Here is a 48,579-nt window from a genome sequence, read left to right as displayed (position 1 = left end):
GCGCTCCCCGCGGACGCCGCTGGAAGCGGGCGGTCGTGCCGGTCGGTGCGGAGGTTCGTCTCATGCGCCAAGTCTGAGAGCAGACCACGCCCACCACGTGAGCACGCGTACTCACCTGCGTGGTGGCACTCACTCAGACTTCGTCACGCCGTGGACGCGACCCGACGTACGCCCGACCGCGCCCGGCTCACGATCCGACGCCCAGGCCGATGCGGGTCATCAGACGGGTCAGCGCCGAACGGGACGGTACGTCGAGCTTGCGGTAGACCGAGGACAGGTGCGTTTCGACGGTGCGCCGGCTGAGGTGGAGCCGGGCGGCGATGTCCTGGTTGCTCAGGCCCTCCGCCAGGAGTCCGGCCACCTCGACCTCACGTGCCGTCAGCCCCGCCAGTTCCGGCGGGACCGCGGACGCCTCGGGTATGACCTCGGGGCGGCTCAGCTCGGCCAGGTCGACGAGCAGGCGGGCGCCGCCGGCGACGGCGATGCGGTGGGCGCGGCGCCACATGGCGGCCGCGCGTTCGCCCTGGCCGGTGCGCTGCACCAGGGGCGCCGCGCGGAGCAGGCAGTACGCCTCCCACAGACGCTGGCCGCAGCGGGCGTACTCCTGGGCGGCCGCGTCGAGGAGACGGACGGCCCGGTCCGTGTCGCCGCGGTGCCCGGCCAGCGACGCCTCGGCTCGCCGGGCTGCCGCGCGCTGGCCGCCGAGACCGAGCCGTCCGGCCTCGCGCGCCGCCTGCGCGGCCCAGCGTCGGGCCTGGTCGAGGTCGCCGGTGGCGAGGGCGGCACCGGTGAGCGTGTCGAGCTGGCCCGGACGGATCGACGGTTGCAGCAGGGGGAGTTCGCGGCCTCCGCCGGCCGTCGTGATGGCCTCCTGCGCGCGGTGCGCGTCGCCGCTCACGAACGTCGCGTGCCCGAGCATGCACCACGCCAGGGCGGGCCACCAGCCCTTGCTCCCGCTGGTCGCCGCGACAGCCTCCTCAGCGGTGGTCAGGGCGTCGACGTCCCCGAACGGTCGGCACAGCAGCAGCACCAGCGTCTTGATGGCGAGCGTGAACGCCAGTAGGTCGGAGCTGCCCGCGGCCCGCGCCAGGGTCTCCGCCTCCTCGGCCGCCTCCAGCGCGGACGGCAGGCGACAGGTGGTGAGATGGACGAAGGCTTTGCTCGTCAGCAGGTGCGGCAGGACGTGGAGCCGGCCGCCGCGCCGGGCGATGTCGAGCCCGCGGGTGAAGTGCCGTTCGGCGTCCGGGTAGCGCTCCAGCAGGACTTCCGCCCAGGCCAGCCAGCTCAACGACTCGCACAGGTCCGTGAGGCCGGGGTCGGTCAGCGCGTCCGTGAGCCGGGACGCGGCGGCGGTGTACCGGACGGCTGCTGCCGTCTCGCCCTCGTACGCCTCGCCCAGGGCGGCCAGCGCGAGGGCGGCCGCTTCCGCCGCACAGTCGTCGTCGGCTCGGGCGAGGGCCACGGCTTCCGCGACGTCCGCGCGGGCCTCGGGATAGGACGCCGTCAGCAGGGCGGACATGCCGAGGGCGAGCCGCAGGGAGACCTCCTGCCCGGGAGCGGGGCCCGGACGGCGGGACAGCTCGCGGCGCAGCAGGGCGGTGGCCTCCGGGGAGTGGCCGAGGTGCCGCTCCATCACGGCGCACCAGGCGACGGCCTCCGTGCGCAGCGGGAGGAGGTCCTTGCCCGACGTCTCGATCAGGTCGTGCAGCAGATCGCGGCTCTCGCGGAGACTGCCGCTGACGCCGAGCGCCCGGGCGCGCGCCAGGACGAGTTCGCCTCGCCGCAGGTCGTGCTCGGGCCTGTCCGGCAGGTGCGTGAGGACGACGTTCAGCAGGTGGGCGGCGGTGGCCGGGGCGGTCGACGCGCACTGAGCGGCGGACTCCTCCAGCACGGCGGCTCCCTCGGCGTCCCAGCCGGTCATCGACCGTTCGACGTGGTGGGCCCGCTCGGTGGCGGGGGCGCCGCTGCGGGCCAGTGCCCGCGCGGCCCGACGATGAAGCTCGGCGCGCCGCCCCGGGGCGGTGTTCTCGTAGACCAGGGCCCGCACGAGCGGATGGCGGAGCGCCCATCGGCCGCCCTGCCCGGCGCGCAGCACGTCCCGCGCCGCCAGTGCCCTTATCACCTCCTCGACCTCCGCAGCCTCCGCGGCCTCCTCAACCTCCGCGGCTTCTACCGCCTCCGCTGCCCTGGCTTTCAGCACCTCCTTCACCCCGTTCGCCTCCTTCGGCTCCTTCGCCTCGTTCGCCTCCTTCGGCTCCTTCGTCTCGGCCGTCGTCTCCTGCCTCCCCGTCGCCTCTTCGGGCGACGGGCCGATCGCCTCGGCCACCATGGCGGGGGTTGCATGAGCGCCGAGCGCTGCCACCGCCTCGGCGACACGGCGTTGCGACGCGGTCAGCGCGGTCAGCTCGTCGAGCAGCAGGGCCGCGAGGCCGTCGGGCACGCCGACCGCGTCCGTCGCGTCGGACCGGGTGAGGGCGCTGGGCAGCCGGGCTCCGTCGCGGTACGCGTGCAGCAGCGCGAGCAGATAGAAGGGGTTGCCGTCGCTGGCGGCGTACAACTGCTTCGCCTCGCGCCCCGGAACATCGGGGGCCAGCGTCCGGATGGACTCCTTCTCGGGGAGCGGGCCCAGCGCGAAGTGCAGGACGTCTCCGGTGTCGGTGCCGCGCGCCAGGGCCGCGGTCAGGGAGGTGGGGGTCTGCCGGACCCGCCGTGCCACGACCAGCAGGACCCGTCCGCGGGCCGGGTGCCGGATCAGGTGATCGACGAGTTCCCGTGACGCGGGGTCCGCCCAGTGCAGGTCGTCGACGGCCAGAACCACGCCGCGCCCGCCGAGGCGCGTGAGAAACCTGGTGATCGCACGGTGCAGTCCGAAGCGGGCTGCGCCGCCCGGGCCGGACGTGTCTCCCGGGGCCGCTCTCCGGATGCCGTGCAGCACCAGGTCCAGTTCGGGGTCGGGTTGGGGGAGTTCGGGGTCCGCGGCGATGACGTCGGGGTCGACGTCGGCGAGTGCGTCGGTGAAAGCCTGGAAGGGGACGTGCTGTTCGTACTCCGTGGCGCGGCCGCGAAGCACCGTGAATCCGCCCCGGCGGGCCCGGGCGCAGACCTCGCCGAGCAACCGGCTCTTCCCGATGCCGGGCTCACCCGCTATGTCGACGACGGCCGGTGCGTCGGGCAGGTCCGGGCCGGCCAACAGGGCGTCGAGCCGCGCGAGTTCAGCTGTTCTGCCCACCAGTTGAGTCATGCTCCCGCACCCTGCCCGCCCAGTCGATCTCAGTTCCCCTCGACCATCCTAGAAGGGGCTACTGACACATATGGGGTGACATATATCGAGCTCGGCGTCGGCGGGACGCTCTGCGGGCGGAGTTCGCCTACGCGTCGGCCTCGACGCTGGACAGGGGGACGCGAAGAGCGCGGTGCAGTCGGGCGGAGGTGTCGATGTCGAGGCCCAGCCTCGCGTGACGCAAGGACGCGCCGTGCTGACCGATCAGCGCCAGGTCACGGAGCTGACGACGCACCTCGGCGGTGAGGACTTCGTCCGGGACGGCGGCGTCGCCGTCGGCTGCCTTGCCGTCGGCTGCCTTGCCGTCGGCTGCCTTGCTGTCGCCTGCGTCCACGCGGCCGCCCCTGTCCAGACGTGCGTCCGCGTTCAGGCGTGCGTCCGCGGCTTCGACTGCCCGGCTGCTCACTGCCGAGACCGACTCGCCTGCGCCGAACAGGTAGGCCACCGCGGTGTGCAGCACGGCGGCCGCGGCCGGCTCGTCGGCGTCACCGGGGCCGTGCTGCCCGTCGTTGTGGCAGTACTCGCTCAGCAGGTACTCGCCCAGCCCGTGCTTGATCTCCCCGAACGCCGACGCGTTGCCCAGCGCGGCTTCCCACAGGGCGTTGAGCATCGGCCGGAGGTCGAGGGCGTACTCCGCCTGCTCATGGGCCGGCAGAGCCTCCTGGGCCCGCATCAGCCGTTCGGCGACCCCGACGGCGAACACCACGCGCTCGTCCGGGGACGCGGCGGCCAACCGTCCTGCCAGCTCGGCCTCCCACTCCTGCCAGGTCGTCATCCGTGCCCACCCCAGTCGTGACTGATCACCTGACCACGACAGTAGCCGCACCATGGCCACGAGCAGCGCGGTGGAACGTCGCCGTGGAGCGGCGGCGAGCGGCGGCGAGCGGCACCCGCGCGTCTCACCGGGCGGGCGCGTCGCAGCGGACGGCGGCCGCACCGGTGACCTGCGGTGACGCCAGGGGCCAGGGTTTCGCCGAGTCGGCACGCGGACCCCGTTCTATCGTGAGGTGACAGGGCGTGCCGGTGCGGTGTCCCGGCGCCGGACGGGCGAGGATCACGAAGTGGGCGCCGTCGCGGCGATGAGTCCGGCCCGGCCCACAGGTCTACCTGCCGAACGAGACACACGACGGATGACTCATCAGGAGCACACCATGGGCCTCATCGACATCGAGATGTTCGCGTCACTGGACCTGGTCGCGCAGTCACCCGGCGGTCCGGACGAGGACCCGGAGGGGTTTCCGTACGGGGGCTGGCAGGCGCCGCTGTCCGACGAGGTCGCCGGAGCGCAGATCGTCGCCGCGTACGAGGGCACGGACGCCCTTCTGCTCGGTCGGCGGACGTACGACATCTTCGCCGCGTACTGGCCGCACCAGAAGGGCGGCGCGGACGACGAGATCGCCACGCTCTTCAACCGCGTGCCGAAGTACGTCGCCTCCCGCGGCACGCCCGACCTCTCGTGGGCGGGGTCGACGCACCTCGGCCCGGACCTGGCCGCCGCGGTGCGCGAGATCCGCGACCGGCACGAGCAGGTGAAGGTCGTCGGGAGCATCGACCTGGTGCAGACGCTGCTGCGGGAGAAGCTCTTCGACCGTCTCGACCTCTGGCTGCACCCGATCGTGCTCGGCGTCGGGAAGAAGGTGTTCGACGGTGGCGCGGTGCCCACGAACGTCACCCTCCTCGAACCGCCGGCGACCAGTCCGAAGGGCACCGTGTACCTGCGCTACGGACTTGCCGACGGCACGCCCCGGACGGGGGACATGAGCGCGCCCGATCGCGGCCTCGGGCAGGACGACTGAAAGCGGACGGGACGACCGGCTGTCAGTAGCGGTGACCGGGCCAGTGGGGGGACGTCCAGCGGGCCTCGCCGGTGAGGGCGAGCAGCCGTATCCGGTGCTGCAGGTCCGCCGGTGCGTCCGACGTGCGCAGTCGCGTCGCGGCGTGGCCCAGCAGCCAGCCGACCAGTTCGGCGCGCAGTTCCTCCTCGTCGTGCTCGTGCCAACGGACGTGCCACGGCAGGCCGTCTCCCAGGAGTTCGTACTCCCACTTCGCGGCTGCCTCGGCGAGACGCAGGTCGCTGAGGTTCCCGGTGTGCACCTCCCAGTCGGCCAGCCAGGGGCGGACCGTTCCGGACGCCTCGGCGCACATCGCGAAGACCTGGTGCGCGGGGACGGCCGCGTCCGGATCGGTGAGGCTCTGCACCCACCAGGCGTGCAGGAACTCGCGTACGGCGGCGGCCTGTTCGTCGGGCCACTGCTGCCAACGGCCGCGGGCGAAGGAGTAGCCGGCCTCTTCCAGCCCGGACAGGGGTCGCACACGGCCGGCGACGAGGGCCGTGGCGAACTGCGGCAGGATGCGGCGCAGCACGGCCGCGTGATCGGTCCAGTCGACGGCCTGCCAGGTCCGCCGCAGGAGATCCGGCTCCAGCTCCGCGTCCGGGGTCTTGAGAAGGGCGACCTCTTCCGCGCTGCCCCAGTGGCATGAGCAGTTGTGCTCGTCCGGATGTGCGGTCATGCCGTGGAAGACGTCGAAGAGGTCGTCCAGGGCGGCGCCGAGGCGACGGCGTGCGGCGGCGAGATGTGTGAGGTGCGTGGGGTGCATGGGATGCATGGGGCGTCCGGCCTTCGAGGACTCCGGCCGGCCTGCGCCGGCCGAAGATCGTCACGCTACACGGCGAGTCGGCGTGGGGTGAGGTGGGGTGGGGTGCGCGTCGGCCGTTCCGCTGCGTCATGGCCGCGGTGCCCGTCCGGTGAGGAGACGGTGGCGGTGGCGGTGGCGGTGGCGGTGGCGGTGGCGGTGGCGGTGGCGGTGGCGGTGGCGGTGGCGGTGGCGGTGGCGGTGGCGGTGGTGAACTGACGCGGTGTCGACGAGGTTGTTCCGCTCGACGGGCCGTGCTCGGCGGGCCGTGACGGCGAACTATGCGGCCGGTGTGCGCGTCTCACGCTTTCGCAGGGGCCGCCGCCGGTGGTGCCGCGTGTTCTGGTTCACGGTGCGATGCGGCACCGTGCGGGAGGGTGGCCATGGCGTTGGCGATGTGCCCGTTGTGCAGCGACGACGAGGACGTCGAGCTGGTACGCGGGCTCGAGGGCGGGCGTCGGCTCGTCCGGCACCGGTGCGGTTTCGAGTGGGAGCACGGCGCACTCGCCGAGCCGAGGAAGCAGCCTCCCCGATCCTTCGTCGATCTCAAGGCGCGTTTCCCGAAAGCCGAGGACGTCGAGCCCGGGGTGCTGGAACGCGTCGACCGGCTCAAGACCCGCTACCTCGCCTCCCGACCGGGCTTCGATCCCGACGTGGCGGCCTACTGGGAGAAGTACCGGAGGATCTTCTCCCGTGAGGGGCTGTACGCGTGCGATCCGCGGGCCCTGAAGGACTTCGCGAACTCCGACGTCGGAGCGCGCCCCGGCAACCAGGCCACGTTCAACAGCGCGTGGAACGCCCTCGGCGACGACGCGGCCGCCGAGTCGACCCGGCAGACCGTCGAATACCTCCTGCACGGACCGGACGACGTACCGCGCGAGGACCGGCTGGACCACCTGCTGAGCGGTGTGAAGCCGTTCGCCATGACGGGTTTCAAGGAGGCTCTCCTCACCAGGGTGCTCTGCGTGGTGGAGCCCGAGCGCTTTCTGTCGATCCTCAAGTACACGACGGAGGCGGGCGGCAAGCGCGAGATCGCGCGGATGGTCTACGGACTGGAGCTGCCCGCACCGGAGTCGGTGAACTGGACCCTCGGCCGGCTCGTCTTCTGGAGCAACGACCTCCTGCACACTCTCGTCGGCGACGGGTTCGCCAATCAGCAGCACGCCGCCGCGTTCCTGTGGTGGGCGAAGGACCGGATCGACGAGCCTTCCTGAGCCGACGGCCGCCCGCCCGGGGCTCAGGCGGGGCGGGGCGGGGCGGTCGTGCTGTCGCGGACGCGCAGGTCGACCGGGATGAGGGTGAGGGAGGGCTCCGGGGCCCGCGAAGACCGGGGCGGGCTGTCGATCCGGGCCAGGAGGACGCGCAGGGCGATGGTGCCGATGTCGGTGAAGTCGGTGCGGATCGTGGTCAGCGGTGGCAGGAAGTGGGCGGCTTCCGGGATGTCGTCGTAGCCGACCACGCTGACGTCCTCGGGAACGCGGCGGCCCGCTTCGTGGAGGGCGCGCAGAACGCCGAGGGCCATCTGGTCGTTCGAGACGAAGACCGCGGTCAGGCCCGGGTCCTTCGCCATTTCACGGCCTCGGTCGTAGCCGGAGTCCGCGGTCCAGTCGCCGGTGAGGGGAGCGTGGACCTCGGCTCCCGCCGCCTCGAGCGTGGCGCGCCAGCTGTCCGCCCGTCGGTCCGCCGACGTCCAGCCCGTCGGGCCGGCGAGGTGGCGAACCGTGGGATGGCCGAGGGAGAGCAGGTGGCGCGTCGCCTTGCGGGCGCCGGTGCGCGCGTCGGAGGTGACCATGGGGGTGCCGTCGCCGAGGTCGTTGTCCATGACGACCAGAGGGGTGTCGAGGTGGGCCTCCGCGAGGGCGCGCGCCAGCCGGACCTGGGGGGCGATCGCGATCACGCCGTCCGCGCCCTCCGCGGACAGCCGGTCGGCGGCGCGCACCACGGTATCCCGGTCCGCGGTGTCCAGGGCGATCGAGCTGACCAGGTAGCCGGCCTCCTGCGCCGCGGTGTTGATCGCGGTGAGGGTCGAGGCGGGGCCGTAGCGGGCCGCGTCGAAGGAGATCACGCCGAGCATGCGGGTACGCCCGCTGGCGAGGGAGCGGGCGCTGCTGCTGGGGCGGTAGCCCAGCGTGCGCATCGCCGTCCGGACCGCTTCCCTCGTCTCGGCGCGGACGGCCGGGTGGTCGTTGAGCACCCGGGAGACCGTCTGCTTGGAGACGCCCGCCAGTTTCGCGACGTCGTCCATCACCGGGCGGGCTCCGGCGAAGTTGCGTCTGCTGCGTCCCCTGGGCGCCGGGCCGTCTGCCGCGCTACCGGTCATGGTGGGGGGCTTCTTCCTGTGGACTGGCCGGACAGGGCGGAGGAGCCCGTGCGCGGGCGGGGGTGGGGAGGGTTCCGCTCGCGGGGGCGGGCTTGTCCGGGCAGTCGTGCTGTTCGTGCTGCACCGCCCGGCGGATCCACAGGATAGGCCGGGCGGCGGACGGACGGGCGGAGGGGTGGGCGGACGGGTGGGCGGACGGGTGGATGACGGGGCGGGCCGGGCCGCCGGGACAGGCCGGCCCGCCGGGACAGGCCGAGCCGCCGGGACAGGCCGGCCCGCCGGGACAGGCCGAGCCGCCGGGACAGGCCGGCCCGCCGGGACGGGACGGGTCAGGGGCCTGTCGGGCCCAGGTCGGGGACGTCGGTGAGGTGGGCCTCGGACGTCGTGGCGCCGTGCAGTTCGAGAAGGACCAGGTCGTTGACGCCCCTGCGCAGGATCGGACCGGGGACGTAGAGGGTGCGCTGGGGGCCGCGGTTCCAGTAGCGGCCGAGGTGGAAGCCGTTGATCCAGGCCTGGCCCTTGGTCCAGCCGGGCAGGGAGAGGAAGGCGTCGGCCGGGCTCGACACGTCGAAGGCGCCGTGGTGGAAGGCGGGCCCGGCGGAGGCGAAGGCCTCGGGGACGGGAATCCGCGAGGTGAGGGGCCCCGGGGTCACGCTCTCGGCATCGGCGGTCCCGGCGTCGGCGGTCCCGGCGTCGGCGGTCCCGGACGTGGCCGCGACGGAGGTGGGATGCAGGGCTGTGGGGTGCGCGGCGGTGAGGGTCGTCATGGACGGGGCGTCGTCGAGCGGGAGGGCGTGGCAGTCCCAGTCCTGCAGGGGCCGTCCCAGGAAGGTGACCGGGCCCAGCAGGCCCTTCGGGACGCCGATGCGGGGCCCGTAGTTGACCCGGCCCATGTTCTCCACGAGCACGTCGAGGACGGCGCCCGCGCGTGGGACGTGGACCGGCAGGGTCTCCTCGTAGCGCTCGCGCTCCAGAACGCCGGCCGGGGCGCCGTCCAGGAAGACCTGGGCTCGGTCCCCCACTCCCCCCGCGAAGTGGAGCAGGCCGTCTCCCGGGGTGGGAACGGTCGTCCGGTAGAGCATGTAGCCGGAGCGCCGGCCCAATTCGTCGGCGGAGAGCGGGTCCGTGGCGCGGACCGGCCGGCCGGCCGGCGGGATGAGGGGCGAGCGGTGGGTCAACCGGACCGTGGTCGGCGGGAGTTTGGGCGACGGGTCCGGGACCGGCTCGTCCGGGACCGGGGCGTGGCGGGCGATGACCTCACGGAAAGCGTGGTACTTCGGGCCCGGGTCGCCGCTCTCGGTGAGCGGGGCGTCGTAGTCGTAGGACGTGACGGTGGGCACGTAGGCGTGATGGTGGTTGGCGCCGTTGGTGTAACCGAAGTTGGTGCCGCCGTGGAACATGTAGATGTTGACGGAGGCGCCTGCGGAGAGGAGCCGGTCCAGGTCGGCGGCGGCGTCCCCGGCGTCCCTTCCGTGGTGCGGGCCGCCCCAGTGGTCGAACCAGCCGATCCAGAACTCCGAGCACATCAGGGGGCCTTCGGGCTGCGCCTCACGGAGTCGGCGCAGCGACTCCTCCACACGGCTGCCGAAGGTACCGGTGGCCAGGACGCCGGGCAGCGTCCCGTTGCGGAGGTGGTCGCCTGCGGTCTGGTCGCAGGTGAAGAGCAGCTCCTCGACGCCGCGGGAGCGCAGGGCGTGCTCGATGTGCTTGAGGTAGGCGACGTCGTCGCCGTAGGCGCCGTACTCGTTCTCCACCTGCACGGCGATGACGGGGCCGCCCGACGCCGCCATGTACGGCAGGAGCGGCGGGAGGAGGAGGTCGAGGTAGCGGTCGACGGCGTCCGTGAACCGGGGGTCGCTGGTGCGCAGGCGGATGTCGGGGTCGGTGGTGAGCCAGTGGGGCAGGCCGCCGCCGTCCCACTCGGCGCAGATGAAGGGGCCGGGGCGGAGGAGGACGTGCAGGCCCTCGGCCGCGGCAAGGCGGAGGAAGCGGGGCAGGTCGAGCAGGCCGTCGAGGACCAGGGTGCCGGGTTCGGGCTGGTGGAGGTTCCAGGGGAGGTACGTCTCGACGGTGTTCAGGCCCATGAGACGGGCCTTGCGCAGCCGGTCGGCCCACTGGTCGGGGTGGACGCGGAAGTAGTGCATCGCCCCGGAGAGGATGCGGAAGGGGGCACCGTGGAGGAGGAAGCCGTCGGAGGTGGTGGCGAGGGCGGGCATGAGGTCCCTTCGGTGGGGTGGGGCAGGGGCGGGCGGCGGGAGGCGTCTGTGGGTGCCGGCCGGTGGGGTGCGTGCTGGTGAGTGGGGAGGGGCGTGCGATGAGTGGGGTGCGTGCCGGTGGATGGGGGCGTGCCGGTGGATGGGGGCGTACGGGTGAGTGGGGGCGTACGGGTGAGTGGGGGCGTGCCGGTGGATGGGGGCGTACGGGTGAGTGGGGGGCGTACGGGTGAGTGGGGGGCGTACGGGTGAGTGGGGGGTGCCACGAGTTGAGCGAGCGACGGGACGGGCTGCGCCGGGCCGACCCGGACCGCGCCGCGCCGCGCCGTCACGCCGCTCCCTCGGCCGGAGGTGGCTGCGGCTGCGGGTGCGTTCCGGGTCGCTTCAGGGGGACGGTCGGCGTGTTGTCCGGGTGAGCCAGAGGGTGGACGCCAGGCAGACGGCCGAGACGGCCGCGAGGATGAGGGGGACGGCCCCGACGCCGGACCACTCGATGATCTTGCCGAGGGCCGGGCCCGCCGCCACGCCGCCCAGCATGGACGCGGCCATGACGATCGCGCCGGCTCTGCGGGCGCCGGGGGCGACCCGGCTGAGCCAGGGCAGGCCGGTGGGGAAGATCGGGGCGATGAAGAGGCCCACGCCGGCATAGGCGTAGGGGGCGAGGTCCGGGACGGCCGCCAGGAGGAGGCAGGCCGTCATTCCGGCGCAGGAGACCGTGATGATCGTCTGGGCGGAGAAGCGCAGGGCGATCGGGGCGGCCAGGAAGCGGCCGACGGTCATCATCAGCCAGTAGACGCTGGTCGCGGTGGCGGCCGCCCCCGCGCCGTAGCCGACGGACTCCAGGTGGGTGGGCTCCCAGCCGCCCACGCCCGCCTCGATGCCCACGTGCAACACGTAGAGGGTGACGAAGACGGCCAGGACGGAGCGCAACGCGGCGCCGACGGGCGTGCGGTCGCCGGTGTCGGCGGGCGCGGGCTGCGGCGCGTGGTCCTTGACGCCCCGCAGGCAGAGCAGCAGGGGGAGGTTGGCCAGGGCGAAGGCCAGGAAGAGGGCCGGGTAGTGCTCGGCGCCGACGGCTCCTACCAGGGCCGGACCGAGGATCGCGCCGACGCCGAAGTGGGCGTTGAGGATGTTGAGCATCGCGGTGGAACGGCGTCCGAAGCCCGTCGCGAACAGACGGTTGAGGCCGTAGTCGATGCCGCCGAAGCCGATGCCGGCGAGGAGGGCCGCGAGGAGGGCGACGGGCCAGTCGGGGGCGAGGGCGAACCCGGCGGCCCCGGCCGCCATCAGCAGGTACGCGACGGCGAGGATCCGGCGGTTGCCGGTGCGTCCGAAGCGGCGGTCGAAGAGGAGGACGCCGGCGACGCCGCCCGCGAAGTGGGCGCTCAGGCCGAGGCCCGCGGCGGAGGGGGAGAGTCCGAAGTCGTCGCGGAGGGCCGGGATCGACGGTCCGTACAAGGCCTGGAGCGCGCCGATGAGCACGAATCCGAAGCAGGACGCGACCACGGCGGACGTCGTGAAGACGGGGCCGGCCTCCACGGCGCTGGGGCCGGCTCCGGCGGCGACGACTGGGCCGACTTCGGTGACGACGGGGCTGGCTCCGGCCGCGACGGCAGACCCGACTTCGGCGGTGACGCGCCCGGCTCCAGCGGCGACGACGGGGCCGGCCGGGGTGGGTGACGGGGATGCGATCGATGGGGTGCGCGGTGCCGTGGGGCGATCGGTCACGCGGACTCCAGGACGGACGGCCCACGGCGTCGTGGGGTGCGGTGTGATGCTCCGACGACCGTCGATGTTACCGGTAACATGCGGGGCGTCAAGAGCACCGCGGAGCCGGGCGGAACCGATGCCCGCACTCGATCCGGGGCGTCGCCAGGGCACGGCTTGGTTGCGACAACGCCGTTGACCTGTAAGGGAGTCGGCGACGGCGGCAGCATGCGGGCATGAGCCGAGACCGGTACGTCGACTTCCTGCGGGCCTGGGCGATCCTGCTCGTGGTGCTGGGGCACTGGCTGATCACCGGGCTGGTCCGGCGCCCGGACGGGGCGCTCACCGCGCCGGAGATGCTGCTCGCGCTGCCCTGGACGCAGTGGCTGACGCTGGGCTTCCAGATCATGCCGCTGTTCTTCCTGGCCGGCGGGCACGCCGCCGGCGGGTCCTGGGCGCGGAGCCGGGACGCCGGCGGGACCGCCGCCGGGTGGGTGGGGCAGCGGGCGGTGCGACTGCTGCTGCCCACGGCCGCGTACAGCGGTCTCGTGCTGCTCGCCGTCGGCGTGTGCGGGCCGCTCGGCGTGGATCCCGCCACCCTCGCCCTGGTGGGCTGGGCGATGGCCATGCAGTTCTGGTTCCTGCCGGTCTATCTGCTGATCAGCGTCCTGACGCCGGCGCTGTACGCCCTGCACCGACGGTGGGGCCTGCGCGTGCCCGTGGTCATGGGCGTCGCAGGGTTCGGCGTCGGCGCGTTCGTCGCAGCCGTCGGGCCGCCCCGCTCCGGGCTCGTAGAGGCCGTCGGGGCGGTGAACTACCTGCTCGTGTGGGGCGTCGTCTACCAGCTCGGCTTCTGCTGGCGGGACGGGCTGCTGACCGGCGGCGGGCGGCGGACGCCGACCGCTCTGGCACTGGGCGGCGGGGCGGTGTTCGCCGCACTCGTCGGGCCCGGGCCCTTCCCGGTCAGTCTCATCCTGGTGACGGGGCAGGAGCTGAGCAACACCGATCCGCCGTCGGCGGCTCTGCTGGCCTGGGCGGTGGCGCAGGTGGGGGTGGCGCTGTGGATCGCGCCGGCCGTCCGCAGGGCGCTGGAACGGGACCGGGCGGAACGGGCGGTGCGGGCGCTCGGGTCGGGCAGCATGGCGCTCTACCTGTGGCACATGCTGCCCGTGCTGATCGTCGCCGCCGCCTTCTACCTCACCGGCCTCGCCCCCGAACCGGGGTACGGCTCGGCGGGCTGGTGGGCCCTGCGTGTGCCCTGGTTGCTGATACTGGGGACGGTCCTTGCCGGGGTCGTCCGGGCGTTGCGTCCGCTGGAACGGATGCTGGCCTCGGTGGAGAGGGCCGTCCGGCCGGACGCCGGGCTTCGCGGGGCGGCGGCCTGGCGCGTGTGGGCTGGGCTCGGGGCGAGCGTCTGGGCGCTGACCTGCTTCGCGGGCCACGGGTTCGCACCCGGAGGCGCGTTTCCCGTCCCGGCGGCGCTGGGACTGGCGGCGGGCACGGCACTGCTCGCCCTCCCCCGCCGGGGCGGCGGCCCGCACGGCGTGAACGGCACGAGGGGCGGGGAGGGCGAGGAGGGCCTGGACGACGAAGGCGGCGGCCCCGGGGACGGCGGGGAGTTGCAAGGGGCCGCCTGAGGGGCTGCGCCGACCGGTCGACAGCGGCCTGGGAGGAGGACTCCGCCCGGCTGGTCGCCGGCGGTCGGACGACTGGGCCCGCTGATGGTGACGTGCCGGGGAGGGAGGAGGACTCCGTCCGGCCGGTCGCCCGTCGTCGGACGACTGGGCCGGCCGATGGGGATCCGCCGGGGAAAGACGTCGGGCGGCTGATCGCTGCGCACCGAGAGTGGAGCGGGCGGGCGTCGGTCAGGCCGTGCGTTTGCGGGGAGTCGCCTTCTTCGCCGTCTTCTTGGCCGCCGTCTTCGCACTCCTCCCGGCCGTCGACTTCGCGCTCGCCCCGGCCGTCGTCTTCTTCGCCGTCGACGTCGTCTTCTTCGCGGCTGTCTTCTTGGCGGTGCTTCCGCTCGCCGTCGTCTTCTTCGCGGACTGGGTGGACTTCGCCGTCGACTTCCGCGGCGCGGCCGTGGACTTCTTCGCCGTGGACGTGGACTTCTTGCCGCCCGTCTGCTTGGGCGAGGCGCCCGCCGACCTGCGCTGGGGCAGGCGTCTGACCTCGGCCTCCTCGGCCGCTTCCGGCTCCTGTGCGGAATGCGACGCCTCGCCCCGCGACTCCTTCGCCGCCCGGACGCTCTTCTCCAGGGCCGCCATCAGATCCAGCACCTTGCCGCTGGACGGCGCGGCCGGGGCCTCGGGGGGCGCCTCGCCGGCCGCCTTCGCCGCGACGACCTCCTCCACCGCCTCGCGGTACTCGTCGTGCAGGTCCTCCAGGTCCACCTCGCCCAGGGTGTCCATCAGGGCGTCCGCGAGGTCCAGTTCGTTGTCGCGGACGGTGACGGAGGTGTCCGGGGCCATGCCCTCCGGCGCGCGGACCTCGTCCGGCCAGAGCAGTCCGTGCATGGCGATCGCCTCGCCGACCACGCGGAGCATGCCGAGGCGCTCTCTGCCGCGGAGGGCGTACTTCGCGATCGCGACCTTGTTGCTGCGCTTCAGGGCCTCCCGGAGCAGGGTGTACGGCTTGGCTGCCGGGGCGCCGCCCGCCTGAAGGTAGTAGGCGGCGTCCATCTGCAGCGGGTCGATCCGGTCGGCCGGCACGAAGGCCACGATCTCGATGGTCTTGGCGGTCGGGAGCGGCAGGTGGGACAGGTCCTCGTCGGTGATCGGGATGATCGTGCCGTCCGCGTCCTCATACCCCTTGCCGATCTCCGCCGACGTCACCTCGCGCTCCTCCAGCTCGCAGACCTTGCGGTAGCGAATGCGGCCGCCGTCCTCCGTGTGGATCTGGCGGAAGGAGATCGAGTGGCTCTCGGTGGCGTTCACCAGCTTGATCGGGATGCTGACGAGACCGAAGGAGATGGCGCCGTTCCAGATGGATCTCACGTGCAGCACCTTTCCGGCCGAGCGTGGATGGGGTGAGGTGATTTCAGACGTTTTATGTGATTCTCATCGTATGACGCCGATCACCGAGGTGGAGGGCAGACGGCTCGCGCTGAGCAACCTGGAGAAGGTGCTGTACCCGGCGACCGGCTTCACCAAGGGCGAGGTGCTGCACTACTACGCGACCGTGGCCGACGTCCTGCTCCCCCATCTGCGGGACCGGCCGTTGTCCTTCCTGCGCTACCCGGACGGGCCCGGCGGCCAGGTCTTCTTCGCCAAGAACGTGCCGCCCGGGACGCCCGACTGGGTCACCACCGCCGAGGTGCCGCGGTCGGAGGGGCCGGCCCGCATGGTGGTCGTGCAGGACCTGCCGAGTCTGGTGTGGGCGGCGAATCTCGTCACCGAGTTCCATACGCCCCAGTGGGTGATCCAGGAGCCGGAGACCGCCGACCGGCTCGTCTTCGACCTCGACCCCGGCGCGCCCGCCACCGTCGTCGAATGCTGCGAGGTCGCGGTGTGGCTGCGGGAACGTCTCGCGGAGGACGGGATCGAGGCGTATCCGAAGACCTCGGGGTCCAAGGGACTGCATCTGCTGGCGGCGGTGCGGGGGGCGTCGTCCGAACGGGTCACGGAGTACGCCAAGCGGCTGGCGGTGGAAGCGGAGCGGGCCGCTCCGCGGCTGGTGGTGCATCGCATGACGCGGAGTCTGCGGCCGGGGAAGGTGTTCGTGGACTGGAGTCAGAACGCGGCCCGCAAGACGACGGCCGCGCCGTACACGCTGCGGGCGCGGGCGGAGCCGACCGTGTCGGCGCCGGTCACGTGGCAGGAGGTGGAGGAGTGCCGGTCGGTGGGGGCGCTCACGTTCTTCGCGGCGGACGTCGTTTCGCGGGTGCGGGATCTCGGGGATCTGTCGGGGGCGGTGTTCGAGGAGGGGCGGGCTGGGGTGGTTCCGCCGTGAGGAGGGGCGGGCTGGGGTGGTTCCGCCGTGAGGAGGGGCGGGCCTCGGGCTGCGCTGAGGGCGCGAGCCCGGACCGAGGGCGCGAGCCCGCACCGAGAGCGCGAGCCCGCACCGAGAGCGCGAGCCCGGACTGGAGGTGTCAGGCTTCTGTCCAGGTGGTGCGGTCTCTTGCCATCGCGTGGAGGGCCTCCACGTCTGCCGGTTTGAGGACTCCGCCCAGGCGGGACAGGGCCGGGAGGTCTGTGTCGGTCAGGACGCGGACCTGGCGCGGGGGGCCGGTGAAGGCGACGTCCGCCGGGCCCACCAGGGCGAGCACGGGACGGACCTCGGCCGTGAGCGCGTGGGACGCGCGGTCCGCCTCGCCCCGGATCCTGCGCAGCAGGGGCTCCGGGTCCCGGCGGCCCAGCCCGACCACCGGGTCGGCGATCCGCACCCGCTGCTTACGGGCGTACAGCGTGTGGACGGCGAACAGGCCCGCCGGTCCGATGGCCAGGTGGTGGAGCCGGTCGCCGCCCGGGAGCGGGAGGGAGTGCAGCGTGTGCCAGCCTGCGCCGTCGAGGCGGTCCAGCGCCTCGCCGACCGTCTGCTCCGCCGCGAGGGAGCGCCTGCGCGGGTCGGTGCGCAGCCGGTGGGCCGGGCCGGGTTCGCGGTCGAGGTCGATCAGGAGGGCCTCGCCGGGGCGGTTGGGCGCCAGGTCGTCGTCCGGGTGGAGGGCGAGCCGGGCCAGCTCGGCGGGCGTGGGGACGGGGGGCGGGCCGACCGCGACCGGGCCGGTGACGAAGGGGCCCAGGGCCTCCAGGACGTCCTCCCTGCGGTCGTCGGCGATCAGGTTGACCCTGGCCGCCTCACGGTCGTACCAGGCGATGTTCCTGCCGTCCGTGAGGCAGACGTAGAGCCGCTCCCGGCCATGCCTCCAGGTCGGTATGACGCGCAGTCCGTTCATGCACCATCACCCCACGACCATGGGAACAGGAGGGACGCTCCGGGGCAAGAAGGCGGTTACCCCAGGAGTGAGTTGGGCAGAGCCTAGGCAGCGCGTTTGGGGAGGCGCCGTTGCGGACTCGCAGGAAGCGACCCGACGTACCGGAACCGGATCGTCCGTGGAGCGAGATCGTGCCCGGGCTGTGGATGGGCGGCCATGGGTACCGGGGGCGTTCCGGGGAGCGGGAGCTCGCCGTGGTGCGGGACGAGTTCGATCTCGTCCAGACGCTGACCCGGGCCAGGCCGGGACACGGGCCCGGGCCCGGTGTGCAGCACCATGTGTGGCCGATTCCCGACGGCCCCCTGGACGGCACACAGCTCGCCGGAGTGATCCGGCTGGCACAGGCCGCGGGCGAGGCGCTGGACGAGGGGCGGACGGTCCTCGTGCGCTGCTACAGCGGCTACAACCGGTCGGGGCTGGTCGTCGCCCATGCGCTGGTGCGCCGGGGGTCGTCGGCCGACGACGCGATCCGGCTGATACGGTCGCGGCGCTCGCCGTGGGCCCTGCACAACGAGCTGTTCGTGGAGTACCTGCGCGCGGGACTGCCGACGGCCCGGCTGCTCGAGGAGTTGGCCGAGTAATCGTTTCGCCCGTGGTCAGCGCCTCGGCGCCGGCTCGCCCTTCCGGCCTACCGGTACGCAAAACGGACTTCCTTACGAATTAAGGTGGGCGGGAGCCGGTACCGACGCCGGCGGCAGCCGTGGCCGCCGGCCGTAGGCCAGAGGAGTCACAGGAGTCCCGTGTTCCGCAGTCGTCCCGCCACCCCAGGCGATCCGGGTCCCGGCGATCCCGGCCCTGGCGACGCCGGCCCCGGCGGCCAGGGTCCGTCCGGCCCGCACGGCCCCGGTCGGTCCGGCCTGCACGGCCCCGGTCGATCCGGCCCGCGCGGTCCGGTCGGCGGTCCCGGCCGTCGCGGCGGGCCGGTCCGCGCCCGGTTCGCGCTCGCCTCCGTCGGCGTCCTCCTGCTGGGCTCCGTCGTCGTGGGCTGCGGGGACGCCGGGGAGTTGCAGGGGGCCGGCGCCACACCGACGGCGATCAGTCCGGACCGGCTCTGGCCGGATCTGACCCCCGCATCCCGCCCCGCCTTCGACATCGGCGAGGTGGAGACCGAGGTGGTGCGGGGCGTCACCGTGCCCGGCGGGGACATCCGGGCGGTGAACCCGGTCACGGTGGTCCGCCGGGAGATCGCCCAGAATCCGGGCGACTACGGTGCGGGAGGGTACGCGGAGACGGCCCGCCGGATGGCGGACTGCGGCAGGAGCGGCGCGAAGGCTGCCGAGTGCCCCGTCCTCAAGGCCTACTACCGCGATCTCACCGGAGACGGTCACGACGACATGACGCTGGGCTTCCGTCAGCTTCCCGGGAACCTCACGGCGGTCCGCGTCTACACCGTCCGCAAGAACCGACTGGTGCAGATCATGGGCTACGAGGACGCCGTCAGCGGGGTCGAGCTGGCCGCGCGGTCCGTGATCATCCGTGCGCCGTCGGAGGTCGCCGGGTACGAGTACCGCCTGCAGTGGACCTGGGACCAGCAGCAGCAGGCCATGCTGCTCACCCACGACGAGATGCTGCGCACCGGCGGCCGCAAGCACACGCCGCGGTCGTCCCTCTCCACCCCTGCCCCCACCCCCGGAGCCACGAACCCTCCGACGGCATCCCTCACGCCCCCGTCCCCGTCCCCGTCCGCGCCCTCGTCCGCCCAGGGGTCGGCCTCCCGCTCCGCCTCCTCCCCCGCGAGCGGCCGATGAGGCTGGGGGTGCCCTCGTGGGCCGGCACGCTCGCCGCGAAGGCGGCCGTCTTCATCACGGTGATGTGCTGCGCGCTGGCCGCCCTGCTCGGCGTGCTCGTGCACGTCTCGGTGACGAACCAGACCGTCGGCCAGGCCCGCCACCTCGCGCTGTCCAGGCTGAAGGAGGCGACGGCGGCGTTCGAGGCCGGGGACTCTCTCGGGTGGGGCGCGAGCGTCGACCCGCGGGGACTGCCCGTCTCGCTGCGGGCGTTGGCGGCGGCCGGGGAGCGCGGCACCATGGTCGCCGACCGCGACGGGCGGCCCACGATGTGGGCGGCGGGCCCGGTGGACGGCGGCCGGGCCCTCGCGGTCGCCGTCGACTACTCGCAGAGCGCCCGCACCATCGAGGCGCTGGACACCGCGATCCTGTGGTCGTCGGCGCTGGCGATCGGGGCGACGCTGCTGGTCGGCGCGGTCGCGGTGACCCGCGTGACACGGCGGCTGCACACCACCGCGCAGGTGGCGCGGCGGATCACCGCTGGCGACCTGGACGCCCGCGTGAACGACCCGCGCACGAAGGAACCGGGACGGCCGCGGGACGAGGTGGGCACCGTCGCCGTCGCACTGGACTCGATGGCGTCCTCGCTGCAGGGCAAACTGCTGAGCGAGCAGCGGTTCACCGCCGACGTGGCGCACGAGCTGCGGACACCGCTGACCGGGCTGCACGCGGCGGCCGAACTGCTGCCGCCGGGACGGCCGACGGAGCTGGTGCGCGACCGGGTGGCGGCGCTGCGCACACTCACCGAGGACCTGCTGGAGATCTCCCGGCTGGACACCGGACGGGAGCGGCTGGAGCTGGACGCCGAGGACCTGACGGCGCTGGTGGTGCGGGTCGTGCGGGCGGCGGAGGCCTCGGACGGCGCGAGCGGCGCCGGTGGTGCGGGGGCCACCAGCGGTGCGTCCGCCGCCAAAGGGCCGGGCGGCTCGGGCGGTCCCGGGAGCTCGGGCAGGCCCGGGAACTCGGGCGGTGCGGCGGTCGGCATGGCGGTCACCGTCGTCCGGGACGCGCGCGTCGAGACCGACCGGCGGCGCCTCGAGCGGGTGCTGGGGAATCTGCTGGCCAACGCGCGCCGGCACGGACGGGCGCCGGTCGTGGTGACGGTGGACGGGCCGGTGGTCGCCGTGCGGGACCACGGGGACGGCTACCCGGAGTACCTCCTCACCCACGGGCCGCAGCGGTTCCGCACCGAGGGCGGGGCGAAGGGCCATGGACTCGGCCTGACGATCGCAGTGGGACAGGCGGAGGTGCTGGGGGCACGGCTGACGTTCGCCAACGCGCCGGACGGCGGCGCCGTGGCGACCCTGACGCTGCCTCAGACGCCTCCGGCCGTGAGCAGCCTCCCCGATGGCGCAGCGTGACGGGCGGCGTGCCCGAACCGCTCCTAGTCTGGCGATAAGTCAGCTTCACCCTCTTCATGGAGGTATCGCCATGTCCCTGCGCTCCGCTCTCACCCGCCTCGCCATAGTCACCGCGGCCGGCGCCCTCGCCGCCTCCGCGGCCGTCACCCCCGCCCTCGCCGACGGCGGGGACGGCGTCCACGCCCAGCAGGGCGGAACGAACGACTGGCAGAACGAGGGCGGGGACGGCGGCGACGACTGGCAGCCAGGCGGCGGGGACGGCGGTGACGACTGGCAGTCCGGCGGCGGCAACCAGTGGCAGTCGGGCGGCAATCAGAACGGCACCCAGCCGGGCAACCAGTCGAGCGGCCACCAGTGGCAGTCCGGAGGCAACCAGTCGGGCGGCAACCAGTGGCAGTCGGGCGGCAATCAGTCCGGGGGCGGCCAGTGGCAGTCCGGGGGCGACCATTCCGGCGGCCAGGACGACGGCCGCCGTTCGCGCGGGCGGGTCACCGCGAGCGAACTGCTGCTGCGGAGCGCGCCCACCCGGGCGAGTCAGGTGATCCGGGTGGCCTACCGCGGGGAGATCGTCTCCATCTTCTGCCGCACCTCGGGTCAGGACGTCCAGGGCAACACGCACTGGTACCTCCTGACGGACGGCACCTGGGCCTGGGGCTCGGCGCGCTACATCGAGACCATCGGAGCGGCGCCGCGCTCGTGCTGACACGACCGCCCGTCACGGCTCACAAGGAGCCACATTTGGGTAAGTTCCGGACATGACGAAAACCGGAGTCGGAGCGGGGACCACCGTGGTGGCGGCCGACGCGCCCGCTCCCACGGCAGGCCTCCCCCGGCGCCGTGGCGTCGAACTCGCCCTGATCGTCCTGGCCGTCCTGCTCTCGGTGTACGGCTACTGCGCGGTCGGCCTGGCGAAGCTCGACGCCGTCCCGCCCGGCGCCGCCGGTTACGGCGCCGGGCTCGGGGTCCTCGCGCTGCTGGCGCATCTCGCGGTGCGCTGGCGCGCCCCGTTCGCCGACCCGCTGCTGCTGCCCATCGCCGTGCTGCTCAACGGGATCGGCCTGGTGCTGATCTACCGGCTCGACCTGGAGACGCCCGGCGACCGGGCCGCGCCCACACAACTGGTGTGGTCGACCGTCGGGGTGGCGCTCTTCATCGTGGTGGTGACCGTGCTGGGCGACCATCGCGTGCTGCAGCGGTACGCGTACGTGTGCGTGGTCGCGGCGCTCGCCCTGCTCACCCTTCCGGTCCTCTTCCCGCCGGTGAACGGGGCGCGCATCTGGATCCGGATCGCCGGGTTCTCCATCCAGCCCGGCGAGTTCGCCAAGGTGCTGCTGGCGGTGTTCTTCGCCGCGTACTTGGCCGCCAACCGCACGGCGCTGACGTACGCGGGCCGGCGGATCTGGCGCTTCGCACGCATGCAGCTGCCCACCGGGCGGGTGCTCGGCCCGATCGTCGCGATCTGGCTGCTGAGCGTCGGCGTGCTGGTGCTGGAACGGGACCTCGGCACCTCTCTGCTCTTCTTCGGCCTGTTCGTGGTGATGCTCTACGTGGCCACCGGCCGCACCGGCTGGATCGCCGTCGGCCTGCTGCTCGCCTCGCTCGGCGCGGTCGCCGTCGGCCGTCTCGAACCGCACGTGCACAGCCGGGTCGAGGACTGGCTGCACCCGTTCGCCTCCATCGACGCCGGCCAGGGACCCAACCAGCTCGCGCAGTCGCTGTTCTCCTTCGCGGCCGGCGGGGTGCTCGGCACCGGGCTCGGCCTCGGGCACTCCGTCCTCATCGGCTTCGCCGCGAAGTCGGACTTCATCCTGGCGACGGCCGGCGAGGAACTGGGCCTGGCGGGGCTGTCGGCGCTGTTTCTGCTGTACGGGCTGCTGGTGGAGCGCGGTTTCCGGGCCGGGCTGTCACTGCGCGATCCCTTCGGACGGCTGCTGGCGGCCGGCCTCGCCTCGATCGTGGCGCTCCAGGTGTTCGTGATCGCGGGCGGCGTGACCGGCCTGATCCCGCTGACCGGCATGGCGATGCCGTTCCTGGCGCAGGGCGGCTCGTCGGTCGTCACCAACTGGGCGATCGTGGCGCTGCTGATCCGGGTCAGCGACTCGGCGCGGCGGCCGTACGACGGGGCACGCACCGATGCGCACGACGAGGCGGGCCGCGAGGCCGGCCACAAGGCAGGTCGCGAGGCGGGCCGCACGGCAGGTCGCGACACACGCCGGGAAGGGCTCGGCGCAGCCCGTGGCCGGGCCGCCGACGACACCACCTCACGGAGGCCCGGGTGACCCGGTACATCCGGCGCGCCGCCGCGTTCTGCGCCCTGCTGCTGGCGGCGCTCCTGGTCAACGCCGCGCGCGTCCAGGTCGTCCGGTCCGAGGCGTACGACGGCAACCCGGCCAACCGGCGGGCGGCCATCGCCCGTTACGCCCAGCCACGCGGCGACATCCTGGTCGGCGGGGTCCCGGTGACCGGCTCCCAGGACACGGGCGAGCAGCTGCGCTACGAGCGCACGTACCGCGACGGGCCGCTGTACGCGCCGGTGACGGGCTTCGCCTCGCAGGTGTACGGGACGACGTTCCTGGAGCACAGCGGGGACGGCGTGCTCTCCGGTTCGGACCCGCTGCTCGCCTCGTTCCCCCTGTGGGACGACGTCACCCGCGGCCGGCCGGCCGGCGGCGATGTGGTGACCACCCTGAATCCGCGGGCCCAGCGGGCCGCGTTCGAGGGGCTGGACGGGCGCAAGGGCGCGGTGGCGGCGGTGGAGCCGTCCACGGGCCGGGTGCTGGCGCTGGTGTCGAGCCCGTCGTACGACCCGGCCGCGCTGTCCGGGAACGACGCCGGTGCGGAGCGGGCCTGGGCGCGGCTCAACGGCGATCCGGACCGGCCGATGCTCAACCGGGCGGTGCGGCAGACGTATCCGCCGGGGTCGACGTTCAAGGTGGTCACGGCGGCGGCGGCGCTGGACGCGGGGGTGATCACCGACCTGGACGCGGCGACCGACTCCCCCGCGCCCTACCGGCTGCCCGGGACGCGGACGCGGCTGACGAACGAGGGGGACGGCTGCGAGGACGCTCCGCTGCGGGACGCCTTCGAGTGGTCGTGCAACACGGTGTTCGCCAAGCTCGGCGTGGACACCGGCCTGGCCCGGATGACGCGGACGGCACAGGCGTTCGGCTTCAACGACCTGGACGTGCGGATCCCGTTCGCCGTCGCGCCCAGCACCTTCGACACCTCGCTCGACCGGGCGCAGCTGGCGCTGTCCTCGATCGGCCAGTACAACACGCGGGCCACCCCGCTGCAGATGGCGATGGTGTCGGCGGCGGTGGCCGACGGCGGTCAGGTACGCACGCCGTACCTGGTGGAGCGGACGACGCGCCGGGGCGGGGCCACGGTGTCCACCGCCGGCTCCCGTCCGTCGCGTCAGGCGATGCTGCCCTCGACGGCGCGGCGGATGCGCGAGCTGATGACGGACGTGGTGCGGGAGGGGACCGGGGTGAACGCGGCGATCCCGGGCGCGATCGTCGGCGGCAAGACGGGCACCGCGCAGCACGGCGTCGGCAACGCCGGGATCCCCTACGCCTGGTTCGTCTCCTGGGCGCAGGGCGTGCGGGACGTGGAGCCGAGGGTGGCGGTCGCGGTGGTGGTGGAGGACGGGTCGGCGCGCCGGGGGGACATCACCGGCGGCGGGATGGCGGCCCCGATCGCGCGCGCCGTGATGGAGGCGGTGCTCGACTCGTGAGACGGGGAGGTCGGGAGCGTCCGGCTCTCGCGCAGGTGGGCCTCGCGCCGGAGCGGGCGCACGGGCGACGGCGTCCGCGGCGCCGGAGGGCCTCGGGCGCCCGGCGCAGGGAATTGCACGCAAGGGATTGACGGGCTTGCTGACAAGCAGTCTCATAAGTGCATGACGACCCTCACGGATGCCGACGCGGTGGAAGGGCTGCGGGACGCGCTGGGCCTGCTCAAGGACCGGGAACAGGTGGCCGAGCGGCTGCTCGCGTCCTCCGCCAAGCACTCCTTCGACCCCGACCAGGAGCTGGACTGGGACGCCCCCTTCGAGGAGGGCAAGTGGTTCTGGCCGCCGGAGCTCGTGTCGCTGTACGACACGCCGCTCTGGCGGCGGATGGGCGAGGAGCAGCGCATCCTGCTGTCCCAGCACGAGGCCGCCGCGCTCGCCTCGCTGGGGATCTGGTTCGAGATCATCCTCATGCAGCTGCTCGTCCGGCACATCTACGACAAGGCGGCGACGAGCGCGCACGTGCGGTACGCGCTCACCGAGATAGAGGACGAGTGCCGGCACTCGAAGATGTTCGCCCGGCTGATCTCGCACGGCGACACGCCCTGGTACCCGGTGAGCCGGGCCCACCAGAACCTGGGCCGCGTCTTCAAGACGATCTCCACCACCCCCGGCTCCTTCACCGCGACGCTGCTCGGCGAGGAGGTCCTCGACTGGATGCAGCGGCTGACCTTCCCGGACGAGCGGGTCCAGCCGCTGGTCCGGGGCGTCACCCGGATCCACGTCGTGGAGGAGGCCCGGCACGTGCGCTACGCCCGCGAGGAGCTGCGCCGGCAGATGGTGACCGCCCCGCGCTGGTCGCAGGAGTTCACCAGGGTCACGTCGGGCGAGTTCGCCCGGGTGTTCTCGGTGGCCTTCGTGAATCCGGAGGTCTACACGAACGTCGGCCTGGACCGGCGGGAGGCCATGGCGCAGGTCCGGGCGAGCGGGCACCGCCGGGAGGTCATGCAGACCGGCTCGAAGCGGCTGACGGACTTCCTGGACGACATCGGGGTGCTGCGGGGCGTCGGACGCCGGCTGTGGCGCTCGTCCGGACTCCTGGCATAGGCACGGCCCGGGGGCGGGGGATTACGCTGCACGTCATGACGCCCGCCGCCCCCGCCTACCGTCGCCTCAGCGTCGAGGAGCGCCGCAGCCAGCTGCTGGAGGCCGCGCTCTCGCTGTTCGCGCACCGCGTCCCCGAGGACGTCTCGCTGGACGACGTGGCCGAGGCCGCCGGAGTCTCCCGGCCGCTCGTCTACCGGTACTTCCCCGGCGGCAAGCAGCAGCTGTACGAGGCCGCCCTGCACTCCGCCGCCGACGAGCTGCGTCACTGCTTCGACGAGCCCCACGACGGGCCCCTCCTCCCCCGCCTCGCCCGCGTCCTCGACCGCTATCTGACCTTCGTCGGCCGCCACGACGCCGGCTTCAGCGCCCTGCTCCAGGGCGGCAGCGTGGTCGAGACGTCCCGGACGACGGCCATCGTGGACGGCGTGCGCCGGGCCGCCGCCGAGGCCATCTACAGCCACCTCGGGGTGGCCGGACCCGGACCGCGGCTGCGGATGACCGTGCGGATGTGGATCACCGCGGTCGAGGCGGCCTCGCTGATCTGGCTCGACGAGGACAAGCAGCCGCCCGCCGACGAGCTGCGGGACTGGCTCGTCGACCAGTTCGTCGCCGTCCTCATGGTGACCGCCGCCCGGGACCCGCAGACCGCCGAACTGGTCCGGGGTGCGCTGGCCGCGGAGACCTGATCGACACTGGTGGCGTGAAGAGCGAAGACACCCCCTTCGAGGGCGGCCCCATGGACGGCCGGGTGCTGCCCGTGCTCCTGGGCCCGACCGGGCACCCGCCGAAGACGTACCGCATCCCCGTCCCGGACCCGGCCGGCGGCCCGCCCACCGTCCTGGTCTACCGGCGAGCGCCCCGCGGCCACAGCAAGCGGCTCGGGCTGCCCCAGGGCTGGAAGTACGCGTTCGATCCCGAGGGGAAGGACACCGGACGGCCGCGCTGGCCCTGGTCGAAGCCCGACGCGACGCCCGGCCCCACGACCGTCGGCAGGCCTGACGCCACACGCCACGCCACACCCGACGCCACGCCCGACGCCACGCCGGACGGACGGCGGGACGACGCCGACGGGTGACCTCGTTGCGCCGAACCGCGCACGCTCGGCGCGCGGACCGCGCGGATCCGTCCGAAGCTCGCCCTGCGGGATGGAGGGGCCACCCCGCAGCGGAGGTGATGACGTGTCAGGAAGACTGCTGCGTCTGGCCTGTACGGTCGCCACGGCGGCGCTCGCCGCCCAGACCGTGCTGGCCCCGGCGAGCGCAGCGGCCGCGCAGGAGCCGACGGAACCGGGCATGCCGACGGCGGCCGCGCCGACGCTCCCGGCTCCGAGCACTCCACCGGCCGCCGAGGCGCAGGACGCCGCGGGGAACACGGACGCCGACGGGAGCACGGACGAGGGCGTTCCCGGCGGCGCGGACCGGGGCGGCGGCGCAGGGGAGGACGGCGGGGAGCGGACCACCGCCGAGCTCCTGACGGAGCTTCAGCGGCTGTACCGCGAGGCCGAACAGGCCGCCGAGGCCTACAACGCCACCGAGGAGCAGCTCGTGCGGCGGCGCGCCGAGACCGGACGGCTGGACGCCGGCCTGGTGCGGGCCCGGCTGTCGCTGCACGACAGCCGGGCAGCGGCCGGACGGCTGGCCCGCCAGCAGTACCAGGGCAGCACCGGGATCTCCGCGTACCTGCGGCTGCTGCTCGCCCGCGATCCGCAGCACGCCCTCGACCAGGGGCATCTGATCGGGCAGTTGGCGCGCGAGCGGGCCGTGACGGTCGGCCGGCTGGCGAGCGGCGAACGCCGGGCCGACGCTCTGGCACGCCGGGCGCGGGCCGTCCTCGACGCGCAGCTCACCCTGACGGCGCGCAGGAAGAAGGAGCGCGACGCCGTACGCGGGCGGCTGGCCGCCGTCGAGAAACTGCTGGCCTCGCTCACCGCCGACCGGCTCGCCGCTCTGGAGCGGCTGGAGAGGGACGGCGTCGCGCAGGCGCAGCAGAGGCTGGTCGCCTCCGGTGCGCTCGGCACGGACGACGGCAAGCCGTCGAAGGAGGGCGAACGGGCCGTCCGGTACGCGGTACGGCAGATCGGGAAGCCTTACGAATGGGGCGCGGAGGGCCCCCGGTCGTACGACTGCTCGGGCCTGACGTCCGAGGCCTGGGGACACGCCGGGACCCCGATCCCCCGCACCAGCCAGGAGCAGTGGGCGCGCCTGCCGCGGATCCCGCTGAAGGAGCTGCGCCCCGGCGACCTGGTGGTCTACTTCCCCGAGGCCACCCATGTCGCGCTGTACCTGGGCGGGGGGAGGGTGGTCCAGGCGCCGAGGACCGGCGAGAGCGTCACGATCTCGCCGATCGCGTCCTTTCCGGTGCTGGGAGCGGTGCGCCCGGGCCGTCCGGGGGCGTCCCCGGGGCGCTCCGCACCTCCGAAGGACCGCGGCACGGCGACGGCGGGTCCGCACGCCGGGCCGCACGCAACGGCGGGTCAGGACGTCAGGAGAGCGGCGCAGTAGGAGTCCACGCCCATCAACGGGAGCGGCGGCGTGGCCGGCCGGATCGCGCGGACGAGCCGGGGCACCTCACGGGACCAGCGGCGCAGCGGGAGCCAGGCGGCGACGTGGGCCTGCTCCCGGTCGGTGCCGCGCCGCCCCTCGCCGCCGACGTCGTGCCGCATCCGCAGGGTGCGGCCGCGGCCGCGGCGCTCGACGACGTTGCGGGTGAAGGTGTTCGCCACCGCCCTCATGTCGGCCTGGGTGAAGACCTCGGGAAGGCCCGGGGCGTCGTGGTAGAGGCAGAGGAAGTCGATGTCGATCAGGGCGTGCGTGACGTCCTCGGGGACGGTGACCGCGCGGTAGGAGGGGCGGACGCCGGAGCCGTCGGTCTCGGGCGAGCCGGTCGCCTCCCACCCCTGGTACACGCGGCCGTAGCCGGGCCAGTACGGCCATACGGCCACACCGTCGGAGACCGCGAGGTCCCGGTGCAGGGCGCGGGCCATCGCGGCGGCGCGGTCGCGCCAGCGGGCCTCGCCGGTGACCACGGCGAGCTGGACGGCGGTGCGGCCCATCGCGAGGAACTCGTTGGTGGGCAGCTCGGCCCCCGCGAAGGAGACGGGTTCGTCGGGCAGCCAGCGGTAGAAGCCATGCCCGTCGTCCGTGGCGCCCCACTGCTCGTCGTGGACGCGCATCGCCCGGTCCACCGCCTCGAGGTAGCCGTCGACGCGTCCGCGCACCGCGGCGGGCACGGCCTCCGGGCGTTCACGGGCGAGCCGGGCCAGACCGGCCATGGGATAGGTGATCATGCCGGTCTGGGCGGCGAGCGAGACCATGGCGGGCCGTGCGGCGTAGACGCCGGGACGCGGTCGTCGGGGGCCGCGGGCCGGCGGGTCGGACGGCAGCAGCCGGGCGGTGACCGCGGTGCGCTGCTCGTACGCGGCGTACAGGACCCGGTCCGCGCGACGGTCGTCCAGCGGGTCGAGGCTGAGCCCCGACACCTCGACGTCCGTCCGCTGGGGTCCCGTCACGGATATGCGGAAGTGCCGGTCGCCGTCCGGGTGGACGGCGACTCTGGCGGTTCTGGCGTGCGGCGGACAGACCGTGATCTCGAGGGCGGGCCGGCCGTCCGTGTCGTGCAGGACGACGGAGGCGGCGGTGAACTTGTGGGCGGTGCTCCACACCGGCAGGCTGCGGCCGCGGAAGTCGCTCACGCCGCGGAGGTCGTCGCGCGCCAGGAGGACCTGGTCGACGAGTTCCGCGAGCCGCTCGGCGTAGTCGGGCCGGCCGGTGCGCCGGGCCATCAGCAGATACCCCTGCATGCGCCACGAGGTGCCCCAGCCGATCACTCCGGTCTCGTTGTGGGGCAGGACGTGCGGGCCGTTCACTCCGACGAGGTTGCGCTCGGTCTCGCCGAAGGAACGTGTTCCGACACGGTGCAGGCCGGCAAACTTGTCTTCAAGAAACGGCATCGGGCGAGTATGGCACCGCGGCCGGTCCCCCTCACGGCCGTTGCGTGAATTCCCGCCACCCGCTTCCTCAGGCCCCGCTGACCTCCGCCAGATAGGCGGCCGTCTTCTCCGGCTCGTAGAAGAAGTTCTCGAAGTCCGCCGGGTCGTTGAAGGCGTTGGCGAAACGATCAGCCACGGGCGGCAGCTGTCCGGCCGCGCCCAGCAGGTTGACGATGTGCTCCGGCGGCGGGCCCAGCATCGCGTTGGTCCACTTGGTGACGTGCTGCGCGGTGTCCCAGTACCGGTCGAAGGCGGCGCGCATCCACTCCTCGTCGAACTCCTTCTCCCCGCGCTCGAGGATCGACGCGAGGTAGGCGGCCGCGCACTTGGCGGCCGAGTTGGAACCCTGGCCGGTGATGGGGTCGTTGGCGACGACGACGTCCGCGACGCCCAGCACCAGACCGCCGCCGGGGAGGCGGCCGACGGCGTTGCGGACGGTGGGGGCATAGCGGCCGGCCAGGGTGCCGCCGGCGTCGGTCAATTCGACCCGGGTGGCCCGCGCGTACTCCCAGGGCGTGAACTTCTCCATGAGCTCCAGGGTCAGGGAGAGGTGTTCCGCCGGGTCCTTGACGCCGTTGAAGGCGTCCAGGGGGCCGCCGGGTATGCCCTCCCAGAACAGGATGTCCGCGCGACCGGAGGTGGTGAGCGTCGGCATGACGAACAGTTCGCCGACGCCCGGGACCAGATTGCAGCGGACCGCCTCGGTGTCCGGGTGCTCCGGGCGCGGGCCCAGGCCGTGGACGTAGGAGACGGCGAGGGCGCGCTGCGGCTCGGCGTAGGGGGAGCGCCCTGCGTCGCGGCCGAACATCTGGACGAGTTCGCCCTTGCCCGCGGAGACCAGGACGAGGTCGTAGGCGCGGGAGAAGTAGTCGAGGTCGGAGACCGCCGCGCCGTGGATCACCAGCTGGCCGCCGCGCTGGGCGAACGTCTCCATCCAGCCGGCCATCTTCACGCGCTGGTCGACGGACTGGGCGAAACCGTCGAGGCGGCCCAGCCAGTCGATCGCGCGCTGGGTGGGGCCGGGGTCGTGCGAGCCCGGGGCGGCGACCGAGACGCCGAGGCCCTCGATCTTCGGGGCCTGCTGCTCCCAGAAGTTCAGCTGGAGGTCGCGCTCGTGCTGCAGGGCCGTGTGGAACATGCACTGCGTCGACATGACGCGACCGGAGCGGATCTCGTCCGCCGTCCGGTTCGACATCAGGGTGACCTCGTACCCGTGCGACTGGAGGCCGAGGGCGAGCTGGAGTCCGGACTGGCCGGCTCCGACGACGAGTATCTTCCGCATGCGGGGATGGCTCCTAAACGAGGATTACTCGGGGGTTTCGTCGAGCGCGTGGCCCACCAGGGCCAGGAGGGTCTCGATCACCGAGATCCGGCGTCGCGCATCCATGATCATGACAGGTATGTGCGGGGGGACCGTCAGCGCCTCCCGCACGTCCGCAGGCTCGAACAGGTCACTGCCGTCGAAGTGGTTGACGGCGACCACGTACGGCAGCCCGCAGCTCTCGAAGTAGTCCAGCGCGGGGAAGCAGTCCTTCAGACGACGGGTGTCGGCCAGCACGACCGCGCCGATCGCGCCGCGCACCAGGTCGTCCCACATGAACCAGAACCGCTGCTGGCCCGGCGTGCCGAACAGGTAGAGCACCAGGTCGTCGTCGAGGGTGAGCCGGCCGTAGTCCATGGCGACCGTGGTGGTGACCTTCTCCGGGGTGCCGGTGAGGTCGTCGGTCTCCTCGCTCGCCTGGGTCATCAGCGCCTCCGTCTGGAGGGGCTCGATCTCCGAGACGGTGCCGACCAGGGTGGTCTTGCCGGCTCCGAAGCCGCCCGCCACCACGATCTTCGTGGCGACGGGGGCTCGCGTGCGGTCCGTCTGCCAGGGCTGCAGGGGTTCGTCGCGTTCGACGACGGGGGTGACGCCGGGGGAGGAGGCGGCGTCAGAGACGACGGAGTCCACTCAGCACCCTTTCCAGCAGAGCGCGGTCGGGACGGCCCGTACCGTGAGCGGTACCGGTGCCGTACACACGGATCTTTCCCTGGTCCGCGAGGTCGCTGAGGAGCACCCGGACCACGCCGAGCGGCATCCGCAGCAACGCGGCGATCTCGGCCACCGTGCGCATCCGGCGGCACAGTTCGACGATGGCCCGCAACTCGGGCATGACGGTCGACTTGAGCGACCCTCCCGTCAACTCCCGCCGTTCTTCGGGGGCCTCGAGCGCCGCCACGAACGTCTCGACGAGGAGGACGTGACCGAAGCGGGTGCGGCCGCCGGTGAGCGAATAGGGGCGCACACGGGCCGGCCTGCGGTCGCCGCCGCGGACGGGGAGCTGCTGCCTGACGTTCTTCGGGCCCGTGCTCATCGCAGACTCCCGGTCGTCTCGGACTCCAGGGATTTTCGCAGCTCGCTGCGGAGTTCCGGGGTGAGCACGTGTCCGGCGCGGCCCACGAAGAGCGCCATGTGGTACGACACCACGCTCATGTCGCAGTCGGCGGAGCCGTGCACGCCGAGGAGCGAGCCGTCGCTGATCGACATGACGAAGAGGCTGCCCTCCTCCATGGCGACCATGGTGTGCTTCACCCCGCCGAACTCCATGAGCTTGGCGGCCCCGATGGTGAGGCTGCCGATGCCGGAGACGATGGTGGCGAGATCCGCCGAGGACCCCCGGGGTCCGGAGGGCCTGGCCTCTCTGGCCTGCCGGGCCGCGGCGTTGCGGCCGGGGTCCGAGGAGAGCAGCAGCAGGCCGTCCGAGGAGACGACCGCGACGGACTGGATGCCGGGGACCTCCTCCACGAGGTTGCTCAACAGCCAGTGCAGGTTTCGGGCTTCACTGCTCAGTGCGAAGGTACTGGGCGCGGTCAACTGCTTGCCTCCTCGACTGTGCCCCCCGTGTCTTCTTCGGCGTGTGCGTGTACTTCTTGAGCTGCTGGACGCGGTGCGTCCGGTTCCGCAGAAGGTGACGGGACCCGGTTCTGGCCCGTTCGTTCGGCGATCTCCGCTTCGACGTCGCGGTAACCGGCCTCCGCCCCCCGACGGAAGCCGCCCAGACGGCGGCGGAGGGCGTCCGCGTCGACGGAGGCGGTCCGCCGGCGCGGGGCCTGTGCGGGTGCGGTGATCCTGGGCGTGCGCTTCGGGAGGCCCTTGTCGGTGACGAGCTCTTCCGGGGCGTCGGGGGTGCGGGTGTGCTCGGCTTCGGCTTCGGTGTCGAGGGCGGTGTCGGTGTCGTTCTCGGTGTCGTTCTCGTTCTCGGTGTCGGTCGAGGTGCGGGGTTCCGGCCGGGCCCCGGGCGTCACCGGAGCGGCCGGGGCCGGTCGCGCGGCCGGTACCGCGGGCTTCTCCCCGGCGGGTGCGGGGTCGTCGTTCCGCCGCCGGGTGCTCTCCTCCCCCGCGTCCGGCGAGTCCGGCGGGATCGGCAGCAGGAGTTCCATCGTCGTCTCGGCGGGCCGTTCCACGGGCGGCTGCGCCGCCGGATCCGCCGTCGGCGTCGACACGGGCGCGGGCGCGGCGAGGGACTCGGACGGCTGCACGTGCGCGGGCTCGTCGTGCGCGGGCTCGGGCGCCGGAGCGGCCTCGGGCGCCGGCGTGGGCTCGGGCGTCTGCCCCGCCGGAGGGCGTGCCTCCCGGACCGTCCGCTCCGCCAGGGCGACCAGCGGGTCCGCGGACGGCGAACGGCCGGGCAGGACGTTGGAGTTGGCCTCCGCGTCCGCGCCGGGGAGGGTGAAGCTCTGGGCGGCGGCCGAGGCCGGGGACGTCGCCGGGATCGCGGCGGCCGGGGCGGCGGCCAGCAGCGGGGCCGGCAGGACGACGACCGCCGCCACTCCGCCCTGCTTCTGTTCGCGCAGCCGCACCCGCACCCCGTGCCGGTGGGCGAGCCGGGCCACCACGTACAGGCCGAGACCGAGACCGTCCTCGCCCTCCTGGTCGTACGGCGTCGCGGGGTCGAACTCGGCGAGGCGGGCGTTGAGGCGGCTCAGCCGGTCCTCCGTGATCCCGATGCCCTCGTCCTGGACGGAGAGCATGACCTCGCCGTTCTCCAGGAGCCAGCCGGAGACCTCGACCGGCAGGTCCGGCGGGGAGAACGAGGTGGCGTTCTCCATCAGCTCGGCCAGCAGGTGCGAGAGGTCGTCCGCGGCGAAGCCCGCCACATGTGCGTGCGGCGGGAGCGCGGAGATCCGGACGCGCTCGTAGCGCTCGATCTCGCTGACCGCTGCGCGGACCACGTCCACCAGCGGGATCGGGCCCGCGTGCTGCTGGACGTGCTCGGTGCCGGCCAGCACCAGCAGGTTCTCGCTGTGCCGGCGCATGACCGTGGCGAAGTGGTCGAGTTTGAAGAGGGTGGCCAGCCGGTCAGGGTCCTGCTCGCGCTCCTCCAGACCCTCGATGACGGCGAGTTGGCGCTCCACCAGGCCCAGGGTGCGCAGGGCGAGGTTGACGAAGGTGCCGCTGATGCTGTCCCGCAGGCCGTCCAGCTGGGCCGCCGCGTCGCCGAGTTCGGCGCGCAGCTCCTCCCGGGCGTCGGCCATCCGCTGGCGCTGCCCGACGAGGTGCTTGCGGTCGGACTCCAGCGTGGCGACCCGCTCGTGGAGGGTCGCGGCGTGCTCGTGCAGGGCGTTGACGGACCGCACGACCTGGGCGAACTCGTCGTTGCGGCCGGTGAACCCGATCGGTTCCTCGGCCGCCGGGTGTTCCGCCTCCGCGAGCCTGGCCGATCCGCGGCGCAGCACGGACAGCGGGCGGGTGAGGCTGCGTGCCATGCCCGTGGCGACGGCGACGGCGAGCAGCATCAGCGCGCCGAGGACGGCGACGCGGATCTCCAGGCCGGTGACGTCGTCGTCGCGGAGCCGGGCGAGGTCCTCCGCGCGGTGGCCGTACAGGGAGGCCTCGGCCCCGCGCATCAGGTCGAGGCGGGCGGAGAGCGCGACGTCCAGTTTCCTGACGCCGGTGCCGAGTTCGCGGTCGCTCAGCCTGGGCTGGTCGGTGAGGGACGCGAGATAGGCCTCGGCGGTGTCGACGTCGCCGCCGGTGACGGTGGAGTCGTAGGAGGCCAGCGCCTCCTGGGGCGCGCCCTCGCGGAAGTCAGCGAGGGCCGCGTCGGAGCGCAGCCGTGCCTGTTGTGCGGCGGCGGTGAGGGCGTCGCGCTGGGCGGCGTCGGCGTCGCTCGAGACCTTCTCGGTGCTCGTCCGGCCGGTGACGGGGTCGTAGTCCGTCTCGGTGGTGGTCGGCACGCTGAGCGCCGCGAGCAGCAGTCCGCGGGTCGCGGCGGCCTGCTGGACGGCGGTGTCGAGTTCGGCGAAGGCGTACGCGCCGGATCCCGCGCGCGGCGGCGTGTCCTCCGCCAGCCGGTCGACGAGCGCATGGAGCGCGGCGATCGCCTCGGAGTAGTCCTGGTGCGCCTGCAGCGCCGTGTTCTTGCCGGTGAGGGCCGACCGCCGCGCGGAAGGGACGGCGGCGAGGGCGGCGCGCAGTGCGGCGGAGACGTCGGTCTCGGCGGTCAGCTCGCGCACCTGGAGGTCCACTTTGGTGCTGCTCTGCGTGGAAGGGGCCCTGGACTTGACGCGCCCGGCCGCCACGTAGGCGGTGACCTCGTCGCGCTCGTCCGCCAGGGACCGGGCGAGGGCGAGGGCGTCCTGGGTCTGCTCGGCCAGGGTGACCAGGTCCTGGGAGTCCTTCAGCTGGCCGGAGGCGGCCAGGACGGAGGGTGCGCCGGCGCCGGCGATGGCGGCGGCCACCACGGCCACCGCGACGATCAGCCGGTTGCGCACATGGGTCGGACGGCCCTTGCCGACGGGGGTGCGCTCCGCGCCCCCCTCGGAGGCCGTCTGCCTGCCTGTACGCCGAGGCCGCGTCTTCTGCACCGGTGCTCGCATTCCTGACTCGTGTTCCAGGGGCCGGATGTGACGCTCTGTCAACTGACGCCTACGTCCGGTACGGCTCCCGACCCTCCCAGTGCCGGTGGGCAGGGGCCGCGCATCGTCGGCCCCGCCACCCGAAGGAGTGAACATCGGAGGGGAGTTGGCGGGCAAGTTCCTCTGGCGCGTGCAGCAACCCCGTCCGGTCGGCCGGTTGGACGTGGGCGGCGGGCTTTGGCAGTATTCGCCGACACGCGTTCCCGGAGTGCTTCATTCCCGCCCAAAACAGGCGTCTGACCTGCGACGGCGTACCCGTTCGGCGCGTGTTGCCAGCCTTTCGCGAAGGCTGTGAAGGGCTCGTGCAGACTGGCCGGATGCGTACGGAACTTGTGTCGGAGGCCGGCGATCGGGCCCGCCCCAACGAGGACTTCGCGGGTGTCGGGCTCGCCGCCTCCGGGCAGGGAGGTTCGCTCGTCCTCCTGGACGGGGTGACTCCGCCGAGGGACGGCGGGGGCTGTCTGCATTCGGTCCCCTGGTTCACGGCACGGTTGGGCGGCGCCCTGACCGAACTGACCGTTTCGCTCACGGATGTTCCGCTGGCCGGGGCGCTCGCCCTCGCCATCGCACGTACCGCCGAGGCCCATGCGGAAACCTGTGACCTTTCTCACCCGCGCACGCCTCAGGCGACGGCGGTCCTGGCGCGCTGGTCGCCGCGGACGGTGGAGTACCTGGTCCTGTGCGACGCGACGCTGCTGCTCGCCTCACCCGACGGCGCGGTGACCGCCGTCCAGGACGACCGGCTGGCCCGTGTGCCGCGCGCCCTGCTGCGCAGCGCCGACGTCGTCGACGGCACGCTGCGCAACCGGGAGGGCGGCTTCTTCACGGCGGCGGCCGATCCGTCGGTGGCGGCCCGCGCGGTGACGGGGTCCGTGCCGCGTGGCGAGGTCCGTTCGCTCGCCGCCCTGTCGGACGGGGCCGGGCGCTGGGCGGAGCTGTTCCGCCAGGGCGACTGGGGGGATCTGTTCGCCCTGGTGGGCGAGCAGGGGGCGCGGGCCCTCGTGGAGCGGGTGCGGGAGCTGGAGCGGGCGGACGAGGCGGCCGGACGTCCCCTGCTCGGCCGGGCGAAGACCCACGACGACGCGACGGTGGTGTGCGTGGAGCCGTGACCGGGCCGCCCGGACCCGCCACGGCGACCCCGAACCCGACCGCTTCGGCCCGGCGGCCTCGGCCCGGTGGGGCTACTTCTCCATGCCCCGGTTCAGCTGGTGCAGCAGTCGTGCCAGTTCCTCGACCTCGACGCGGTCCCAGTGGGAGAAGTGGCTGACGTACCGCTCACGGCGGGCCTCGCGGACCCGGCTCACCCGGGTGCGGCCCTCCTCGGTGAGGTCGACCAGCCAGGCCCGGCCGTCCGCCGGGTCCGGTGCGCGCGCGACGAGGCCGAGCTGTTCCAGGGCACGCAGCTGGCGCGACATGGTGGCCTTGCCGACGCCGATGTAGGCGGCGAGCTCGGTGGCCCGCTGCCGGCCGCACTCCTCCAGCCGGACGAGGAGCCCGTAGGCGGCGGACTCCAGGTCCGGATGGACCTCGCGGGCCATCTCCCCCTGGTTGGCGCGGGCCCGGCGGAACAGCACCGTCAGCTCCCGCTCCAGGGACAGGAACTCCCGGTCGTCCCGCTCCACCCCGCGCGACGGCGCGCCGGACTCGTCCCCGCGTCCGTCGCCGTCTGTGTCCTCGTGCACGTCAGCACCTCTGCTTTTGTTCGCCGGTCGCCGCCATCGGCGCAGCTCCTCAGTATTTCGCAGCCAGTGCCCGGCGGCGGCTCGCAGGGCCGCCCACGGGCATGACGAGGGCCCGGTCCCCACGGGTCCCGGGCCCTCGTCCCTCCCACGGCGTCCGTCACGCCGCCACGGGAACCTCCGGCGTCGCGCCGTTCGCGGCGGGCGCGAGCGCCAGCTCCAGCACCTGGCGGACGTCCGTGACGGCGTGGACGTCGAGCGTGTCCAGCACCTCCGCGGGCACGTCGTCCAGGTCGGGCTCGTTGCGCTTGGGGATGATGACGGTGGTGACGCCCGCCCGGTGCGCGGCCAGCAGCTTCTGCTTCACGCCGCCGATCGGCAGGACCCGGCCGGTGAGGGACACCTCGCCGGTCATCGCCACGTCCGTGCGGACGAGCCGGCCGGACAGCAGGGACGCGAGGGCGGTCGTCATGGTGACGCCCGCGCTCGGACCGTCCTTGGGGACCGCGCCCGCCGGGAAGTGGATGTGCACGCCCCGGTCCTTCAGGTCGCCCACCGGCAGCTCCAGTTCGGCCCCGTGGCTGCGCAGGAAGCTGAGCGCGATCTGCGCCGACTCCTTCATCACGTCGCCGAGCTGACCGGTCAGGGTCAGGCCCGCCGCACCCGTCTCCGGGTCGGCCAGCGAGGCCTCGACGTACAGGACGTCGCCGCCCGCGCCGGTGACCGCGAGACCGGTCGCGACACCGGGGACTGCGGTCCGGCGCTCGGCCGGGTCCTGGGCGGACTCGGGCACATGGTGCGGCCGGCCGATCAGGCCGCGCAGATCCTCGCCCCCGATGGTGAACGGCAGCTTCCGCTCGCCCAGTTCGTGCTGGGCCGCGACCTTGCGCAGCAGCCGCGCGATGGACCGCTCCAGGGTGCGCACGCCCGCCTCGCGGGTGTACTCGCCGGCGAGCCTGCGCAGCGCGCTCTCCTCGAGGGTGACCTCGTCCGCCTCGAGGCCCGCGCGCTCCAGCTGGCGCGGGAGCAGGTGGTCGCGGGCGATGACGACCTTCTCGTCCTCGGTGTAGCCGTCGAGGCGGACCAGCTCCATGCGGTCGAGCAGGGCCTCCGGGATGGCTTCGAGCACGTTGGCGGTGGCCAGGAACACCACGTCCGACAGGTCGAGCTCGACCTCCAGGTAGTGGTCGCGGAACGTGTGGTTCTGCGCCGGGTCGAGCACTTCGAGGAGGGCGGCAGCCGGGTCGCCCCGGAAGTCGGAGCCCACCTTGTCGATCTCGTCGAGGAGCACCACCGGGTTCATCGACCCGGCCTCCTTGATCGCCCGCACGATCCGGCCGGGCAGCGCGCCGACGTACGTACGGCGGTGGCCGCGGATCTCGGCCTCGTCGCGGACGCCGCCGAGGGCGACGCGGACGAACTTGCGGCCCATGGCGTGCGCGACGGACTCGCCGAGGCTGGTCTTGCCGACGCCGGGCGGGCCCACGAGGGCCAGGACCGCGCCGCCGCGCCGGCCGCCGACCACTCCCAGACCGCGCTCGCCGCGGCGCTTGCGCACGGCCAGGTACTCGGTGATGCGCTCCTTCACGTCCTCCAGGCCCGCGTGCTCGGCGTCGAGGACGGACTTGGCGTCCTGGATGTCGTACCGGTCCTCGGTGCGCTCGTTCCAGGGCAGTTCGAGGACGGTGTCCAGCCAGGTGCGGATCCAGGAGCCCTCGGGCGACTGGTCGCTGGAGCGTTCCAGCTTGTCGACCTCCTTGAGGGCGGCCTCGCGGACCTTCTCGGGCAGGTCGGCGGCCTCGACGCGGGCCCGGTAGTCGTCGGACTCCTCGGCCGCGTCCTTGCCGTCGCCGTTGAGCTCGCGCAGCTCCTTGCGGACGGCTTCGAGCTGGCGGCGCAGCAGGAACTCCCGCTGCTGCTTGTCGACGCCCTCCTGGACGTCCTTGGCGATCGTCTCGGCGACGTCCTGTTCGGCGAGGTGGTCGCGCAGCTGCTGGGCGGCGAGCTTCAGACGGGCCACCGGGTCGGTGGTCTCCAGGAGCTCCACCTTCTGTTCGGTGGTGAGGAACGGCGAGTAGCCGGAGTTGTCGGCGAGCGCGGAGACGTCGTCGATGGCCTGGACGCGGTCGACGACCTGCCAGGCGGCGCGCTTGCGCAGCCAGGCGGTGGCGAGCGCCTTGTACTCCTTGACGAGTTCGGCGACATGACCGGGCAGCGGTTCGGGGACGGTCTGGTCGGCCTTCGTCCCCTCGACCCACAGCGCCGCGCCGGGCCCGGTGGTGCCGGCGCCGATCTTCACGCGGCCGCGGCCGCGGATCAGCGCGCCCGGGTCGCCGTCGGCCAGCCGGCCGACCTGTTCGACGGTGCCGAGCACACCGGTGCTCGCGTACGTGCCGTCGACACGCGGCACGAGGAGTACCTGAGGCTTGCCCGGTGTTGAACGGGCGGCGGCCTGGGCGGCCTCCACCGCCGCGCGTACGTCGGCGTCGTTGAGGTCCAGCGGAACCACCATGCCGGGGAGCACGACCTCGTCATCAAGAGGCAGCACGGGCAGAGTGAGCGGAGCGGACGTCGATGCCATGATCTCCCCTTCGGCAGTCAAGTTGAGCTATGCCGACTCAATGCACCTGAGCCCTGGAATGTTCCCCGTAGGCCGCGCCGTTCGCTGTGGGCGATCAACACCGCTCCGGCGGGGCACGCCGGACGTCCGGGGGGCGGGCACTGTACGAGCCTGCCGCGCGGTGCGCGAGTCGTCGCCGGCGAGCGCGGAGTTCACGGGGGACGCACAGGTACGGCCTCCGCCGACCCAGGGGGCGCACCCCCTACCGCCGCACGACGGGCCGCGCCCCTCGCGCCCCCTGCCCGTACCCCGCCCACTTCCGGCATTCACCCCGAAGCGGCCCTTCGCCCCGACCACAATGCGCTTATGACCGATGACTGGAAGCGACGTCTCGACGCCCTCCACGCGGAGCTGGTCCTCCGCGACGACCCCGTCGCCTGGGTGACCGAGGCGGACGCCGTCGAGGCCTCCAGGCGTTATCCGCACATCGCGCTGCGCGGGCCCGTCTTCGGCGTCGCCGCCCTGGACCCGGCCGCCGACGGGCCGTGCTGGCGTCTGCTGAAGCCGGTCGTGGACGGCATGCCCCAGCAGGCCCGGGACGGGCTCAACTCGCACCTGTGGTTCCAGGCGAAGGACGGGGCCGGCGATCCGGCCGTGCGGCGCGAGCTGCTGACCGCGGTCGCGGTGCTGGAACGGGCTCCCGCGGACGAGGTCGAGGCCCTGGGGGTGCGCTACCGGGTGGTGCGCGGCGACGAGTTCGCCCGGACCGGCGACGACGGGCTGGAGCCGCCCCGGCCCACCGACCCGGAGGGCCCGGGCGCGTCGTGGGAGGACCCGGGCGCCGCGCCGTCGCCGGACGTGGGCTTCGCTCTCGACCCCGGCCGGGACGAGGGGCCGATGGCGGGCGCCCTGCGGCTGGGACTGCGCGACTTCACGTACACGGGCGCCCGCTTCCCCGCCGACGTCCGCGAGGACTCCGCACGGGCGGCGCTGACCCATCCGGACGTGGTCCGGCTGCCGGTCGGCTTCTCGGTGGCGGAGCGCGAGGGCACGGACTGGACGCCGTTCGGCTCGCTGGCCGCGACCCCGCACGAGGCGCGCCGCGCGCTGTACGAGGGGATGGCCCGGGTCTGGGCGATGCTCTACCGCTTCGACGAGCGCAAGAAGGCCCTCTACGCGCGGGCCGCCGAGGCGTTCAGGGCGGCCGGCCGGGCGGACGAGGCGAGCGTGGAGGGCCGGCTGTTCCGGGTCTGCCGCGTCGAACGGATGATCCGGCTGGGCCCCGACGGCCCCGAACCGCCCCGCCCGTCCGACGTGGACGAGTACGGTCCCATGAAGCTCCACCCGACCCTGTGCGAGGACGGCACGGTCCGGTTCAACGACTGAGGCCCGCCCGACGTCGACGACCGGGGCCCGCCCCACCGGAACATGTCCGCCCCCGGCATCGGCCGGGCGCTCACGAGCCGGCCACGCGCCGCGCTCACGCCGCGGGCAGCGACGCCGCCCGCCGAGGGCGGGCCGCCCGGCCCGTCAGGTCCCAGCGCCGGACCCACGGCCAGAGGGCGACGCCTATCGCCAGCGCGATCAGATGGCCCCAGTTGGTCAGCGGGTCGGTGTAGGCGATCAGATCCTGCAGCAGCATCCCGCCGAACGCGACGAGCAGGGGCCCGCGCAGCCACGGCCCGAGCAGTCCGGCCAGCGCTCCGACGCTCGCGGCGACGCCGAAGCTGATGCCGTAGTCGAGGCGGTGGAGCGAACTGTCGGGCAGCCGCCCCACCAGCACGGCCAGACCCACCGGGACCTCGGTCGCGAGAGTGGCCAGCATGTGTCCGAGCAGGAAGACGACCGCCGTGCGGGCCCCGCCGATCCGCCGCTCCAGCGTGCTGAGGACGACCACGAAACCGAGGGTGAAGGGCGAGGCGAAGCCGCCCGCCACCCACAGCGCGCTGGCCGTCAGGACGAGCGCCGGCGTCTGCAGCAGATGCGCCACATCGGTGCTGGAGCCCTGGTACAGGGCGTACACCAGGGCGGGGTCGGCGTGCGCGGCGACGTACGAGGTGAAGGCGAGGACGGCGGCGTAGGCGAGGGTGAAGGGCACGGGGACCCGCACGCGGAATCCGGCCCGGAGGCGGGGACGCGGGGCGGCGCCGGTCCGCACGGGCGGCTCGGCCGGGCCTGCTGCGCACCGTTCCCCGGGCCGTTCGACGAGCGGCGGGACGGGCCGCGCGCCACGCTGGCCGGGGATGCCGTCCAGCAGACCGGCGGCGTCGGGCAGTTCCGCGACGCCGGGCAGGGGCGGGCTCGTGGGTGAGGTCGTGCGTTCCACCTGAGGCGCTCCTTCCGTTTCACCCCCCACCCTTCGCGCCCCGCACGCCCGCTGTCTGTGATCCGCGCCACGCCTGGGCCGATTCACAGAAACCTCTGAGACTCCTCTCGGGTGATTCTCATGCGACCCGAACCCGGCTCGAACGTCCGTACGTCAACTGCACCCGCCGCACACGGATTTCCCTCGCCCGGCCGTCGGCGGACTGCCAGGATGGACGCATGCCTCTCCCGTACGACATGCCCGACGCCCCGGAAGTGCTGGATCGTCGCGAGGGCCCCTACGGCGAGGTGGTCCTGCGCCGGCACGGGAAGCTGCTCCAGATCATCGCCAACGGCTGCTTCCTGATGGACACCTCCGACGGCCGCTCGGAGCGTCTTCTGGTGGAGGCGGCACGTGCGGCGCTCGACGACCGCGCGGCTCCCCGTCTGCTGATCGGCGGCCTGGGCGTGGGCTTCTCGCTCGCCCACGCGGTCGCCGACCCGCACTGGGGCGAGGTCACGGTCGTGGAGCGCGAGGGGGCCGTGATCGACTGGCATCTCGACGGCCCGCTGGCCGCGCTGTCCGGGCCGGCGATCGCCGACCCCAGGTCGAGGATCGTGGCAGCGGATCTGCTCGCCTACGTCCATGAGACCCATGACACATTCGACGCGGTATGCCTGGACATCGACAACGGGCCCGACTGGACCGTCACCGAGGGCAACGAAAGCCTGTACTCCCCCGACGGACTCGCGGACTGCGCACGGGTGTTGAGACCGGGCGGCGTACTGGCCGTTTGGTCTGCCCGGCCCTCTCCGGAATTCGAGGGAACCTTGCGGAATGCCGGGTTCCGGCAGGTGCGTACCGAAGAGATCCCCGTTGCCCGAGGAGTGCCGGACGTCGTGCATCTCGCCGTCCGGCCTGGATAGCAAAGCCGCGGTGACTCCCCGTACGCTGCACCCCTGACGCCGATCATTTACGCGTCAACCGCAGTCATGCGCAGACATGGGATCACCCCACTGGTTCCGGAAAGCACACTCAGGGGCGGGCGATGGAGCAGACACACACCGCACACAACAGCACGGCGACCGCCGCACCGGGCGCGCAGCGGCGCGTCCTGGTGGTCGAGGACGATCCGACGATCGTCGACGCCATCGCGGCCCGCCTGCGCGCCGAGGGATTCCTCGTGCAAACGGCGGGCGACGGCCCGGCGGCCGTCGACACGGCAGAGGCCTGGCAGCCCGACCTGCTGATCCTCGACATCATGCTGCCCGGCTTCGACGGCCTGGAGGTCTGCCGTCGCGTGCAGGCCGCCCGCCCGGTGCCGGTGATGATGCTCACCGCGCGCGACGACGAGACCGACATGTTGGTCGGGCTCGGCGTGGGCGCCGACGACTACATGACCAAGCCGTTCTCCATGCGGGAGCTCGCGGCACGCGTGCATGTGCTGCTGCGCCGGGTGGAGCGGGCCGCGATCGCCGCGACCACGCCGCGCAGCGGGATCCTGCGGCTCGGCGAGCTGGAGATCGACCACGCGCAGCGCCGGGTGCGGGTGCGCTCGGAGGACGTGCACCTCACACCCACCGAGTTCGACCTGCTGGTCTGCCTGGCGAACACCCCGCGCGCGGTGCTCTCCCGTGAGCAGCTCCTCGCCGAGGTCTGGGACTGGGCGGACGCCTCCGGCACCCGCACGGTCGACAGCCACATCAAGGCGCTGCGCCGGAAGATCGGCGCCGAGCGGATCCGTACGGTGCACGGCGTGGGCTACGCGCTGGAGACCCCGACGCCATGAGTCCCGGGCCTGACGGACCCAGAAGCCCCGCTCCCGGAACCGGGGAGCCCTGGGGCCGTGTGCGCCCGTTCTCGATCAAGACCAAGCTGGGCGCGCTGGTCGTCATCTCGGTGCTGATCACCACGGGTCTGTCGATGATCGCGGTGCACACCAAGACGGAGCTCCGCTTCATCACGGTCTTCTCGATGGTCGCGACGCTGCTCATCACGCAGTTCGTGGCGCATTCGCTGACCGCGCCGCTGGACGAGATGAACACGGTGGCCCGCTCCATCTCGCACGGCGACTACACCCGCCGGGTGAGCGAGAACCGCCGCGACGAACTGGGCGACCTCGCCCAGACGATCAACGTCATGGCGGACGAGCTGGAGGCGCAGGACCGGCAGCGCAAGGAGCTGGTGGCCAACGTCTCGCACGAGCTGCGCACGCCCATCGCCGGACTGCGCGCCGTCCTGGAGAACGTCGTCGACGGCATCGCCGAGGCGGACACCGAGACGATGCGCACCGCGCTGAAGCAGACGGAGCGGCTGGGCCGCCTGGTGGAGACCCTGCTGGACCTGTCCCGCCTCGACAACGGCGTCGTCCCGCTGCGCCGGCGGCGCTTCGAGGTGTGGCCGTACCTGTCGGGCGTGCTGAAGGAGGCCAACATGGTCGCCTCGGCGCGCGCCACGATGGGTTCGGGCGGCAGCCACACCCGTACGGACGTCCATCTGCACCTGGACGTGTGCCCGCCGGAGCTCACGGCGCACGCGGACCCGGAGCGCATCCACCAGGTCGTCGCCAATCTGATCGACAACGCCGTCAAGCACAGCCCGCCGCACGGACGGGTGACGGTGAAGGCGCGGCGCGGGCCGCTGCCGGAATCGCTGGAGATCGAGGTCCTGGACGAGGGGCCCGGTATTCCGCGCTCGGAGTGGCGGGGCGTGTTCGAGCGGTTCAACCGGGGCGCCGTGCGCCGGCCGCACGGTCCGGGCAGCGACGGCGGCACGGGACTGGGGCTCGCGATCGCCCGCTGGGCGGTCGATCTTCACGGAGGCCGGATCGGAGTGGCCGAATCCGAGCGGGGCTGTCGGATTCTTGTCACTCTTCCGGGAGAGTCCTCCGTGCCAAATTGACGTAAAGTTCGAAGCGGAGCCGCAAGATCCACCGGTGTTCGCCCTGTCGGACACGTGTGATCAGGCAGAGCGCCGACGCAGGTCGGCAAAGGGTCCGCACGCCCGTCGTGCGTGACGTGCATCGACACACCCTTTTGACGCGCAACCGCGCTTGTTTCCCGCCATTTCCACCCCCGAAACTCACATTCCGATGTGACTTACGCGACGATGGACGGGCCCGGCCTGACTCTCCCCCTCCGGGGGGCGTAGCCTTTATTCCCGCTGTCCATCACCTTGTGAAGCGGAAGAGGGCGGTTGCCGCCGTGTCGCCACAGTCCCCCAGTAACGCATCGAGCATCTCGACCGACGCAGACCAAGCGGGCAAGAACCCCGCTGCCGCGTTCGGACCGAACGAGTGGCTCGTCGACGAGATCTATCAGCAGTACCTCCAGGACCCGAATTCGGTAGACCGTGCCTGGTGGGACTTCTTCGCCGACTACAAGCCAGGGGCTGCTGCCCCCTCGGCTACGGCGGGTACTGCGGCCACGGGGGCCGCAGCGACCACCACCGCATCCCCCGCGCCCGCCGCCCCGGCGTCCCAGCCGGTCCCCGCCGCCGCTCCGGCGCCCGCCCCTGCTCCGGCCGCCGTGCCGAAGCCCGCGGCCGCCGCCCCGGCTCCGGCGAAGGCGGCCCCGGCCCCCGCGGCCAAGCCGGCCGCCGCCGCGAAGCCCGCGCCCGCCGCCGCGGCGCCCGCCTCCCCCGAGGGCCCGGAGTTCGTGACGCTGCGCGGCCCGTCCGCCGCGGTCGCCAAGAACATGAACGCCTCGCTGGAGCTGCCCACGGCCACGTCCGTGCGCGCGGTCCCGGTGAAGCTGCTGTTCGACAACCGCATCGTCATCAACAACCACCTCAAGCGCGCCCGGGGCGGGAAGATCTCCTTCACGCACCTGATCGGCTTCGCGATGGTGCAGGCCATCAAGGCCATGCCGTCGATGAACTGGCACTACGCGGAGAAGGACGGGAAGCCCACCCTCGTCAAGCCGCCGCACGTCAACTTCGGCCTGGCCATCGACCTGGTGAAGGCCAACGGCGACCGCCAGCTCGTCGTCGCCGGCATCAAGAAGGCCGAGACGCTGAACTTCTTCGAGTTCTGGCAGGCCTACGAGGACATCGTCCGCCGCGCCCGCGACGGCAAGCTGACGATGGACGACTTCACCGGCGTCACGGTCTCCCTGACCAACCCCGGCGGCCTCGGCACCGTGCACTCCGTGCCGCGCCTGATGCCCGGCCAGTCGGTCATCATGGGCGTCGGCTCGATGGACTACCCGGCGGAGTTCCAGGGCACCAGCCAGGACACCCTGAACAAGCTCGGCATCGCCAAGGTCATGACGCTCACGTCGACCTACGACCACCGGGTCATCCAGGGCGCGGCCTCCGGCGAGTTCCTGCGGATCGTCGCGAACTACCTGCTCGGCGAGAGCGGCTTCTACGACGAGATCTTCGAGGCGCTGCGCATCCCCTACGAGCCGGTCCGCTGGCTCAAGGACATCGACGCCAGCCACGACGACGACGTCACCAAGGCCGCCCGCGTCTTCGAGCTGATCCACTCCTACCGGGTCCGCGGCCATGTCATGGCCGACACCGACCCGCTGGAGTACCGCCAGCGCAAGCACCCCGACCTCGACATCACCGAGCACGGGCTCACCCTGTGGGACCTGGAGCGCGAGTTCGCCGTCGGCGGCTTCTCCGGCAAGTCCCTGATGAAGCTGCGCGACATCCTCGGCGTGCTGCGCGACTCGTACTGCCGCACCACCGGCGTCGAGTTCATGCACATCCAGGACCCCAAGCAGCGCCGCTGGATCCAGGACCGCATCGAGCGCCCGCACACCAAGCCGGAGCGCGAGGAGCAGCTGCGCATCCTGCGCCGGCTGAACGCGGCGGAGGCCTTCGAGACGTTCCTGCAGACGAAGTACGTCGGCCAGAAGCGCTTCTCGCTGGAGGGCGGCGAGTCCGTCATCCCGCTGCTGGACGCGGTGCTGGACAGTGCGGCCGAGTCCCGTCTCGACGAGGTCGTCATCGGCATGGCCCACCGCGGCCGGCTGAACGTCCTCGCGAACATCGTCGGCAAGTCGTACGCGCAGATCTTCCGCGAGTTCGAGGGCAACCTCGACCCGAAGTCGATGCACGGCTCCGGCGACGTGAAGTACCACCTGGGCGCCGAGGGGACCTTCACCGGCCTGGACGGCGAGCAGATCAAGGTCTCGCTGGCCGCGAACCCCTCCCACCTGGAGACGGTCGACCCGGTCATCGAGGGCATCGCCCGCGCCAAGCAGGACATCATCAACAAGGGCGGCTCGGACTTCACGGTCCTGCCGGTCGCCCTGCACGGCGACGCGGCCTTCGCGGGCCAGGGCGTGGTGGCCGAGACCCTGAACATGTCGCAGCTGCGCGGCTACCGCACCGGCGGCACGGTCCACATCGTCATCAACAACCAGGTCGGCTTCACGGCCGCCCCGGAGTCCTCGCGCTCGTCGATGTACGCCACCGACGTGGCGCGCATGATCGAGGCCCCGATCTTCCACGTGAACGGCGACGACCCGGAGGCCGTCGTGCGCGTCGCGCGGCTCGCCTTCGAGTTCCGCCAGGCGTTCAACAAGGACGTGGTGATCGACCTCATCTGCTACCGCCGCCGCGGTCACAACGAGTCGGACAACCCGGCCTTCACCCAGCCGCTGATGTACGACCTGATCGACAAGAAGCGCTCGGTGCGCAAGCTCTACACCGAGTCCCTCATCGGTCGCGGCGACATCACCCTGGAAGAGGCCGAGCAGGCGCTGCAGGACTACCAGGGGCAGCTGGAGAAGGTCTTCACCGAGGTCCGCGAGGCCGTCACGGCCCAGCCGAGCGCCGGCCCGGTGTCGGACCCGCAGGCGGAGTTCCCGGTCGCCGTGAACACCGCGATCTCCACCGAGACCGTCAAGCGGATCGCCGAGTCGCAGGTCAACATCCCCGACTACTTCCACGTCCACCCGCGTCTGCTGCCGCAGCTGCAGCGCCGGGCGTCGATGGTCGAGGACGGCACGATCGACTGGGGCATGGGCGAGACCCTCGCGGTCGGCTCCCTCCTCCTCGAGGGCACGCCGGTCCGGCTGTCCGGCCAGGACTCCCAGCGCGGCACGTTCGGCCAGCGTCACGCGGTCCTCATCGACCGCGAGACGGGCGAGGAGCACACCCCGCTCCAGTACCTCGCCGAGGAGCAGGCGCGCTACAACGTCTACAACTCCCTGCTGTCCGAGTACGCGGTCATGGGCTTCGAGTACGGCTACTCGCTGGCCCGCCCCGACGCGCTCGTGATGTGGGAGGCGCAGTTCGGCGACTTCGTCAACGGCGCGCAGACGGTCGTCGACGAGTACATCTCGGCCGCCGAGCAGAAGTGGGGCCAGACGTCCGGCGTCACCCTGCTCCTGCCGCACGGCTACGAGGGCCAGGGCCCGGACCACTCCTCGGCCCGTGTCGAGCGCTTCCTCCAGCTCTGCGCCCAGAACAACATGACGGTCGCGATGCCGACGCTCCCGTCGAACTACTTCCACCTCCTGCGGTGGCAGGTGCACAACCCGCACCACAAGCCGCTGGTGGTCTTCACCCCGAAGTCGATGCTGCGCCTGAAGGCCGCCGCGTCGAAGGCGGAGGAGTTCACCACGGGCCAGTTCCGCCCGGTCATCGGCGACACGTCGGTCCAGGCCGACGCGGTGAAGAAGGTCGTCTTCTGCGCCGGCAAGGTCTACTACGACCTCGAGGCCGAGCGGCAGAAGCGCGGCATCACGGACACGGCGATCATCCGCCTCGAGCGGCTGTACCCGCTGCCGGGCGCCGAGGTCCAGGCCGAGGTCAACAAGTACCCGAACGCCGAGAAGTACCTGTGGGTGCAGGAGGAGCCGGCCAACCAGGGCGCCTGGCCGTTCATCGCCCTGAACCTGATCGACCACCTGGACCTGGCGGTCGGCGCCGACATCCCGCACGGCGAGCGTCTGCGGCGCATCTCCCGGCCGCACGGCTCGTCCCCGGCCGTCGGCTCGGCGAAGCGGCACCAGGCCGAGCAGGAGCAGCTGGTCCGCGAGGTCTTCGAGGCCTGACCCACTGACCGTCGAGAGGGTGTCGACGGTGTGATCCACGGCGAAGGGCCCGCCCCCCGGACAGTGC

General features: G+C 73.0%; 39 protein-coding genes. 22 read left to right on the top strand and 17 right to left on the bottom strand.

Annotation, left to right across the window (positions count from 1 at the left end; translation table 11 throughout):
• Window positions 1–187 precede the first annotated feature (187 nt).
• Window positions 188–3,241: a helix-turn-helix transcriptional regulator gene (locus tag ACN6LD_RS30270; protein WP_445044863.1), complete on the bottom strand. Its 3,054-nt coding sequence runs from the start codon at window positions 3,239–3,241 to the stop codon at window positions 188–190.
• A 127-nt stretch (window positions 3,242–3,368) separates the two neighbouring features.
• Entirely contained in the window at window positions 3,369–4,055 is a 687-nt protein-coding gene (locus ACN6LD_RS30265; protein ID WP_445044862.1) for a hypothetical protein, read from the bottom strand.
• Window positions 4,056–4,107: 52 nt separating this feature from the next.
• Here ACN6LD_RS30265 and ACN6LD_RS30260 point away from each other — a divergent pair, with 52 nt between their 5' ends.
• Window positions 4,108–4,233, top strand: a complete 126-nt coding sequence (locus ACN6LD_RS30260) for a hypothetical protein (protein ID WP_445044861.1) — start codon at window positions 4,108–4,110, stop codon at window positions 4,231–4,233.
• Window positions 4,234–4,431: 198 nt separating this feature from the next.
• On the top strand, window positions 4,432–5,076 hold the full coding sequence (locus ACN6LD_RS30255) for a dihydrofolate reductase family protein (RefSeq protein WP_319194688.1): 645 nt from the start codon (window positions 4,432–4,434) through the stop codon (window positions 5,074–5,076).
• Between the two features lie 22 nt (window positions 5,077–5,098).
• Here the strand turns inward: ACN6LD_RS30255 and ACN6LD_RS30250 are convergent, their stop codons facing one another.
• On the bottom strand, window positions 5,099–5,878 hold the full coding sequence (locus ACN6LD_RS30250; protein WP_445044860.1) for a hypothetical protein: 780 nt from the start codon (window positions 5,876–5,878) through the stop codon (window positions 5,099–5,101).
• A gap of 102 nt (window positions 5,879–5,980) precedes the next feature.
• Between ACN6LD_RS30250 and ACN6LD_RS30245 the strand changes: the two genes are divergently transcribed.
• Together ACN6LD_RS30245 and ACN6LD_RS30240 are read left to right on the top strand one after the other, a co-directional pair.
• Window positions 5,981–6,133, top strand: coding sequence for a hypothetical protein (locus tag ACN6LD_RS30245; protein WP_445044859.1), 153 nt, complete (start codon window positions 5,981–5,983; stop codon window positions 6,131–6,133).
• Window positions 6,134–6,297: 164 nt separating this feature from the next.
• Complete coding sequence (locus ACN6LD_RS30240) at window positions 6,298–7,128, top strand: hypothetical protein (protein ID WP_445044858.1); 831 nt, start codon at window positions 6,298–6,300, stop codon at window positions 7,126–7,128.
• A gap of 23 nt (window positions 7,129–7,151) precedes the next feature.
• On the opposite strand, the gene ACN6LD_RS30235 is transcribed toward ACN6LD_RS30240, so the two are convergent.
• The 3 genes from ACN6LD_RS30235 to ACN6LD_RS30225 all read right to left on the bottom strand — a co-directional run bounded on the left by ACN6LD_RS30235 (window position 7,152) and on the right by ACN6LD_RS30225 (window position 11,986).
• Window positions 7,152–8,234: a LacI family DNA-binding transcriptional regulator gene (locus ACN6LD_RS30235; protein ID WP_319198378.1), complete on the bottom strand. Its 1,083-nt coding sequence runs from the start codon at window positions 8,232–8,234 to the stop codon at window positions 7,152–7,154.
• 329 nt (window positions 8,235–8,563) lie between these two features.
• Complete coding sequence (locus ACN6LD_RS30230; protein ID WP_445044857.1) at window positions 8,564–10,450, bottom strand: beta-galactosidase; 1,887 nt, start codon at window positions 10,448–10,450, stop codon at window positions 8,564–8,566.
• A 381-nt stretch (window positions 10,451–10,831) separates the two neighbouring features.
• Window positions 10,832–11,986 (bottom strand): MFS transporter, encoded by a 1,155-nt coding sequence (locus ACN6LD_RS30225; protein WP_445044868.1) that lies wholly within the window; start codon window positions 11,984–11,986, stop codon window positions 10,832–10,834.
• 404 nt (window positions 11,987–12,390) lie between these two features.
• On the opposite strand from ACN6LD_RS30225, the gene ACN6LD_RS30220 reads away from it, so the two are divergent.
• Window positions 12,391–13,791: an acyltransferase family protein gene (locus tag ACN6LD_RS30220; protein WP_445044856.1), complete on the top strand. Its 1,401-nt coding sequence runs from the start codon at window positions 12,391–12,393 to the stop codon at window positions 13,789–13,791.
• A gap of 228 nt (window positions 13,792–14,019) precedes the next feature.
• Here ACN6LD_RS30220 and ku read toward each other — a convergent pair whose 3' ends face one another.
• Window positions 14,020–15,150, bottom strand: coding sequence for a non-homologous end joining protein Ku (gene ku / locus ACN6LD_RS30215; protein ID WP_445044855.1), 1,131 nt, complete (start codon window positions 15,148–15,150; stop codon window positions 14,020–14,022).
• Window positions 15,151–15,220: 70 nt separating this feature from the next.
• On the opposite strand from ku, the gene ligD reads away from it, so the two are divergent.
• Window positions 15,221–16,105 (top strand): non-homologous end-joining DNA ligase, encoded by an 885-nt coding sequence (gene ligD / locus ACN6LD_RS30210; protein WP_445044854.1) that lies wholly within the window; start codon window positions 15,221–15,223, stop codon window positions 16,103–16,105.
• Between the two features lie 139 nt (window positions 16,106–16,244).
• Here ligD and ACN6LD_RS30205 read toward each other — a convergent pair whose 3' ends face one another.
• Entirely contained in the window at window positions 16,245–17,048 is an 804-nt protein-coding gene (locus ACN6LD_RS30205) for a nuclease-related domain-containing protein (protein WP_445044853.1), read from the bottom strand.
• A gap of 110 nt (window positions 17,049–17,158) precedes the next feature.
• On the opposite strand from ACN6LD_RS30205, the gene ACN6LD_RS30200 reads away from it, so the two are divergent.
• From ACN6LD_RS30200 to ACN6LD_RS30155, 10 genes are all read left to right on the top strand, one after another.
• The gene (locus ACN6LD_RS30200; RefSeq protein WP_445044852.1) at window positions 17,159–17,668 is read left to right on the top strand and encodes a protein-tyrosine phosphatase family protein; all 510 of its coding nucleotides are present in this window, start codon (window positions 17,159–17,161) and stop codon (window positions 17,666–17,668) included.
• 381 nt (window positions 17,669–18,049) lie between these two features.
• A complete protein-coding gene (locus ACN6LD_RS30195; protein ID WP_445044867.1) occupies window positions 18,050–18,835 on the top strand; it encodes a hypothetical protein in 786 nt (261 codons plus the stop codon).
• Complete coding sequence (locus ACN6LD_RS30190; protein WP_319190675.1) at window positions 18,832–20,235, top strand: ATP-binding protein; 1,404 nt, start codon at window positions 18,832–18,834, stop codon at window positions 20,233–20,235. Before ACN6LD_RS30195 ends, ACN6LD_RS30190 begins: the two co-directional genes overlap by 4 nt.
• A 70-nt stretch (window positions 20,236–20,305) precedes the next feature.
• Complete coding sequence (locus ACN6LD_RS30185) at window positions 20,306–20,938, top strand: SH3 domain-containing protein (RefSeq protein ID WP_319190632.1); 633 nt, start codon at window positions 20,306–20,308, stop codon at window positions 20,936–20,938.
• 52 nt (window positions 20,939–20,990) lie between these two features.
• Window positions 20,991–22,514, top strand: a complete 1,524-nt coding sequence (locus ACN6LD_RS30180) for an FtsW/RodA/SpoVE family cell cycle protein (RefSeq protein WP_445044851.1) — start codon at window positions 20,991–20,993, stop codon at window positions 22,512–22,514.
• Window positions 22,511–23,968 (top strand): peptidoglycan D,D-transpeptidase FtsI family protein, encoded by a 1,458-nt coding sequence (locus ACN6LD_RS30175; protein ID WP_319190636.1) that lies wholly within the window; start codon window positions 22,511–22,513, stop codon window positions 23,966–23,968. The genes ACN6LD_RS30180 and ACN6LD_RS30175 overlap by 4 nt, the downstream gene beginning before the upstream one ends.
• 162 nt (window positions 23,969–24,130) lie before the next feature.
• Complete coding sequence (locus ACN6LD_RS30170) at window positions 24,131–25,069, top strand: AurF N-oxygenase family protein (RefSeq protein ID WP_319190638.1); 939 nt, start codon at window positions 24,131–24,133, stop codon at window positions 25,067–25,069.
• A gap of 35 nt (window positions 25,070–25,104) precedes the next feature.
• Window positions 25,105–25,755 carry a TetR/AcrR family transcriptional regulator gene (locus ACN6LD_RS30165; protein ID WP_266724581.1) on the top strand — a complete coding sequence of 217 codons (651 nt, stop codon included), beginning with the start codon at window positions 25,105–25,107 and terminating at the stop codon, window positions 25,753–25,755.
• A 14-nt stretch (window positions 25,756–25,769) separates the two neighbouring features.
• Entirely contained in the window at window positions 25,770–26,144 is a 375-nt protein-coding gene (locus ACN6LD_RS30160) for a hypothetical protein (RefSeq protein WP_319190641.1), read from the top strand.
• 103 nt (window positions 26,145–26,247) lie between these two features.
• Window positions 26,248–27,570, top strand: coding sequence for an NlpC/P60 family protein (locus ACN6LD_RS30155; RefSeq protein WP_445044850.1), 1,323 nt, complete (start codon window positions 26,248–26,250; stop codon window positions 27,568–27,570).
• On the opposite strand, the gene ACN6LD_RS30150 is transcribed toward ACN6LD_RS30155, so the two are convergent.
• From ACN6LD_RS30150 to ACN6LD_RS30125, 6 genes are all read right to left on the bottom strand, one after another.
• Window positions 27,543–29,018, bottom strand: coding sequence for a hypothetical protein (locus tag ACN6LD_RS30150; RefSeq protein WP_445044849.1), 1,476 nt, complete (start codon window positions 29,016–29,018; stop codon window positions 27,543–27,545). The genes ACN6LD_RS30155 and ACN6LD_RS30150 overlap by 28 nt on opposite strands.
• A 67-nt stretch (window positions 29,019–29,085) precedes the next feature.
• Window positions 29,086–30,339: a styrene monooxygenase/indole monooxygenase family protein gene (locus tag ACN6LD_RS30145; protein WP_445044848.1), complete on the bottom strand. Its 1,254-nt coding sequence runs from the start codon at window positions 30,337–30,339 to the stop codon at window positions 29,086–29,088.
• A 24-nt stretch (window positions 30,340–30,363) separates the two neighbouring features.
• Window positions 30,364–31,008, bottom strand: a complete 645-nt coding sequence (locus ACN6LD_RS30140; protein ID WP_319190655.1) for a GTP-binding protein — start codon at window positions 31,006–31,008, stop codon at window positions 30,364–30,366.
• A complete protein-coding gene (locus ACN6LD_RS30135) occupies window positions 30,989–31,411 on the bottom strand; it encodes a DUF742 domain-containing protein (RefSeq protein ID WP_319190657.1) in 423 nt (140 codons plus the stop codon). Before ACN6LD_RS30135 ends, ACN6LD_RS30140 begins: the two co-directional genes overlap by 20 nt.
• Window positions 31,408–31,911: a roadblock/LC7 domain-containing protein gene (locus tag ACN6LD_RS30130; RefSeq protein WP_319190659.1), complete on the bottom strand. Its 504-nt coding sequence runs from the start codon at window positions 31,909–31,911 to the stop codon at window positions 31,408–31,410. The genes ACN6LD_RS30135 and ACN6LD_RS30130 overlap by 4 nt, the downstream gene beginning before the upstream one ends.
• Window positions 31,908–34,904 (bottom strand): sensor histidine kinase, encoded by a 2,997-nt coding sequence (locus ACN6LD_RS30125; protein WP_445044847.1) that lies wholly within the window; start codon window positions 34,902–34,904, stop codon window positions 31,908–31,910. Before ACN6LD_RS30125 ends, ACN6LD_RS30130 begins: the two co-directional genes overlap by 4 nt.
• Window positions 34,905–35,272: 368 nt before the next feature.
• Here ACN6LD_RS30125 and ACN6LD_RS30120 point away from each other — a divergent pair, with 368 nt between their 5' ends.
• Window positions 35,273–36,064 (top strand): hypothetical protein, encoded by a 792-nt coding sequence (locus ACN6LD_RS30120; RefSeq protein ID WP_319190662.1) that lies wholly within the window; start codon window positions 35,273–35,275, stop codon window positions 36,062–36,064.
• Window positions 36,065–36,136: 72 nt separating this feature from the next.
• Here ACN6LD_RS30120 and ACN6LD_RS30115 read toward each other — a convergent pair whose 3' ends face one another.
• Window positions 36,137–36,637 carry a MarR family winged helix-turn-helix transcriptional regulator gene (locus ACN6LD_RS30115; protein WP_057584170.1) on the bottom strand — a complete coding sequence of 167 codons (501 nt, stop codon included), beginning with the start codon at window positions 36,635–36,637 and terminating at the stop codon, window positions 36,137–36,139.
• A gap of 157 nt (window positions 36,638–36,794) precedes the next feature.
• A complete protein-coding gene (gene lon / locus ACN6LD_RS30110; RefSeq protein ID WP_445044846.1) occupies window positions 36,795–39,215 on the bottom strand; it encodes an endopeptidase La in 2,421 nt (806 codons plus the stop codon).
• A gap of 345 nt (window positions 39,216–39,560) precedes the next feature.
• Between lon and ACN6LD_RS30105 the strand changes: the two genes are divergently transcribed.
• Window positions 39,561–40,580, top strand: a complete 1,020-nt coding sequence (locus tag ACN6LD_RS30105; RefSeq protein ID WP_319190666.1) for a DUF5954 family protein — start codon at window positions 39,561–39,563, stop codon at window positions 40,578–40,580.
• A 94-nt stretch (window positions 40,581–40,674) separates the two neighbouring features.
• Here ACN6LD_RS30105 and ACN6LD_RS30100 read toward each other — a convergent pair whose 3' ends face one another.
• Window positions 40,675–41,520, bottom strand: a complete 846-nt coding sequence (locus tag ACN6LD_RS30100; protein ID WP_445044845.1) for a rhomboid-like protein — start codon at window positions 41,518–41,520, stop codon at window positions 40,675–40,677.
• Between the two features lie 218 nt (window positions 41,521–41,738).
• On the opposite strand from ACN6LD_RS30100, the gene ACN6LD_RS30095 reads away from it, so the two are divergent.
• The 4 genes from ACN6LD_RS30095 (at window position 41,739) to ACN6LD_RS30080 (ending at window position 48,512) form a co-directional block, all read left to right on the top strand.
• Entirely contained in the window at window positions 41,739–42,425 is a 687-nt protein-coding gene (locus ACN6LD_RS30095; RefSeq protein ID WP_319190670.1) for a spermidine synthase family protein, read from the top strand.
• 122 nt (window positions 42,426–42,547) lie between these two features.
• Window positions 42,548–43,288 carry a response regulator transcription factor gene (locus ACN6LD_RS30090; protein ID WP_319190672.1) on the top strand — a complete coding sequence of 247 codons (741 nt, stop codon included), beginning with the start codon at window positions 42,548–42,550 and terminating at the stop codon, window positions 43,286–43,288.
• Entirely contained in the window at window positions 43,285–44,400 is a 1,116-nt protein-coding gene (locus ACN6LD_RS30085; RefSeq protein WP_319190674.1) for a sensor histidine kinase, read from the top strand. The genes ACN6LD_RS30090 and ACN6LD_RS30085 overlap by 4 nt, the downstream gene beginning before the upstream one ends.
• 302 nt (window positions 44,401–44,702) lie before the next feature.
• Window positions 44,703–48,512 carry a multifunctional oxoglutarate decarboxylase/oxoglutarate dehydrogenase thiamine pyrophosphate-binding subunit/dihydrolipoyllysine-residue succinyltransferase subunit gene (locus ACN6LD_RS30080; RefSeq protein WP_445044844.1) on the top strand — a complete coding sequence of 1,270 codons (3,810 nt, stop codon included), beginning with the start codon at window positions 44,703–44,705 and terminating at the stop codon, window positions 48,510–48,512.
• Window positions 48,513–48,579: the final 67 nt, after the last annotated feature.

It is taken from the genome of Streptomyces sp. SAS_272 (assembly GCF_052543235.1).
This window is presented reverse-complemented; position numbering and strand designations above follow the sequence as displayed.

Coding starts and splice junctions, on each gene's coding strand:
- ACN6LD_RS30170 (WP_319190638.1), top strand. CDS start 24,131: ATGACGACCCTCACGGATGCCGACGCGGTGGAAGGGCTGCGGGACGCG.
- ACN6LD_RS30085 (WP_319190674.1), top strand. CDS start 43,285: ATGAGTCCCGGGCCTGACGGACCCAGAAGCCCCGCTCCCGGAACCGGG.
- ACN6LD_RS30165 (WP_266724581.1), top strand. CDS start 25,105: ATGACGCCCGCCGCCCCCGCCTACCGTCGCCTCAGCGTCGAGGAGCGC.
- ACN6LD_RS30145 (WP_445044848.1), bottom strand. CDS start 30,339: ATGCGGAAGATACTCGTCGTCGGAGCCGGCCAGTCCGGACTCCAGCTC.
- ACN6LD_RS30255 (WP_319194688.1), top strand. CDS start 4,432: ATGGGCCTCATCGACATCGAGATGTTCGCGTCACTGGACCTGGTCGCG.
- ACN6LD_RS30270 (WP_445044863.1), bottom strand. CDS start 3,241: ATGACTCAACTGGTGGGCAGAACAGCTGAACTCGCGCGGCTCGACGCC.
- ACN6LD_RS30205 (WP_445044853.1), bottom strand. CDS start 17,048: ATGAACGGACTGCGCGTCATACCGACCTGGAGGCATGGCCGGGAGCGG.
- ACN6LD_RS30250 (WP_445044860.1), bottom strand. CDS start 5,878: ATGCACCCCACGCACCTCACACATCTCGCCGCCGCACGCCGTCGCCTC.
- ACN6LD_RS30095 (WP_319190670.1), top strand. CDS start 41,739: ATGCCTCTCCCGTACGACATGCCCGACGCCCCGGAAGTGCTGGATCGT.
- ACN6LD_RS30265 (WP_445044862.1), bottom strand. CDS start 4,055: ATGACGACCTGGCAGGAGTGGGAGGCCGAGCTGGCAGGACGGTTGGCC.
- lon (WP_445044846.1), bottom strand. CDS start 39,215: ATGGCATCGACGTCCGCTCCGCTCACTCTGCCCGTGCTGCCTCTTGAT.
- ACN6LD_RS30235 (WP_319198378.1), bottom strand. CDS start 8,234: ATGACCGGTAGCGCGGCAGACGGCCCGGCGCCCAGGGGACGCAGCAGA.
- ACN6LD_RS30240 (WP_445044858.1), top strand. CDS start 6,298: ATGGCGTTGGCGATGTGCCCGTTGTGCAGCGACGACGAGGACGTCGAG.
- ACN6LD_RS30090 (WP_319190672.1), top strand. CDS start 42,548: ATGGAGCAGACACACACCGCACACAACAGCACGGCGACCGCCGCACCG.
- ACN6LD_RS30185 (WP_319190632.1), top strand. CDS start 20,306: ATGTCCCTGCGCTCCGCTCTCACCCGCCTCGCCATAGTCACCGCGGCC.
- ligD (WP_445044854.1), top strand. CDS start 15,221: ATGACGCCGATCACCGAGGTGGAGGGCAGACGGCTCGCGCTGAGCAAC.
- ACN6LD_RS30180 (WP_445044851.1), top strand. CDS start 20,991: ATGACGAAAACCGGAGTCGGAGCGGGGACCACCGTGGTGGCGGCCGAC.
- ACN6LD_RS30120 (WP_319190662.1), top strand. CDS start 35,273: ATGCGTACGGAACTTGTGTCGGAGGCCGGCGATCGGGCCCGCCCCAAC.
- ACN6LD_RS30190 (WP_319190675.1), top strand. CDS start 18,832: ATGAGGCTGGGGGTGCCCTCGTGGGCCGGCACGCTCGCCGCGAAGGCG.
- ACN6LD_RS30150 (WP_445044849.1), bottom strand. CDS start 29,018: ATGCCGTTTCTTGAAGACAAGTTTGCCGGCCTGCACCGTGTCGGAACA.
- ACN6LD_RS30135 (WP_319190657.1), bottom strand. CDS start 31,411: ATGAGCACGGGCCCGAAGAACGTCAGGCAGCAGCTCCCCGTCCGCGGC.
- ACN6LD_RS30220 (WP_445044856.1), top strand. CDS start 12,391: ATGAGCCGAGACCGGTACGTCGACTTCCTGCGGGCCTGGGCGATCCTG.
- ACN6LD_RS30260 (WP_445044861.1), top strand. CDS start 4,108: ATGGCCACGAGCAGCGCGGTGGAACGTCGCCGTGGAGCGGCGGCGAGC.
- ACN6LD_RS30230 (WP_445044857.1), bottom strand. CDS start 10,450: ATGCCCGCCCTCGCCACCACCTCCGACGGCTTCCTCCTCCACGGTGCC.
- ACN6LD_RS30105 (WP_319190666.1), top strand. CDS start 39,561: ATGACCGATGACTGGAAGCGACGTCTCGACGCCCTCCACGCGGAGCTG.